General features: G+C 60.0%; 61 protein-coding genes and 1 pseudogene (1 of these 62 running past the window's edge). 22 read left to right on the top strand and 40 right to left on the bottom strand.

The window, feature by feature from the left end:
• Positions 1 to 986 precede the first annotated feature (986 nt).
• Entirely contained in the window at positions 987 to 2,618 is a 1,632-nt protein-coding gene (locus LQK83_RS08310) for a long-chain-fatty-acid--CoA ligase (protein ID WP_230836917.1), read from the bottom strand.
• 167 nt (positions 2,619 to 2,785) lie between these two features.
• Between LQK83_RS08310 and LQK83_RS08305 the strand changes: the two genes are divergently transcribed.
• The 8 genes from LQK83_RS08305 (at position 2,786) to LQK83_RS08270 (ending at position 7,154) form a co-directional block, all read left to right on the top strand.
• Positions 2,786 to 3,340 carry an RBBP9/YdeN family alpha/beta hydrolase gene (locus LQK83_RS08305; RefSeq protein ID WP_230836916.1) on the top strand — a complete coding sequence of 185 codons (555 nt, stop codon included), beginning with the start codon at positions 2,786 to 2,788 and terminating at the stop codon, positions 3,338 to 3,340.
• 146 nt (positions 3,341 to 3,486) lie between these two features.
• Positions 3,487 to 4,251, top strand: a complete 765-nt coding sequence (purC, locus tag LQK83_RS08300; protein WP_112627588.1) for a phosphoribosylaminoimidazolesuccinocarboxamide synthase — start codon at positions 3,487 to 3,489, stop codon at positions 4,249 to 4,251.
• A gap of 18 nt (positions 4,252 to 4,269) precedes the next feature.
• Positions 4,270 to 4,512 carry a phosphoribosylformylglycinamidine synthase subunit PurS gene (purS, locus tag LQK83_RS08295; RefSeq protein WP_230826871.1) on the top strand — a complete coding sequence of 81 codons (243 nt, stop codon included), beginning with the start codon at positions 4,270 to 4,272 and terminating at the stop codon, positions 4,510 to 4,512.
• Between the two features lie 17 nt (positions 4,513 to 4,529).
• A complete protein-coding gene (locus LQK83_RS08290) occupies positions 4,530 to 4,733 on the top strand; it encodes a hypothetical protein (RefSeq protein WP_230836915.1) in 204 nt (67 codons plus the stop codon).
• Positions 4,730 to 4,987 (top strand): hypothetical protein, encoded by a 258-nt coding sequence (locus LQK83_RS08285; protein ID WP_230836914.1) that lies wholly within the window; start codon positions 4,730 to 4,732, stop codon positions 4,985 to 4,987. Before LQK83_RS08290 ends, LQK83_RS08285 begins: the two co-directional genes overlap by 4 nt.
• Before the next feature lie 119 nt (positions 4,988 to 5,106).
• On the top strand, positions 5,107 to 5,778 hold the full coding sequence (purQ, locus tag LQK83_RS08280; protein WP_230836913.1) for a phosphoribosylformylglycinamidine synthase subunit PurQ: 672 nt from the start codon (positions 5,107 to 5,109) through the stop codon (positions 5,776 to 5,778).
• Positions 5,779 to 5,801: 23 nt separating this feature from the next.
• Positions 5,802 to 6,206 carry a hypothetical protein gene (locus LQK83_RS08275; RefSeq protein WP_230836912.1) on the top strand — a complete coding sequence of 135 codons (405 nt, stop codon included), beginning with the start codon at positions 5,802 to 5,804 and terminating at the stop codon, positions 6,204 to 6,206.
• Positions 6,207 to 6,389: 183 nt separating this feature from the next.
• A complete protein-coding gene (locus LQK83_RS08270) occupies positions 6,390 to 7,154 on the top strand; it encodes a hypothetical protein (RefSeq protein ID WP_230836911.1) in 765 nt (254 codons plus the stop codon).
• A gap of 56 nt (positions 7,155 to 7,210) precedes the next feature.
• Here LQK83_RS08270 and LQK83_RS08265 read toward each other — a convergent pair whose 3' ends face one another.
• The 5 genes and pseudogenes from LQK83_RS08265 to rpiA form a co-directional block, all read right to left on the bottom strand.
• Positions 7,211 to 7,639, bottom strand: a complete 429-nt coding sequence (locus LQK83_RS08265) for a GFA family protein (RefSeq protein ID WP_230836910.1) — start codon at positions 7,637 to 7,639, stop codon at positions 7,211 to 7,213.
• 94 nt (positions 7,640 to 7,733) lie between these two features.
• On the bottom strand, positions 7,734 to 9,110 hold the full coding sequence (locus LQK83_RS08260; RefSeq protein ID WP_230836909.1) for a class II 3-deoxy-7-phosphoheptulonate synthase: 1,377 nt from the start codon (positions 9,108 to 9,110) through the stop codon (positions 7,734 to 7,736).
• Between the two features lie 151 nt (positions 9,111 to 9,261).
• On the bottom strand, positions 9,262 to 10,647 hold the full coding sequence (gor, locus tag LQK83_RS08255; RefSeq protein WP_230836908.1) for a glutathione-disulfide reductase: 1,386 nt from the start codon (positions 10,645 to 10,647) through the stop codon (positions 9,262 to 9,264).
• A gap of 307 nt (positions 10,648 to 10,954) precedes the next feature.
• Positions 10,955 to 11,509: pseudogene (locus LQK83_RS08250) on the bottom strand (DUF2059 domain-containing protein); the annotation flags it as partial.
• Positions 11,510 to 11,526: 17 nt separating this feature from the next.
• Complete coding sequence (gene rpiA, locus LQK83_RS08245) at positions 11,527 to 12,225, bottom strand: ribose-5-phosphate isomerase RpiA (RefSeq protein WP_230836906.1); 699 nt, start codon at positions 12,223 to 12,225, stop codon at positions 11,527 to 11,529.
• Positions 12,226 to 12,395: 170 nt separating this feature from the next.
• Between rpiA and LQK83_RS08240 the strand changes: the two genes are divergently transcribed.
• On the top strand, positions 12,396 to 13,073 hold the full coding sequence (locus tag LQK83_RS08240; RefSeq protein WP_230836905.1) for an HAD family hydrolase: 678 nt from the start codon (positions 12,396 to 12,398) through the stop codon (positions 13,071 to 13,073).
• 50 nt (positions 13,074 to 13,123) lie between these two features.
• Here the strand turns inward: LQK83_RS08240 and LQK83_RS08235 are convergent, their stop codons facing one another.
• The 4 genes from LQK83_RS08235 to LQK83_RS08220 all read right to left on the bottom strand — a co-directional run bounded on the left by LQK83_RS08235 (position 13,124) and on the right by LQK83_RS08220 (position 16,947).
• Positions 13,124 to 15,028 carry a L,D-transpeptidase family protein gene (locus LQK83_RS08235; RefSeq protein ID WP_230836904.1) on the bottom strand — a complete coding sequence of 635 codons (1,905 nt, stop codon included), beginning with the start codon at positions 15,026 to 15,028 and terminating at the stop codon, positions 13,124 to 13,126.
• Between the two features lie 386 nt (positions 15,029 to 15,414).
• Complete coding sequence (locus LQK83_RS08230; protein ID WP_230836903.1) at positions 15,415 to 16,092, bottom strand: aquaporin; 678 nt, start codon at positions 16,090 to 16,092, stop codon at positions 15,415 to 15,417.
• The gene (locus LQK83_RS08225; RefSeq protein ID WP_230836902.1) at positions 16,093 to 16,605 is read right to left on the bottom strand and encodes an arsenate reductase ArsC; all 513 of its coding nucleotides are present in this window, start codon (positions 16,603 to 16,605) and stop codon (positions 16,093 to 16,095) included. It lies immediately after the preceding gene.
• A gap of 9 nt (positions 16,606 to 16,614) precedes the next feature.
• Entirely contained in the window at positions 16,615 to 16,947 is a 333-nt protein-coding gene (locus LQK83_RS08220; RefSeq protein WP_230836901.1) for an ArsR/SmtB family transcription factor, read from the bottom strand.
• A 141-nt stretch (positions 16,948 to 17,088) separates the two neighbouring features.
• Here LQK83_RS08220 and fumC point away from each other — a divergent pair, with 141 nt between their 5' ends.
• The 6 genes from fumC (at position 17,089) to LQK83_RS08190 (ending at position 22,963) form a co-directional block, all read left to right on the top strand.
• Positions 17,089 to 18,474, top strand: a complete 1,386-nt coding sequence (fumC, locus tag LQK83_RS08215) for a class II fumarate hydratase (protein ID WP_230836900.1) — start codon at positions 17,089 to 17,091, stop codon at positions 18,472 to 18,474.
• Between the two features lie 135 nt (positions 18,475 to 18,609).
• Entirely contained in the window at positions 18,610 to 18,822 is a 213-nt protein-coding gene (locus LQK83_RS08210; RefSeq protein ID WP_230836899.1) for a hypothetical protein, read from the top strand.
• 33 nt (positions 18,823 to 18,855) lie between these two features.
• Positions 18,856 to 19,452: a Fic family protein gene (locus tag LQK83_RS08205; RefSeq protein WP_230836898.1), complete on the top strand. Its 597-nt coding sequence runs from the start codon at positions 18,856 to 18,858 to the stop codon at positions 19,450 to 19,452.
• Between the two features lie 124 nt (positions 19,453 to 19,576).
• Entirely contained in the window at positions 19,577 to 21,184 is a 1,608-nt protein-coding gene (locus LQK83_RS08200; RefSeq protein WP_230836897.1) for a fumarate hydratase, read from the top strand.
• Between the two features lie 177 nt (positions 21,185 to 21,361).
• Entirely contained in the window at positions 21,362 to 22,435 is a 1,074-nt protein-coding gene (locus LQK83_RS08195) for a GGDEF domain-containing protein (RefSeq protein WP_230836896.1), read from the top strand.
• Positions 22,436 to 22,597: 162 nt separating this feature from the next.
• Positions 22,598 to 22,963: a lysozyme inhibitor LprI family protein gene (locus tag LQK83_RS08190; protein ID WP_230836895.1), complete on the top strand. Its 366-nt coding sequence runs from the start codon at positions 22,598 to 22,600 to the stop codon at positions 22,961 to 22,963.
• Between the two features lie 86 nt (positions 22,964 to 23,049).
• On the opposite strand, the gene ilvD is transcribed toward LQK83_RS08190, so the two are convergent.
• Positions 23,050 to 24,894: a dihydroxy-acid dehydratase gene (ilvD, locus tag LQK83_RS08185; protein ID WP_230836894.1), complete on the bottom strand. Its 1,845-nt coding sequence runs from the start codon at positions 24,892 to 24,894 to the stop codon at positions 23,050 to 23,052.
• A gap of 220 nt (positions 24,895 to 25,114) precedes the next feature.
• Between ilvD and LQK83_RS08180 the strand changes: the two genes are divergently transcribed.
• From LQK83_RS08180 to LQK83_RS08150, 7 genes are all read left to right on the top strand, one after another.
• Positions 25,115 to 25,624, top strand: a complete 510-nt coding sequence (locus LQK83_RS08180; RefSeq protein ID WP_230836893.1) for a thermonuclease family protein — start codon at positions 25,115 to 25,117, stop codon at positions 25,622 to 25,624.
• Between the two features lie 75 nt (positions 25,625 to 25,699).
• Entirely contained in the window at positions 25,700 to 25,930 is a 231-nt protein-coding gene (locus LQK83_RS08175; protein ID WP_230836892.1) for a hypothetical protein, read from the top strand.
• 147 nt (positions 25,931 to 26,077) lie between these two features.
• A complete protein-coding gene (gene msrP / locus LQK83_RS08170) occupies positions 26,078 to 27,037 on the top strand; it encodes a protein-methionine-sulfoxide reductase catalytic subunit MsrP (protein ID WP_230836891.1) in 960 nt (319 codons plus the stop codon).
• Between the two features lie 58 nt (positions 27,038 to 27,095).
• The gene (msrQ, locus tag LQK83_RS08165; protein WP_230836890.1) at positions 27,096 to 27,758 is read left to right on the top strand and encodes a protein-methionine-sulfoxide reductase heme-binding subunit MsrQ; all 663 of its coding nucleotides are present in this window, start codon (positions 27,096 to 27,098) and stop codon (positions 27,756 to 27,758) included.
• Between the two features lie 69 nt (positions 27,759 to 27,827).
• Positions 27,828 to 28,820 carry an RNase A-like domain-containing protein gene (locus LQK83_RS08160; RefSeq protein ID WP_230836889.1) on the top strand — a complete coding sequence of 331 codons (993 nt, stop codon included), beginning with the start codon at positions 27,828 to 27,830 and terminating at the stop codon, positions 28,818 to 28,820.
• A gap of 42 nt (positions 28,821 to 28,862) precedes the next feature.
• Positions 28,863 to 29,171 (top strand): hypothetical protein, encoded by a 309-nt coding sequence (locus tag LQK83_RS08155; RefSeq protein WP_230836888.1) that lies wholly within the window; start codon positions 28,863 to 28,865, stop codon positions 29,169 to 29,171.
• Positions 29,172 to 29,270: 99 nt separating this feature from the next.
• Positions 29,271 to 30,209 (top strand): AEC family transporter, encoded by a 939-nt coding sequence (locus LQK83_RS08150; RefSeq protein WP_230836887.1) that lies wholly within the window; start codon positions 29,271 to 29,273, stop codon positions 30,207 to 30,209.
• Between the two features lie 82 nt (positions 30,210 to 30,291).
• Here the strand turns inward: LQK83_RS08150 and rplQ are convergent, their stop codons facing one another.
• The 29 genes from rplQ to fusA all read right to left on the bottom strand — a co-directional run.
• On the bottom strand, positions 30,292 to 30,720 hold the full coding sequence (gene rplQ / locus LQK83_RS08145; protein WP_109857946.1) for a 50S ribosomal protein L17: 429 nt from the start codon (positions 30,718 to 30,720) through the stop codon (positions 30,292 to 30,294).
• Positions 30,721 to 30,849: 129 nt separating this feature from the next.
• On the bottom strand, positions 30,850 to 31,860 hold the full coding sequence (locus LQK83_RS08140; protein WP_230836886.1) for a DNA-directed RNA polymerase subunit alpha: 1,011 nt from the start codon (positions 31,858 to 31,860) through the stop codon (positions 30,850 to 30,852).
• 95 nt (positions 31,861 to 31,955) lie between these two features.
• Complete coding sequence (gene rpsK, locus LQK83_RS08135) at positions 31,956 to 32,345, bottom strand: 30S ribosomal protein S11 (RefSeq protein ID WP_003495225.1); 390 nt, start codon at positions 32,343 to 32,345, stop codon at positions 31,956 to 31,958.
• Positions 32,346 to 32,473: 128 nt separating this feature from the next.
• Positions 32,474 to 32,842 carry a 30S ribosomal protein S13 gene (gene rpsM / locus LQK83_RS08130; RefSeq protein WP_230826906.1) on the bottom strand — a complete coding sequence of 123 codons (369 nt, stop codon included), beginning with the start codon at positions 32,840 to 32,842 and terminating at the stop codon, positions 32,474 to 32,476.
• Between the two features lie 225 nt (positions 32,843 to 33,067).
• Entirely contained in the window at positions 33,068 to 33,718 is a 651-nt protein-coding gene (locus tag LQK83_RS08125; protein ID WP_230836885.1) for an adenylate kinase, read from the bottom strand.
• A complete protein-coding gene (gene secY, locus LQK83_RS08120; protein WP_230836884.1) occupies positions 33,715 to 35,055 on the bottom strand; it encodes a preprotein translocase subunit SecY in 1,341 nt (446 codons plus the stop codon). The genes LQK83_RS08125 and secY overlap by 4 nt, the downstream gene beginning before the upstream one ends.
• A 316-nt stretch (positions 35,056 to 35,371) precedes the next feature.
• The gene (rplO, locus tag LQK83_RS08115; protein WP_230836882.1) at positions 35,372 to 35,845 is read right to left on the bottom strand and encodes a 50S ribosomal protein L15; all 474 of its coding nucleotides are present in this window, start codon (positions 35,843 to 35,845) and stop codon (positions 35,372 to 35,374) included.
• A 15-nt stretch (positions 35,846 to 35,860) separates the two neighbouring features.
• Positions 35,861 to 36,070 carry a 50S ribosomal protein L30 gene (gene rpmD / locus LQK83_RS08110; RefSeq protein WP_109857952.1) on the bottom strand — a complete coding sequence of 70 codons (210 nt, stop codon included), beginning with the start codon at positions 36,068 to 36,070 and terminating at the stop codon, positions 35,861 to 35,863.
• Positions 36,071 to 36,083: 13 nt separating this feature from the next.
• Positions 36,084 to 36,653: a 30S ribosomal protein S5 gene (gene rpsE, locus LQK83_RS08105; protein WP_109857953.1), complete on the bottom strand. Its 570-nt coding sequence runs from the start codon at positions 36,651 to 36,653 to the stop codon at positions 36,084 to 36,086.
• 143 nt (positions 36,654 to 36,796) lie between these two features.
• Complete coding sequence (gene rplR, locus LQK83_RS08100; protein WP_109857954.1) at positions 36,797 to 37,159, bottom strand: 50S ribosomal protein L18; 363 nt, start codon at positions 37,157 to 37,159, stop codon at positions 36,797 to 36,799.
• Between the two features lie 12 nt (positions 37,160 to 37,171).
• Positions 37,172 to 37,705: a 50S ribosomal protein L6 gene (rplF, locus tag LQK83_RS08095; RefSeq protein ID WP_230836880.1), complete on the bottom strand. Its 534-nt coding sequence runs from the start codon at positions 37,703 to 37,705 to the stop codon at positions 37,172 to 37,174.
• Between the two features lie 42 nt (positions 37,706 to 37,747).
• The gene (gene rpsH, locus LQK83_RS08090) at positions 37,748 to 38,146 is read right to left on the bottom strand and encodes a 30S ribosomal protein S8 (protein ID WP_109857956.1); all 399 of its coding nucleotides are present in this window, start codon (positions 38,144 to 38,146) and stop codon (positions 37,748 to 37,750) included.
• A 15-nt stretch (positions 38,147 to 38,161) separates the two neighbouring features.
• Entirely contained in the window at positions 38,162 to 38,467 is a 306-nt protein-coding gene (gene rpsN / locus LQK83_RS08085) for a 30S ribosomal protein S14 (RefSeq protein WP_109857957.1), read from the bottom strand.
• Between the two features lie 33 nt (positions 38,468 to 38,500).
• On the bottom strand, positions 38,501 to 39,058 hold the full coding sequence (gene rplE / locus LQK83_RS08080; RefSeq protein WP_109857958.1) for a 50S ribosomal protein L5: 558 nt from the start codon (positions 39,056 to 39,058) through the stop codon (positions 38,501 to 38,503).
• Complete coding sequence (gene rplX, locus LQK83_RS08075; protein ID WP_109857959.1) at positions 39,051 to 39,362, bottom strand: 50S ribosomal protein L24; 312 nt, start codon at positions 39,360 to 39,362, stop codon at positions 39,051 to 39,053. The genes rplE and rplX overlap by 8 nt, the downstream gene beginning before the upstream one ends.
• 11 nt (positions 39,363 to 39,373) lie before the next feature.
• Positions 39,374 to 39,742 (bottom strand): 50S ribosomal protein L14, encoded by a 369-nt coding sequence (gene rplN, locus LQK83_RS08070; RefSeq protein ID WP_007770138.1) that lies wholly within the window; start codon positions 39,740 to 39,742, stop codon positions 39,374 to 39,376.
• A gap of 292 nt (positions 39,743 to 40,034) precedes the next feature.
• Positions 40,035 to 40,268 (bottom strand): 30S ribosomal protein S17, encoded by a 234-nt coding sequence (rpsQ, locus tag LQK83_RS08065; RefSeq protein ID WP_109857960.1) that lies wholly within the window; start codon positions 40,266 to 40,268, stop codon positions 40,035 to 40,037.
• A 13-nt stretch (positions 40,269 to 40,281) separates the two neighbouring features.
• Positions 40,282 to 40,482: a 50S ribosomal protein L29 gene (gene rpmC, locus LQK83_RS08060; protein WP_230826915.1), complete on the bottom strand. Its 201-nt coding sequence runs from the start codon at positions 40,480 to 40,482 to the stop codon at positions 40,282 to 40,284.
• A 12-nt stretch (positions 40,483 to 40,494) separates the two neighbouring features.
• On the bottom strand, positions 40,495 to 40,908 hold the full coding sequence (gene rplP, locus LQK83_RS08055; protein ID WP_109857962.1) for a 50S ribosomal protein L16: 414 nt from the start codon (positions 40,906 to 40,908) through the stop codon (positions 40,495 to 40,497).
• 38 nt (positions 40,909 to 40,946) lie between these two features.
• The gene (gene rpsC / locus LQK83_RS08050) at positions 40,947 to 41,678 is read right to left on the bottom strand and encodes a 30S ribosomal protein S3 (protein WP_112627628.1); all 732 of its coding nucleotides are present in this window, start codon (positions 41,676 to 41,678) and stop codon (positions 40,947 to 40,949) included.
• Positions 41,678 to 42,064: a 50S ribosomal protein L22 gene (gene rplV / locus LQK83_RS08045; protein WP_109857964.1), complete on the bottom strand. Its 387-nt coding sequence runs from the start codon at positions 42,062 to 42,064 to the stop codon at positions 41,678 to 41,680. Before rplV ends, rpsC begins: the two co-directional genes overlap by 1 nt.
• Positions 42,065 to 42,066: 2 nt before the next feature.
• A complete protein-coding gene (rpsS, locus tag LQK83_RS08040; protein WP_109857965.1) occupies positions 42,067 to 42,345 on the bottom strand; it encodes a 30S ribosomal protein S19 in 279 nt (92 codons plus the stop codon).
• Positions 42,346 to 42,359: 14 nt separating this feature from the next.
• Positions 42,360 to 43,196 (bottom strand): 50S ribosomal protein L2, encoded by an 837-nt coding sequence (gene rplB, locus LQK83_RS08035; RefSeq protein WP_230836878.1) that lies wholly within the window; start codon positions 43,194 to 43,196, stop codon positions 42,360 to 42,362.
• Positions 43,197 to 43,208: 12 nt separating this feature from the next.
• A complete protein-coding gene (locus tag LQK83_RS08030; protein WP_109857967.1) occupies positions 43,209 to 43,502 on the bottom strand; it encodes a 50S ribosomal protein L23 in 294 nt (97 codons plus the stop codon).
• Positions 43,499 to 44,119, bottom strand: coding sequence for a 50S ribosomal protein L4 (gene rplD, locus LQK83_RS08025; RefSeq protein WP_109857968.1), 621 nt, complete (start codon positions 44,117 to 44,119; stop codon positions 43,499 to 43,501). The genes LQK83_RS08030 and rplD overlap by 4 nt, the downstream gene beginning before the upstream one ends.
• A gap of 13 nt (positions 44,120 to 44,132) precedes the next feature.
• Positions 44,133 to 44,819: a 50S ribosomal protein L3 gene (rplC, locus tag LQK83_RS08020; protein WP_109857969.1), complete on the bottom strand. Its 687-nt coding sequence runs from the start codon at positions 44,817 to 44,819 to the stop codon at positions 44,133 to 44,135.
• Between the two features lie 168 nt (positions 44,820 to 44,987).
• Positions 44,988 to 45,296, bottom strand: coding sequence for a 30S ribosomal protein S10 (gene rpsJ / locus LQK83_RS08015; RefSeq protein WP_003507767.1), 309 nt, complete (start codon positions 45,294 to 45,296; stop codon positions 44,988 to 44,990).
• A gap of 122 nt (positions 45,297 to 45,418) precedes the next feature.
• Positions 45,419 to 46,594 carry an elongation factor Tu gene (gene tuf / locus LQK83_RS08010; protein ID WP_230836847.1) on the bottom strand — a complete coding sequence of 392 codons (1,176 nt, stop codon included), beginning with the start codon at positions 46,592 to 46,594 and terminating at the stop codon, positions 45,419 to 45,421.
• A 67-nt stretch (positions 46,595 to 46,661) separates the two neighbouring features.
• Positions 46,662 to 47,767, bottom strand: the 3' portion of a protein-coding gene (gene fusA, locus LQK83_RS08005) for an elongation factor G (protein WP_230836876.1). The gene runs 994 nt beyond the window's last position; the window shows 1,106 of its 2,100 coding nt (coding positions 995–2,100); its start codon lies beyond the right edge, outside the window; the stop codon is at positions 46,662 to 46,664.

Genomic DNA, 47,767 nt, shown 5'->3' with positions numbered 1-47,767 from the left:
ACCGCCCTGCGGCATCAGCGCATCCACAAAACTGAACTGCCCAGACCCTCGAACCGACATCGCATCCTCTCCAAACCGCTGCAAACCAAGTGAATCACATCACCCGAATTTTGCAACGGTCCCTCAAGGGGGGAGAGTGGGCTCGTGCCACGCCAAAACCCTCGGGAAAAACCTCTCCCGAGTTGTCCTCCGGTCTTGTCGCCTCCGCCCCTGTCTCTGGGCGCAAACTTCCGGAGAGCCACGCTGACGCGCCGCCCAGTTGGTAGTTTAAAAAGTACGGCGGAGCGCCAGCGCGACCCGTCGAGATTGCCAAGGGGAGCCTCATCCGACTCCAGTCCTCAAGCGCGGGCCGCCTCGCTAAACCGCCTGCGGAGGCAGACGGGTTCTCAGGCAAAGCCTGGCCGCCGAGCTATTCGCAGCCCATCGGGGGAGTCGTTTCGTCAGATGTTGTTTCATCTGCCGCCGCCCGCGCCCCCTGATGACATCCGCCGCACGTTACGATGGACACCACCAGGCTCTCCTCCCGCCTGAGCCAGTCGTCGCTGGCCCATCCGGTGACGGGAGGGGTTCAGGATAATGGGAGTTGAGAGTGCGGGGAAATTGAGGGACGAAATTTTCTCTCGGACGTTCACGTGAGACAGCCGCGGCACCACATCAACGCCGTCATGGTCGGGCCTGTCCCGACCATCTGCTGACGAAGCCAAGCAATTGACGGTGCGGCAGAATTTCGTCCGTTGCAGATCCTCGGGACAGGCCCGAGGAGGACGGCAGAGAGGATGCGGCTTGTCCTCCCCCTGTGGGAGAGGAAGGAAAATCAGCATCTTAGCTGAAAGCTAAGTGCTAGATTTTCCCGGTGAGGGGTTTCGATTTGGCCTCGGGACCTGATGCTATTCACTCCTCACCAAGCTCGCCAAGCCAATCGGCTGACGCCTCTTGGGGCTAGCTATCATCTCCCACAAGGAGAGAGGATAGCGCGCCCTCTTCCCTCACGACGCCATCGGTAGCCGGTATTCCTTCATCTGCTCGCGCAGTTCCGTCTTCAGAATCTTGCCCGTGGCCGTATGCGGGATGGCATCGACGAAGACGACGTCGTCCGGCATCCACCATTTGGCGATCTTGCCGTCCATGAAGCCGAGGATGTCGGACTTCGAGGGGTTGCGGCCTTCCTTCTTGACGATGATGAGCAGCGGGCGCTCGTCCCACTTGGGATGCGCGACGCCGATCACGGCGGCTTCGGCGACGTCCGGGTGGCCGACGGCGAGGTTTTCGAGGTCGATGGAGGAAATCCATTCGCCGCCGGACTTGATGACGTCCTTGGAGCGGTCGGTGATCTGCATGTAGCCTTCCGCGTCCATGTGCGCGACGTCGCCGGTGTCGAACCAGCCGGCCGCATCGAATTGCTCAGCCCCCCTGCCCTTGTAATAGGAACTGGCGACCGCCGGGCCACGGACCTTGAGCCGGCCGAAGGTCTTGCCGTCCCACGGACGCTCGACATCGTCGTCGTCGGTGATCTTCATCTCGACGCCAAAGGGCGCGTGGCCCTGCTTCATCTGGACATCGTACCGGGCTTCGCCTTCGAGCTTGTCATATTCCGGCTTGAGGCTGCCGAGCGAGCCGACCGGGCTCATCTCGGTCATGCCCCAGGCATGAACGACATCGACGTCGTAATTTTCTTTGAATGTCTTGATCATCGAGCGCGGCGCTGCCGAACCGCCGATCACGACCGAGCGGAGATCGGGCAGCTTGCCGCCCTCTTTTTCCATATGCTGCAGCAGGCCGAGCCACACGGTCGGCACGGCGGCCGTGACCGTTACGCGCTCGTCGGTCAGCAGGCTGTAGATCGACTTGCCGTCCATGCCCGGCCCGGGCATGACGAGCGTCGCGCCGACCATCGGGGCGGAGAGCGCAATGCCCCAGCCATTGGCGTGGAAGAGCGGCACCACGGGCATCAGGCGATCTCGCGAGGAAAGCTGCATCGCATCCGGCTGGATGCAGATCATCGAATGGAGCACATTCGAGCGGTGCGAATAGACGACGCCCTTCGGGTCGCCCGTCGTGCCGGACGTGTAGCACATGCCGGCTGCCGCGCGCTCGTCGAGATCTTTCCAGACGTAGTCATCGTCGACTTCGGCCAGCCACTCCTCGTAGGGCACGACATTGGGCAGGCTCGTCTGCGGCATATGCGCCGCATCGGTCAGGACAATCACCTTTTCGAGCGTCGGCACCAGCGGCGCGATCTTCTCGACAATGGGCATGAAGGTAATATCGACGAAGAGGAAGCGGTCTTCCGCATCGTTCATGATCCAGGCGATCTGTTGCGGGAAAAGCCGCGGGTTCAGCGTGTGATAGACTGCGCCGCAACCCATGATGCCGTACCAGGCTTCCAGATGCCGCCAGGTGTTCCAGGCCAGCGTTCCGATGCGGTCGCCGACCTTGATTCCGTCCTTCTCGAGCCGCTTGGCCATTTGCAGCGAACGGCTGCGCACCGTGGCATAATCGGTGCGATGGATCGGACCTTCGACGGACCTTGAAATGACTTCGCGCTTGCCATGAAAGAGACCGGCATGGTCGATAACCTTATGGCAAAGCAGCGGCCAATCCTGCATCAAACCGAGCATATTCACTCCTCCCAACGTGTTTTCCGCAAACAGAGTACCCGGAAGAGCGAGACGCGCAAGTCCAAACTTTCGTCTTACATCTTGAAATTACTCCCGATTTTTGCATTGCAGCATAAGACCGCCTGCAGGTTCTTGACGATTGCGTGCGGAAAGCAGACATAAGGGCCATGAAAGTAGCAGACGTCGAAATTCTCATCGTTCCCGGCTATACCAATTCCGGTCCGGACCATTGGCAGACACGCTGGGAAAACAAGCTTTCCACCGCCCGCCGCGTCGAGCAGGCCGAATGGTCGAAGCCCGTGCGCGAGGACTGGGTGGCGCGTGTCGCGGAAGAGGTGAATGCGGCTGAAAAGCCAGTCGTGCTGGTTGCGCATTCGCTGGGCGTGCCGGCCGTCATTCATGCCGTGCCGCATTTCAGGAAGCCCGTTGCCGGGGCCTTCTTCGTCGCACCGCCGGATGTCGCCAATCCGTCGATCCGGCCGAAGCATCTGATGACCTTCGGCCCCTATCCGCGCGATCCGCTGCCCTTCCCTTCGATGACGGTCGCCAGCCGTAACGATCCCTTCGGGACGTATGAACATGCCGACGATATCGCCGCCTGCTGGGGGTCGATGCTTCTGGACGCGGGCGAGTCCGGACATCTGAATGCCGAGTCCGGGCACGGGCCCTGGCCGGAGGGCACGATGATCTTCGCGCAGTTCCTGAGCCACCTGAAGGGGTAAAGCCTTAACCCGGTCGGATGAAACCGGGGATCGTCGCGGTGCCAAGCGTTGTTAAATGCCGCAAGATCGGTTATGGAGCCGCAAAAGTTAAAAACAAGCGTGTCGAGTCATCTCAAGCGACATGCGCCGAACAGGTCGAATTTTTCATGAACCGTCGCCGCCGTATCTATGAAGGCAAGGCCAAGATCCTTTACGAAGGACCGGAGCCGGGCACACTGATCCAGTTCTTCAAGGACGATGCCACTGCCTTCAACGCCAAGAAGCATGCCGTCATCGACGGCAAGGGTGTGCTGAACAACCGCATCAGCGAGTTCATCTTCTCGCATCTGAACCGCATGGGCATTCCGACGCATTTCATCCGCCGGCTGAACATGCGCGAGCAGCTGATCAAGGAAGTCGAGATCATTCCGCTCGAGATCGTCGTGCGCAATGTCGCCGCCGGCTCGCTCTCCACCCGCCTCGGCATCGAGGAAGGCGTGGTGCTGCCGCGCTCGATCATCGAGTTCTACTTCAAGTCGGACCAGCTGAGCGATCCGATGGTCTCCGAAGAGCATATCACCGCCTTCGGCTGGGCAAGCCCGCAGGAGCTTGACGACATCATGGCGCTCGCCATCCGGTGCAATGACTTCCTGTCCGGTCTTTTCCTCGGCGCCGGCATCCAGCTTGTCGATTTCAAGATCGAATGCGGACGCCTGTTCGAGGGCGACATGATGCGTATCGTACTGGCCGACGAAATCTCGCCGGACAGCTGCCGTCTGTGGGACATCGAGACGAAGAAGCGCATGGACAAGGACATTTTCCGCAAGGATCTCGGCGGGCTGATCGAAGCCTATCAGGAAGTCGCCCGCCGTCTCGGCATCATCAACGAGAACGAGCCCGTGCGCGGCACGGGTCCGGTTCTGGTCAAGTAAACCGTCAGGGGATTAGACGTGATCAAGGCACGCGTAACCGTCACGCTCAAGAATGGCGTTCTCGACCCGCAGGGCAAGGCAATCGAAGGCGCACTCGGCGCACTTGGCTTCGACGGCGTCGGCCATGTCCGCCAGGGCAAGGTCTTCGACATCGAGATCGACAGCGCCGACAAGGCCAAGGCCGAAGCCGACCTGAAGGCCATGTGCGAGAAACTTCTGGCGAACACGGTAATTGAGAATTATACTATCGCTCTCAATTAAAGGTGGAGCGACAGGCCGTGTCGACGATCACGACCGAGATGATCTACGAAGAGCTGTTGAAGCTCGATGATAAGTCGCGTCGACTCAACGAAGACCTGCAAGAACTTCGCGCCACGTCTCGCGAGACTTTGAAGTTTCTCGCCGAGGGGCAGGCGCGAAACGATGCGCAGAAGGCGCGCCTGTTCGGTGATCGGATGGGAACCCTCACGGGGATCAAATGAGTGAAGTTCGCCAGGAACTGCTGCAAGAACTCTTACGGCGCTTGCATGCACGTAGTGACGAAACAGACAGATCCATTCGCGACCTCCGAACCGACAACATCGCACTCAGACGCCTCGTCGCCGCGCAACAGGTGGATATCAGCAATCTCCATGAACTTGTGCATAATCTTGAAGAGCGACTAGCCCGCACGGAAAGACGGCTCGATCTGCGCGAATTTTCTGAAGCCGCACAGGATCGCTATTCTGTTGACTAGGCGCCGGCGAAGTTTTGGGGACCGGCTGGAAAATCCAATTGACGATCCAGCCGCATGGACCTATTGCCACCACTATTCGAAAGAGACTTGCTTTCGAGAAAACTGGAGCTTTGAAAGCCATGAAATCTGCCGTCGTTCAGCTTCCCGGGCTTAATCGTGATCGCGACATGATCGCGGCGCTGACCAAGATTTCGGGCAAGGCACCCGTCACCGTCTGGCAGACCGAAACGGAATTGCCGGATGTGGACCTGATCGTCATCCCCGGCGGCTTTTCCTATGGCGATTATCTGCGTTGCGGCGCGATTGCGGCGCGCATGCCGGTCATGCAGGCGATCCGCGAGAAGGCGGAACAGGGCGTCAAGGTTCTGGGCGTCTGCAACGGTTTCCAGATCCTGCTCGAGGCCGGCATGCTGCCCGGTGCGCTGATGCGCAATGCCTCGCTGAAATTCGTCTGCCGCGAAGTGAAGCTGGAAGTCGCCAATGCCGAGACGGCGTTCACCCGCGCCTATGCCAAGGGTCAGGTCCTGCGCTGCCCCGTCGCCCATCACGACGGCAACTATTTCGCCGATGCCGAGACGCTGAAGGCGATGGAAGAGCAGGGGCAGGTCGTGTTCCGCTATGCGGAAGGCACGAACCCGAACGGCTCGATGAACGACATTGCCGGCGTGATCAACGCCAAGGGCAACGTGCTCGGCATGATGCCGCATCCGGAAAACCTGATCGAAGCCGCGCACGGCGGTTCGGACGGCCGCGGGCTCTTCGCCTCCGCGCTCGACGTCATCGCCGCCTGATTTCTCTGACGACAAGGTTTTCCATGCGCTCGTTCTTCAAGCTCTCCGCTGCAGTTGTCATCTCTGCGGCGGCGCTCTCCTCCTGCCAGTCGCAGAAGGCCGCGCAGGCACCCGCAGCTGTTCGCTCGGCCGCCCTGCCCGTCATGGAGCGCATCACGACGGGCGCGAATGCCTGCTGGTTCCGCACAAAGGATCCGGCCTTTGCCGCCTATCGCATGGCGCCGGAACTGAACTCGTTCAGCGGCAAGCCGCGTCTGCTGCTGGTTGCCAAGCACAGCCCGGAATCGCGGCCGCTGCTGGTCATCATGGCGGAAGGCGATCCGGCACGGCTGCAGGCCTTCGGGCCGATCATGCAAGGCGCGCTGCATGACAAGATCACCGCCGGTGTGAACCATTGGGCGCGCGGTAATACCGGCTGCCCGGGCTGAGATAGCCCAACTTCAACATTCCGCTGTGAGAAAACCGGCTTTTGCACGGATTTGTTGCCGCGTCGCAAAATACCACTTTACAGAGATTAATTCATGATCTCCCTTATTGGTTGCAGACATTCTGTGACGAGAGGGGACATTGCCGTGGCAAATCCGATAAAGCTGGCAGGCGCACTTGCATCCATGGCGACGCTCGTCGCCTGTAGCCCGACATCAGAAGGTGGCGCTTTAAAACAAGCCTGGAACGGGCGATATGGCCCCTCGCCTACGATTTCGGAAAGCGCCGCCAAGCAAAGCGCCAATGCACAAAAGGAAATCGTGGCTTCTTTTCTAAAGGTAACAGATACGAACAAGGATGCGCATCCGGATTATTTTGCCGCGACGCTGGCCGGCTATAATTTCGTAGACGAACAATGCGATGCCTATCTCCAGACGCTTTATGTTCTCGATCGTGAGCGTGACTCAGCCAAGACCAGCATAGACGCGGTCGGTCAGGTAACGAGCGCGATTCTCGGCTTTATTCCGGCATCGAAACTCACCATGAGCATTGTCACGCAAGCGTTCGGTCTTGGCGGGCAATTTACGGACGATTTGTTCAAGGGCTATCTCTACGGCAAATCGCCCGGCATGATCTCCCATGTCGTGGATATTACACGCAACAAATACCGCGACGAAACCAGCGCCGCCAAAGAGGATATTCAAAACGGCGGCGTCCCGCTGGCCTATGCTCACATCCGCGGTTATCTGAAGCTCTGCCTGCCGTCGACGATCAGCGCGTCGATTGAAACCGCCATTTCCGGCGCCGACGCAACGGCGGACAACAGTAAAAATTCCTCGTCGCCGCCGCGGGAAAAGACCCCGTCAACCAGCCCAACCCGTGGGAACACCAATCCGCAGCAAGATTACCGGGCGGCTTTGCCGCAAGTCCGGTTGAGGCTGGCGCAATGATCCGATCATCAAGCTCGCAGGCGCCGTCAAACGATGTCGGGAGGAATGCCAGCTGATCACCCTGCAGTGACAATCTCGGGGCTGCTGCCGGGATAAGCGGCAACGCCTTCGGGAATATCATAATAATCGCCCTTGTCGGCGCAATAGATATGCTGGTCGATGACGAGGTCCGTGTCGCCGTCAAAGGTCCCTGCCCCGATGGATGTGTAATCCTGGCTTTCCATCTTCCAGAAGAGGAAGGAGCCGCAGGTCTTGCAGAAGCCGCGGCGGATGCCCGGGGTGGCGCTGTACCAGGTGAGGCTCTCCTCCTCGCCCTCGATCGTCAGATCCGCGTCGGGGACATTCGTCGCCGCCCAGTAGTGGCCGGATTGCTTGCGGCACTGCGTGCAGTGGCAGGCGACGACGGCGCGCAAGGTTCCGCGTGTCCTGAAGCGCACGGCGCCGCAGAGGCATCCGCCTTCATGTATTGCAACCGATGTCGCCATAACTATCTCCTTAAACAGAAAATCCGGGAGCAAGCTTCACGCATTGCTCCCGGATCATCAAATTCAAAACGCTGAGGCTAAGCTTCAGGCTAAATCAGCCATTGGCGGCCAGCGCGCGCTTCTCGTCGTGGCTCTGCTTCATCCGCTCGGCGAGCAGGAAGGCCAGTTCCAGCGCCTGGTCGGCGTTGAGGCGCGGGTCGCAATGCGTGTGATAGCGGTCGCCAAGATCGGTGCCGGTGAGCGCGCGGGCGCCGCCCGTGCATTCCGTCACGTCCTTGCCGGTCATCTCGATATGGATGCCGCCCGGATGCGAGCCTTCCGAACGATGGATCTGGAAGAAGCTTTCGACTTCCGACAGGATGCGCTCGAAGGGACGCGTCTTGTAGTTGTTGAGCGTGATCGTGTTGCCATGCATCGGATCGCAGGACCAGACGACCTTCTTGCCTTCCTTTTCCACGGCGCGGATGAGGCGCGGCAGGTGCTCGGCAATCTTGTCGTGGCCGAAGCGGCAGATCAGCGTCAGGCGACCGGCTTCGTTCGTCGGGTTCAGGAGATCGATCAGCTCGAGCAGGCCTTCAGCCGTCAGCGACGGACCGCACTTGAGGCCGATCGGGTTCTTGATACCACGGCAATATTCGACATGCGCATGGTCGGGCTGACGCGTGCGGTCGCCGATCCAGATCATGTGGCCGGAGGTCGCGTACCAGTCACCGGAGGTCGAGTCGACGCGGGTCAGCGCCTGCTCGTAGCCGAGAAGCAGGGCTTCGTGGCTGGTGAAGAAATCGGTTTCGCGCAGCGAGCGGTTGTTGTCCGCGTCGATGCCGATGGCACGCATGAAGTCCATCGTTTCGGAAATGCGCTCGGCCAGCTTCCGGTAGCGCTCACCCTGCGGCGACTCCTTGACGAAGCCGAGCATCCACTGATGCACGTTATCCAGATTGGCATAGCCACCCATGGCGAAGGCGCGCAGCAGGTTCAGCGTTGCAGCCGACTGGCGGTAGGCCATGATCTGGCGTTCCGGGTTCGGAATGCGGGCTTCCTCGGTGAATTCGATGCCGTTGATGATGTCGCCGCGATAGCTCGGCAGCTCGACATCGCCCTGGCGCTCGATGTTGGACGAGCGAGGCTTGGCGAACTGGCCGGCGATGCGGCCAACCTTGACGACCGGCATCTGCGCACCGAAGGTGAGCACAACGGCCATCTGCAGGAAGGCGCGGAAGAAGTCGCGGATATTGTCGGCGCCATGTTCGGCGAAGCTCTCGGCGCAGTCGCCGCCCTGAAGCAGGAAGCTGTCGCCATTGGCAACGCTGGCCAGCGCGGTCTTGAGACGACGAGCCTCACCGGCAAAGACCAGCGGCGGATAGGTGGCAAGGCGCTCTTCCGTGGCGTTAAGCGCTGCTGCATCCGGATAATCCGGGACCTGCTGAATAGGCTTCTGCCTCCAGCTCGACGGGCTCCAGTTCCTGGTCATTTCACTCACCCTTCCCTCGCGGCTTCCGTTCTGCTTGCGCACACTGCCGCCAAATACGATTTTCGCCGGCTTATACCCGCAGATTAAGGTTTTGCAAAGGATCGCAGGACGCGAATTGTGACGGCTGTGGCGCGTTTGCGCCACGCCATCCTCAAACCCGCTCGCCGTTCTTCAGCCGGTAGCTCGGCGTGTACATCGTCACCAGCTCTTCGGCAGCGGTGGGATGAACGGCCATGGTGCGGTCAAAGTCGTCCTTCGTGCAGCCGGCCTTCAGCGTGATACCGAGAAGCTGCGCCATCTCGCCGGCCTCGTGGCCGAGGATATGGGCGCCCACGACCTTGCGGTCGGCAGCGTTGACGATGAGCTTCATCAGCATCTTTTCCGAGCGGCCGGAGAGCGTCGCCTTCATCGGGCGGAACTCGGCGCGATAGACTTCGAGGTCCGGGTACTTCTTGCCCGCATCCTCTTCCGAGAGGCCGACCGTGCCGATCTCCGGCTGGGAGAAGACGGCGGTCGGGATCAGGTCGTGATCGGGCGACGTCGGGTTGCCCTTGTACTCGGTCTCGATGAAGCACATGGCCTCATGGATGGCCACCGGCGTCAGTTGTACCCGGTCGGTGACGTCGCCCAGAGCGAAGATCGACGGGACGTTTGTGCGCGAATAGTCATCGACGATGATTGCCCCCTTGTGGTCGACAGCCACGCCGGCCTTCTCCAAGCCGAGGCCTTCGGTATAGGGATCGCGGCCCAGCGCCAGCATGACGAGGCCAACGTTGAGGTCGCCGTGGCTCTTGGTCTGGGCAACGAAGCCGTCAGCGGTCTTCGTCACTTCCTGGATGACGTCATGGCAGAGTATCTTGATGCCCTTGGCTTCCATGGCGGCATGGACGCCCTTGCGCAGGTCGTGGTCGAAGCGGGAGAGGATTTCGGCGCCGCGATAGATCAGCGTGACGTCGACGCCCAGCCCGTGGAAGATATTGGCGAATTCGACCGCGATGTAGCCGCCACCGGCGATCAGGATCGACTTCGGCAGCTCTTCCAGGTGGAAGGCTTCGTTGGAGGAGATGCAGAACTCATGCCCCTTCAGCGCGACATGCGGGTTCGGGCGGCCGCCGACGGCAATCACGATACGCTCGGCGGTTACGGTCTTGCCGGTCTTGACGATCTTGACGGTGTGGGCGTCGACCAGTTCGGCGCGGCTGTCGATCTGCTCGGCCTTGGCGTTGTCGAGCCCCTTGCGATAGAGGCCTTCAAGGCGGGAAATTTCCTTGTCCTTGGCGGCAACCAGCGCCTTCCAGTCGAAGGTACTTTCACCGACAGTCCAGCCGAAGCCGGCGGCATCCTCGAAGTGCTCGGGGAACTGCGAGGCATAAACGAAGAGCTTCTTCGGCACGCAGCCGCGGATCACGCAGGTTCCGCCGAAGCGATATTCCTCGGCGATTGCGACCTTCTTGCCGAGACTTGCCGCGACACGGGCCGAGCGAACGCCGCCGGAACCGCCGCCAATGACGAAGAGGTCGTAATCATAAGTGGACACGTTTTGTCTCCTGGAGGGCCGCAAGCCGGGCCGATGCGAGAGGAAGATGATCCCTGATCATTTGGGAGGATTTGAACGCCTTTGCAAGCCGTCAACCGCATCGGACGCGTGACACAGCGTTCAAACAAAAAGAGCCCGGACTGGCCGGGCTCCTGATGTCGAGACGATTGGCTTACTGCTGGGGTGCAGGAGCGGCCTTCGGAGCCGGAGCCTTTTCCTTGGCAGGGGCCTTCTGGGCCGGAGCCTTTTCCTTGGCGGGGGCCTTTGCAGGCGCATCGGCAGCAGCCGGGGCGTTATCGCTCTGCGGCTGGACAGCGTCCGCCGGCAGCGGAGCCGGAGCCTGGCCAGCCTTGATCTTGTCGCCGATGATCTTTTCAAGCTTGTCGCCGGCGCTCTTCGACAGATCGCGCTGGATACCGGCGCTCCAGATGTCGGCAGCCTTGAAGAGTTCGCGGTTGGCCAGCGGAACGTCCTTGAGGAACTTCTTGCCGACGTCCGAATTGAAGAAGTTGGCAATCGTGTTCAGCTCGTCCGTCGTGAAGGTCTTGGCATAGACGGTAGCCGCTTCCTTTTCCAGATCGCCGCGACGGGGCGCCAGCGCCAGCGCTTCGGCGTCGACGGTGGAGGAGATGATGTCCTGATAGTTCGGGGAAGCCTGAATGAAGCTCGCCTTCATCTGCTCGGCGATGTTCGGCAGGATGGCATCGAAAGGAACCGTCGCACCGGTCGCCTTGATGGCGGCATAGGCGGCCTTGAGCTGCTCTTCCGTGACCTCGGCGGCCTTGGAAACAGTTGCGAACCCGAAGCTCGTCACAATCAGGGCGGCGGCCGCAACGCGGCCAAAAGCTGCAATCTTCAACATATAGCTTATAACTCCCGTTATTCTTTCACTGTCAGCATTCGAGCGCCCGCCGGTCCGGCGATGACGGCAGCCGATGCCAGATTGATGAACAGTCCGTGTTCGACCACACCCGGAATCGCATGTAGCCTGTTGGAAAGGGCCTCTGCATCAGGAATACGGCCAAATGATGCGTCGAGAATGTAATGTCCACCGTCGGTCATGAAGGTTTCCTTCGCCGCACCGCGAAGTACGATGTCGCCCGACAGGCCCAGCGCAGACGCCGCCTTTTCGATGGCGATGCGTGTGGCGGCCAGGCCGAAGGGATTGACCTCGATCGGCAGCGGAAAAGCGCCGAGCGTTTCCACCAGCTTGGTTTCATCGGCGATGACGATCATCCGATGCGATGCCGCCGCGACGATCTTTTCACGCAGAAGCGCGCCGCCGCCGCCCTTGATCAGGCGGAGCTGGCTGTCGACTTCGTCGGCGCCATCGATGGTGAGGTCAAGCTCGGGCAGTTCCTCGAGCGACTTCAACGGAACACCGAGTTCCAGGCAGAGGCGCGCAGTACGCTCCGATGTCGGAACGCCTTCGATGCGGAAGCCGCCGGCGACCTTTTCCGCCAGAAGGCGAACGAATTCTTCCGCCGTGGAACCGGTGCCGATGCCGAGCCGCATCCCGTCTTCAACATGGGCGAGTGCTGCCTCGGCAGCCTTGATCTTCATCTGGCGGGCGTCCATGCGCCAAAAACTCCTGCATCCCCTCGAATGATCGCGCTTTTACACGGGCTGGACGGTAAACGGAAGTCCAAATCCGAACATCGTTAAGACGACCACAGAAGCTGCGAAACCGCTTGCGGGCGCATCGTTGCCGATCTATCGAAACGCAACCGCCTCTGGAGCCTGCCCGCATGACGCTTACGCCCACCGTTGTCTTCGATCTTGACGGAACCCTTGTCGATACGGCAACCGACCTGATGGCGGGGCTCAACCATGTTCTTGCCGTCGAGGGCATCGAGCCGGTGCATTATGACGACATGACCTTTCTGGTCGGGCAAGGCGCGCGCGCCATGATCGAGCGCGGCTTCAAGCTTCGCGGTCGTCCCCTTCCCGAAGCGCGGCTTGGCGAACTTCTCGACCTCTTCATCCGGCACTATCTTGACGGCATGCCGGGCGAAAGCCTGCCTTACGCTGGCGTGGTCCAGTCGCTGGAGGCACTCAAGCGAGAAGGCTTCCGGCTGGCGGTATGCACGAACAAGCTGGAAAGTCTGGCGCTGCCCCTGCTCTCAGGATTGAAGCTCGACGGCTATTTCGACGCCATCGCCGGCGGCGACACCTTTCCGGTTCGCAAGCCGGATGCGGGACATATCCTGAGGACGATCGAGCGCGCGGGCGGCAAGCCGGCAGCAAGCATCATGATCGGCGACAGCGTCAACGATATCCTGGCGGCACAGAATGCCGGCATTCCGTCAGTCGCCGTCCCCTTCGGCTATTCGGACGTGCCGGTCGAGACGCTGAAACCTACCCGCATCATCGGCCATTTCGACGAACTGACGCCGGATCTCGTCCGCACCCTTCTGCAGAAATAGAAAACGGCCCGAAGGCCGTTTCCGAGAACCTGTCCTGACGCTCGCGCCCGTCAGATGGCGGCGCGCGCCTTGGTCGTCGCGTCCATCGCGCGCTGCAGATACATGTCGCGGCTATAGACGTCGTCGAAGAACTGGATCTTGCCGTCGGCATCCGGCCAGGCGGTGAAATAGGCGACATAGACCGGGATCTTGGTCGGAACCGGAACGGACATGTTCTTGCCCGTGGCGATATCGGATGCGACCTTGTCCTTGTCGACGCCGAGAACAGCGGCCGCCATGGCGCGCGGATCGGACAGACGGACGCAGCCGTGGCTGAGCGCGCGCATGTCGCGTGCGAAGAAGGACTTCTGCGGCGTATCGTGCATGTAGATCGAGAACTTGTTGGGGAACAGGATCTTCAGCTGGCCAAGCGCATTGGCATTGCCCGGGGGCTGGCGCACGTCGACATCCGGGTTGCGGCCCCAGTCGAGGCTCGAAGACGAGACGACCTTGCCGCGAACGCTGACTTCATAACCCATGCGGTCGAGATAGGACGGGTCCTGGCGCAGCTTGGGCATCATCTCGTTGACGATGATCGAGCGCGGAACGCCCCAATAGGGGTTGAACTCGACCGTCTGGATCTGGTCCTGGAAGAAGTTCGTCTGGTGGTTGACGCCACCGACAACCACCTTCATCGCCAGCTGCTGCTTGTTGTCATTGTAGTAGTAGGCCATGAAGGCCGGCTGGTTGATGAAGACACGGCGGCTGCCGAGATCGTTCGGCAGCCAGCGCAGCTGCTCCATCGCATAGATCACCTTGTTGATCTTGTTGTCCGGGGTCTCGCCGCCGCCTTGCAGTGCACGGAGCGTGCCCTTGCCGATGACGCCATCCGGTGACATGCCCTTTTCCTTCTGGAATGCCTTCACGACATCGACCAGTTCGGGCGTGTAGTCCGGGCCGCCGGAATAGGACTCCAGCGCCATCGCGTTCTCGGCCTTCAGACCGTCGGACCCGTTCCGCTTGATCAGTTCCACGATCTTGGAGAGTTCAGGGCTGCTGCCACCCGGGCGCAGAAGCGAGGTCAGGTTGACCTCAATGCGCGGCGGCTGATCGGCACTTTGGGTCTGCGTGCCACGCAGCTGTGCAAGCTCGGCCTTCAGCGCCTGGAATTGCGGGCTGGAGGGATCGCGGCTTGCCAGATAGGCGGCGATATCGGGGCTGCGCTGCATGATGGCGAGCGCGCCCTTGAGGTTCACGTCCTTGCGCTTAAAAGCATAGTAGTCGGAAATGCGGTTCGGATCGATGCGGCCGCGGACGTCGTCCTGGATGTAGGTGAGGACAGCCTTCGTAAGCTCCAGTTCGAAGGTCATCAGCTTCTGCCGGTCTGCAGCAGCATCACCGGACATAACCGGCTCATCCACCTTGTAATCGGCCGGATTCAGGCCGACATCACCGGCCTTCTGCAGGGCGGCAATAGCGGCACGGGCACGATCCGTGATACCTTCATTGGTGATCCAGAGATAGTTGTCGCCCTTGGCGTAGAAGGATTCCATTGCGGTCGCGACGCTGTCTTCGGCGCGCACGGACACCGTGACCGGCGCCAACGGCGGCGCGGACATGTCTGTCGACACGGAGGCCGTCACGATGGGACCGGAGAAGGCGGGCACGTTGACCAGGCGTTCGGCTTCCGGCTTGTAGGTGAAATATTGCGACCTCTTGACCGTCGGCAACGGATCCGGATCGGAGCCGTCGAAATCAGCCGGAGCCTTAATGGCCCCTGCCCGCGCCCGCGCGCCATTTCCGACCGGCGCGCCGTTTACCGGCCCCTCGAGCGTTGCACCGCGACGGTCATAGCGAGGCTGATCGCCGAAGAGGATATCGAAGAGCGAACGCTGCGCGAAGGCGCCTGTCGTCTGTGCGGCAAACACAACTCCGGTGACAGCGGCGAGCAAGGCGGCTTTGGAGGTCATTTTCATTTCAGACTATATCCTTCGGCCCAAATGGGCCTGCTCAAATGAAGCGGGTCACGATCGTTCAATGTCGTTTCCGCGCTTTCGTTCCTTGTTTTGCATGTCGTCGCCGCAAATCCGCTGCACACTGTCGCGCGACATGCCTTCATCACTCGTGACGCATTGGGATCAATCCACTGCTAGCCGAATGAATGGATTACGGCCATAGGCGTCCCGGACACCCCTTGTCGCATTCAGCAAAGGAATTACGTCCGTTTTGGAGCAGCCTGAGGCACCTAAACACTTGTTAAAATTATAGGCTTAATTTTTGTTTAAGAAATGGAGCCGCAAGACCCGTGGATCGGACCGAAACGCTTTTTTTCACGCTGTGGCAGATTGGGCACGGGATCGGCTCACGCCCTGCCGGTCCGCGCATGCAGCCAGCGCTGCCAGAGCAGCGCCACCAGCCCGCCCGCCATCTGCGCGACGGCAAAGGCGGGAACATCCCGAGGACGAATGCCGGCGAAGGTGTCGGTCAGCGAGCGGGCAATCGTCACCGCCGGATTGGCAAAGGATGTCGAGGCAGTGAACCAGTAGGCCGCCACGATATAGAGAGCCACGGCGGGCGCGATCGCGTGCCTGTTTCGCGACTGCAGGATGCCAAAGATCGTCAGGATCAGCCCAGCCGTGGCCACCGCCTCAGACACCCATTGACCAGACCCGAAACGAGCCTTGGTGGACAGCTGCATCAGCGGAAGATCGAACATCGCGTGAGCGAGCCAGACGCCGGCAACACCGCCCACGATCTGCACAAGGACATAGAGGCCCGCATGCCGCAGGCGCAGGTCACCGACCAGTGAAAAAGCCAATGTGACGACCGGATTGAAATGCGCGCCGGAGACGGGGCCGAACAGGGTAATCAGCACATAAAGGATTGCTCCCGTCGGGATCGTGTTGCCAAGCAGCGCGAGCGCAACATTGCCGCCGGCAAGCCGCTCCGCCATGATGCCGGAGCCGACCACCGTCGCCAGAAGCAGAGCCGTTCCGACGAACTCGGCGGCCAGGCGGCGCTCAAGCGGGAACCTGATCATTCACGCCTCCAGCGCCATGGGCGTCGCCCCGTCGAGCCTGCCGATGCCGGCAAGCGCCCTGCGCAGCTCGGCCGCATCCATGGTTTCAAGCGGAAGAGCGAGAAGCGCCTGCACCCTGAGCTGCAGCAGGCGATAGGCCTCCTCGAAGGCGGCGCGCCGCTCCTGTACCGTCTCGCCCCTGTGCGCCGGATCAGGAATGCCCCAATGCGCCTTGACGGGTGTGCCCGGCCAGAGCGGGCAGGTCTCGCCGGCGGCGCTGTCGCAGACCGTGATGACGATATCCATCTTCGGCGCGTCCGGTTCGGAAAAGACGTCCCAGCTTTTCGAGGAGAAACCGGAAATGTCGTAGCCTTTGTCGGCCAGCATCGCCAATGCGTCGGGATTGGGTTCGCCACGGGGATGAGATCCCGCCGAATAGGCACGCAAGCGCCCTGCGCCGAGACGATTGATCAGCGCCTCGCCCAGAATGGAGCGGGCGGAGTTGGCGGTGCACAGGATCAGGATATTGAGCATGATGAAGCCTCAGCAGCAGCGTTTCATGGCATTGAAAATCGGGGCGCAGGCGGCGGCATCGCCACCGCAGCAATCCTCCAGCATAAATCCCAGGAGCGATTGCATGGTCTCCATGTCGGCGCGATAGCGAATATTGCGCCCCTCCCGCTCGCTGCTGACCAGACCCGCCTGCGACAGAACGGAGAGATTGGCGGAGAGCGTATTCGGCAGCGACGACAGCGCAGCCGCGATGTCGCCGGCAACCGCGCCGGCCGGCCCCGTTTTTACGAGATGTCTGAAAATGTCCAGGCGCTGCTCATGCCCAAGGGCCGATAGTGCAGCAAGTGCGTTTTTCTTTTCCATATTTCCAGAAATCACGAAATATCGAAAAATGCAAGTCCCTTATGATTTTTTCCCTTTTCGTATTTCACTCCGCCAACATGCACCTATATCTTCTTCAGCGACTGCCTCGCGCCCCACCCCAGCCACCTCCCGGAGATGCCCATGTCCGCCACCCGCACAGAAACCGACACTTTCGGCCCCATCGAAGTCGCGCGCGACAAATATTGGGGGGCGCAGGCTGAACGGTCGCTGGGGAATTTCAAGATCGGATGGGAGAAGCAGCCGGCAGCCATCATCCGGGCGCTGGGCCTGATCAAGGAGGCTTCCGCCAAAGCGAACATGAAGCTTGGCAAGCTGTCGCCGGAAATCGGCGATGTCATCGTCAAGGCGTCGCGCGAGGTTTCGTCCGGCAAGCTGGACGCGCATTTCCCGCTGTCCGTCTGGCAGACCGGTTCCGGCACACAGACGAACATGAACGTCAACGAGGTAATCTCCAACCGCGCCATCGAAATGCTGGGCGGCGAGATGGGATCGAAGAAACCCATTCACCCCAACGACCACGTCAACATGAGCCAGTCGTCGAACGACACGTTCCCGACGGCCATGCATGTGGCGGCAGCGACCGAAGTCACCGGCCATCTGATCCCGGCGCTGGAAGAGCTGCATATGGCGCTGGACGCCAAGCGCAAGGAATTCGGGCACATCATCAAGATCGGCCGCACCCACACCCAGGACGCGACGCCGCTGACGCTGGGCCAGGAGTTTTCCGGTTATGCCGCACAGGTTGGCACCGCGATCCGCAATCTCAGGACCAGCCTTCCCGGTCTTTATGAGCTGGCGCAGGGCGGCACCGCCGTCGGTACCGGGCTGAATGCGCCCGAGGGGTTCGCCGAGCAGGTTGCCTTCAACATCGCCGAGTTGACCGGCCTGCCCTTCATCACGGCGCCCAACAAGTTCGAAGTGATGGCAGCGCATGACGGCATGGTCTTCGTACACGGCGCAATCAATGCGGCGGCGGTCGCCCTCTTCAAGATCGCCAACGACATCCGCTTCCTCGGCTCCGGCCCGCGCTCGGGGCTTGGGGAGCTTGCGCTGCCGGAAAACGAGCCCGGCTCCTCGATCATGCCCGGCAAGGTGAACCCGACGCAATCGGAAGCTCTGACCCAGGTTTGCGCGCAGATTTTCGGCAATCACGCCACGCTCACCTTCGCCGGCAGCCAGGGCCATTTCGAGCTGAATGTCTACAATCCCGTGATGGCCTATAATTTCCTGCAGTCGGTCCAGCTGCTCGGCGATGCGGCGCGCTCCTTCACCGAACATTGCGTGCGCGGCATCGAGGCGCGCGAGGACAATATCAAGGCGGCACTCGAACGCTCGCTGATGCTGGTGACGGCGCTTGCTCCAAAGATCGGCTACGACAATGCCGCCAAGATCGCCAAGACCGCCCACAAGAATGGCACGACTCTGCGCGAAGAAGCACTGAAAAGCGGGCTGGTGAGCCAGGAGGAATACGACACGATCGTGCGGCCGGAGCTGATGATCGGGTAGAACCAGACATCCGCAATCTCCCGAATTCGGGAATTTGGATAGCCGCGACTCGTTGCCTGCACTATCATGGCCTCAAACCATATAAACGATATGCAGTGTACACTTGAGAAAGCACTGCGGTCTTGGGAGAATGAAATGGTAGCGAGAAAACCTGCCTTGGCTCCAGCACCGGCAAGGCCCGAGCTGGATGCACTGATTGCAAAGGCGCGACAGGCAACACTGAGCGAAGAGATGCTGGCCGAGCAGCGCGCCAGCTTTGCCTATGGGAATGCACCGTCGGGGTCCTCAATTACCAAGGAATCCGCGCGGCAATCTGCGAAAACCGTCAGGTTGCGCGCGGCCGAGTGAGGCACATGAGCGACGAATGGAGGATCGGGTACCATGCTTGTCACCGAAAGCCAGTATCCCGAACTCTACAGTGCCATGCTGGAGAAAAATCTTCTCCGTCAGTACGACCTTCTCACAAACTTCATTGAAATCGGAATTCAACAGGGCCCTCAGGCCATCGACAAATACATGTTGTGGGCGTTGAACCACACCGCCGTGGCAGCGATATCGCAATTTGGCGGCCGTTTTCGCCAGGAACCGATTTATGTCGGCAGCCACAAGCCGCCGCCATTCGGCGATGTTCCCGATCTCATGGATCGCTTCATCTCCTTTATTCACGAGAATTGGGATAGCCTGACACCGACCGAGTTGGCCGGCTATGGCTTGTGGCGACTGAACTGGATCCATCCCTTTGTCGAGGGCAACGGTCGGACGGCGCGCGCCGTGTGTTACTACCTTCTATGTGTGAGGATTGGTACTCTGCTCCCTGGGCGAAAGATCGTTCCGGAAAGAATCCGCGAGAATCGGGGCCCCTATTATGAAGCTCTTCGGGAATGCGATAGACAATGGCATCTTGGCCACCTCGATCTGACCGCAATGGAGTCCTATCTCGCACCGCTTTTGCAGGCGCAGTTAGAGGATGCGGATTGAACTATGTCACATCTTAAGGCCTAAACCGTTTGAATGCGCCACCTACCGTTTGCCGGTAATTGCTTTTTAAAAATCAGATGATTAGACAGTCTCCGACCTCTTTTTCCCAGCGGAGACTGTCCAGATGGCAGACGATCTTTTTCCACTTGGTCCCGACACCACGCCCTACCGGAAGATTTCGAGCGACTACGTTTCGGTCGAGAAATTCCGCGGACAGGATATCCTGACGGTGGAGCCCGAGGGCATCCGGCTTCTGGCAGAGACGGCGCTGGCCGATATCAACCATCTGCTGCGCCCCGGCCATCTGAAGCAGCTCGCCAGCATTCTGGAAGACCCGGAAGCGACCGAGAACGACCGTTTCGTTGCCTATGACCTGCTGAAGAACGCCAATATCGCGGCCGGCGGCATCCTGCCGATGTGTCAGGATACGGGCACGGCTATCGTCATGGCCAAGAAGGGTCGCCGCGTCTGGACCGAAGGCGGTGACTACGAAGCGATGGCGCAGGGCATCCTCGACGCCTACCAGAAGAAGAACCTGCGCTATTCGCAGCTCGCGCCTCTGAAAATGTTCGAGGAAAAGAACACCCGCAACAACCTGCCGGCCCAGATCGACATCTATGAGGAAGGGACGGACGAGTACAAGTTCCTGTTCATGGCCAAGGGCGGCGGCTCGGCCAACAAGACCTATCTCTATCAGGCCACGCCATCCCTGCTGACGCATGACCGCATGGTCGAGTTCCTGAAGGAAAAGATCCTGACGCTCGGCACCTCGGCCTGTCCCCCCTACCATCTGGCAATTGTCATCGGCGGCACGTCGGCCGAGATGAACCTGAAGACAGTCAAGCTCGCCTCGGCGCGCTACCTCGATGAGCTGCCGACTGAAGGGTCCGAGAGTGGCCATGCCTTCCGCGATCTCGAGATGGAAGCCGAAATTCACAAGCTCACGCAGTCGCTCGGCGTCGGCGCGCAGTTCGGCGGCAAGTATTTCTGTCATGACGTGCGCGTCATCCGCCTGCCCCGCCATGGCGCGTCGCTGCCGATCGGGCTCGGCGTTTCCTGTTCGGCGGACCGTCAGGCGCTCGGCAAGATCACCAGGGACGGCATCTTCATCGAGCAGCTGGAGACCGAACCGGCGAAGTACATGCCGGAGATCGATGAGGCCAAGCTTTCCGAGCATGTGATCAAGATCGACCTCAACCGGCCGATGAAGGATGTTCTGGCCGAACTCACCAAGCATCCGGTCAAGACGCAGCTGTCGCTGACCGGCACGATCATCGTGGCGCGCGATCTGGCGCATGCCAAGATCCGCTCGATCCTCGAAGCCGGCGGCGAGATGCCGCAATATATGAAGGACCACCCGGTCTATTACGCCGGCCCTGCGAAGACCCCGGAAGGCATGCCCTCTGGCTCCTTCGGCCCGACGACGGCAGGCCGCATGGACAGCTATGTCGACCAGTTCCAGTCCTTCGGCGGCTCGATGGTGATGCTCGCCAAGGGCAACCGTTCCAAGGCGGTGCGCGACGCCTGCGCTCGGCACGGCGGTTTCTATCTCGGCTCCATCGGCGGGCCGGCTGCACGTCTGGCGCAGGACTGCATCAAGCAGGTCGATGTTCTGGAGTTCCCGGAACTCGGCATGGAGGCTGTCTGGAAGATCGAAGTCGAAAACTTCCCGGCCTTCATCGTCATTGATGACAAGGGCAATGACTTCTTTAAGGAACTCAATCTCGGCTGAGCCAAATTGATACATTTGAAAAGCCGCGGCCGGGCGAGGTATCGCCATTTCGAGCCGCGGCTTCTTATTTTAGAGAACTATCATCGATTTAGGTGGTCACTACCTATAATTAATGCTTTTCAAAGATTTTACCCCTAGAACTTTCAATATGCATCTTTGAGTATTTGGGGGTTATTTATGTCGTCGACGCCTGTGCAACCTAAGGTTCAGGTTCCGGACATAGCTGCACAAGTCACCTATGCCATGCGCAGCATGGGCGTTCCGCCGATCCCGCGCAATTACGAGCTGTTTTACGAAGCCTATATCGGCTCCAATCCGAAGCTGACGCGTGATCTGGCGGCCCTTGGCAACAAGGCGACGCAGCGCGAACTCGATTCGATTGGCGAACAGTATTTCGGCGACCAGCACCGTGCAAACCTCGTCGAAGGCGCGCATACGAAAATCCTGAGCGAGCTCGAAGGTCTGCTCCGCCTGCTGAAACAGGAACAGACGTCACTGGAAAGCTACAACAAGCTGCTGGGCGATACATTCACGCGCATCAACACCAAGAATGCCTCTTCCGCGGACCTGCTGCGCAACGCGATCAGCATCCTCTCTGACGCGACCGGTGACACGATGGCGCAGGGCGCCGTCATGGTGCAGAACGTGGTCGAAAAGTCCGCCGAGATGGATCTCGTGCGCAAGGAACTCGATGAGTACAAGCGCATCGCCAACACGGACTCGCTCACTCGGCTTGCCAACCGCCGCGCCTTTGACGACAAGCTCGCGCAGATCTACAGCGAGAAGAAGCAGATGTCGCTCACCGCGCTGGTGCTTTGCGATATCGACAATTTCAAGAAGATCAACGACAGCTTCGGACACCCGGTCGGCGACAAGATACTCGCCACCGTCGGCAACGTGATCAAGGCTAATGTCCGCAAGGACGTCTTCGTCGCCCGCACCGGCGGCGAGGAATTCGCCATCATCATCGAGGGCAATACCGAAACCGAGGCTTTGCAGATCGCCGAGCGTATCCGCAGGTCGCTGGAAGCCACGCCCTTCAAGAACTCAAAGACCGGCGTCGATTATGGTCCGGTCACGCTCTCGCTTGGCGTCTCCATGGCCTGTGACAGCGACGATCCGAACGAAATCTATTCCAAGTCCGACATCGCGCTCTATTGCGCCAAGAATTCGGGCCGCAACCGCGCGCTCCTGTTTGAGGACGGCATGAAGAAGGATTCCGCCAAGAGCTGGTTTCTGTATCGCAAGTGATGCAGCCAGGATCGGCGAGACTTTCAAAGGCGTCCGCGGGGGCGCCTTTTGTGTTTGGAGACAGGGAACCCTGACACCGGCCACGCATTTCATGCAGAGTAACGTGCGCCGGCACCGGCCTGTCTTCATGCGCCGCGGCCGGTCGGCAGAACAGGAGTTCTCATGACGCTCATTGCCCGCATCCCCCTCGCCTTCGCGGTTGCGGTCTTCGTAGGCCTAGCCGTTCACACCGCGTCTGCTGCGAGCTTCGATTGCGACGCCAAGACGCTCCAGCCGGACGAGACCGCCATCTGCGCCAACCGGGACCTGAACGACCTTGATGTGCGCATGGCCACGGAATTCAAATGGCTTTCCGGCATGTACGCCATGGGCGTTCGCGGCGAATTGCAGGATCAGCAAACGGCCTGGATCAAGACGCGCCAAGCCTGCCAGGCTGATATCGCCTGCATCCGCAAGGCTTATGAGGATCGGCTGAAGGTGTTCGAGGACGATTACAACAGGTTCGAGCGGCCGGCACCCTCGAAATAGGCCACAAAGTCACGCGCTCAAAAAAAGAAAAGCCACGGCCGGGTTTCCGGCCGTGGCTTTCTCATTGTTCAATCCTATTGCGCCGATCAGTTGTATTCGTCGGGCAGGACGCGCACAGCGCCCTTGTCGGCCGAAGTCGCAAAGGCCGCATAGGCCTTCAGTGCCTGGCTGACATTGCGCTTGCGCGGATGTTCCGGCTTCCAGCCCTTGGCGTCCTGCTCGGCGCGGCGCTTGTCGAGTTCTTGCCTGCCGACGATCAGGTTGATGGTGCGGTTCGGGATATCGATCTCGATCGTGTCGCCATTCTTGACGAGACCGATCGTGCCGCCGTTTGCCGCTTCCGGCGAGACGTGGCCGATGGAGAGGCCGGACGTGCCGCCGGAGAAGCGGCCGTCGGTGAGCAGTGCGCAGGCCTTGCCGAGGCCCTTGGACTTCAGATAGCTCGTCGGATAGAGCATTTCCTGCATGCCCGGGCCGCCCTTCGGGCCTTCGTAGCGGATAACGACGACGTCGCCGGCCTTGACCTCGTTGCTCAGAATGCCCTTCACGGCAGCGTCCTGGCTTTCGAAGACGACCGCAGGGCCGGTGAACTTGAGGATGCTTTCATCCACGCCGGCCGTCTTCACGATGCAGCCGTCGAGCGCGATATTGCCCTTGAGAACAGCCAGACCGCCATCCTTGGAGAACGGATGTTCGACCGAGCGGATAACGCCATTCTTGCGGTCGGTGTCGAGTTCTTCCCAGCGCTCTTCCTGGCTGAACGCGGTCTGAGTCGGCACGCCGCCCGGCGCTGCGAGGAAGAAGTTGCGGACCGTTTCCGAATTCGTGCGCATGATGTCCCAGCGGTCCAGCGCATCGCCAAGCGTTGCGGCATGGACGGTCGGGCTGTCGCGGTTGATCAGGCCACCACGGTCGAGCTCGCCGAGGATGGCCATGATGCCGCCGGCGCGGTGGACGTCTTCCATGTGAACGTCGTTCTTGGCCGGTGCGACCTTGGAGAGGCAGGGCACCTTGCGCGAGAGGCGGTCGATATCGTCCATGGTGAAGTCGATTTCGGCTTCATGGGCGGCGGCGAGGATGTGCAGAACGGTGTTGGTCGAACCGCCCATGGCGATATCGAGCGCCATGGCGTTCTCGAAAGCCTGCTTGTTGGCGACGTTGCGCGGCAGGACGTTGACGTCGTCCTGCTCGTAATAGCGGCGGGTGATGTCGACGATCTGGTGGCCAGCTTCGACGAAGAGGCGGCGACGGTCGGCATGGGTTGCCAGTGTCGAGCCGTTGCCGGGCAGCGAGAGGCCCAAAGCTTCCGTCAGACAGTTCATCGAGTTGGCCGTGAACATGCCCGAGCAGGAACCGCAGGTCGGGCAGGCCGAGCGCTCGATGGCGGCGACTTCCTCGTCGGTGTAGCTCTCATCCGCTGCGGCGACCATGGCGTCGACGAGGTCGAGCGCCTGCTTCTTGCCCTTCAGTACGACCTTGCCGGCTTCCATCGGGCCGCCGGAGACGAAGATCGACGGGATGTTGAGGCGAAGCGAGGCCATCAGCATGCCGGGGGTGATCTTGTCGCAGTTGGAGATGCAGACCATGGCGTCGGCGCAGTGCGCGTTGACCATGTACTCGACGCTGTCGGCGATGAGTTCGCGGCTCGGCAGCGAATAGAGCATGCCGTCATGGCCCATGGCGATACCATCGTCGACGGCGATCGTGTTGAATTCCTTGGCGATGCCGCCCGCCGCTTCGATTTCGCGCGCGACGAGCTGGCCGAGATCCTTCAGGTGGACGTGACCCGGCACGAACTGCGTGAACGAGTTGACCACCGCAATGATCGGCTTGCCGAAATCGCCATCCTTCATGCCCGTGGCGCGCCAAAGGCCGCGCGCACCGGCCATGTTGCGGCCATGGGTCGTGGTTCTCGAACGATAAGCAGGCATGGGTCTTTCCTCGGGCTGAGCTGTTCTTGGCGTAATCCGGCCCGAAACGGGCTGATCGCATCTCAAATCTAGGTATCCGTCCTACAGCAAGCAATACGGGCTGTCACTATCGGTTCGGCCCGATCCGGTACGCTCCGGTACGCCCCCCGACGCTCGGGCCGCTAAGCAAATCGAAACGGTTGTGACCTTAGGCTTGCTCGCGAGATTCGTGAGGCGACCCATGCTGCGGCATATTTTCAGAACAATGATTTCGGGAGCCGTTCTGGCTGCGATCTGGATTCTGCTCCCGCAAGGGTTTGTGACCCGCGTCGAGGAGACCGCATCCGCCCGCGCCACGCCGGAGGCCACCCCCTCCCCCGAAACGACAGGCTCCATCGCCCGTCCCACCCGCTTCAGCTTTTGTGGCGGCGGCAGCATGGTCAACTGTATCGTTGATGGCGATACGTTCCGGCTCGGCGGCGACAAGATCCGGATCGCCGATATCGATACGCCCGAGCTCCACCCCGCCCGCTGTCCTTATGAGCAGGCTCTGGGCGAAGCGGCCAAGCAGCGGCTGCTGGAACTCCTGAATGCCGGACCGTTCGACCTCAAGCCGATTGACCGCGATACGGACAGATATGGCCGCAAGCTGCGCATCGTCATGCGGGGCGGCAAGTCGCTGGGTAACGTGCTCGTGGCAGAAGGCCTTGCGCGGACCTGGGAAGGCCGGCGCCGCGGCTGGTGCGACTGAACCAACCAATCGAATGACATCAGCGCTTGAGGAGGCTATCCTGTCGCTGATTTGCAAATGGAATGCGAGGCAGACATGGCCGGCAAGAATGACGACGAAAACCTCGTGAGCCTGAAAGACTGGCAGAAGAAGAAGGCTGAAGCCGCGCGCGAGGCCGAGCGCCAGAAACCGCGCCGGCCCGGCGGCGGCCCCAATCCTGACCTGGCAGCCAAACTCGTCCTGGCCGCCTTTGTGGTATTGATCCTTTGGCTGGCCATGCCGACCGGCTATCTCAACATCCTCACGCGAACCTTCACCGGCGGCTGATCCGTAATCTCACGGCGCTCACGAAATCGTGGCCTCGGCCCCTCTTCCATGTGATGGCGGAACCTGTTTTCCTCTTTCCACGAAACCTTCCGGCACTTTCCTGCGTATAGTCTTGCAAGAAGCCGAATGAAGCGATGGAAGAGAGCCATGACCTATCGTCCGCCCCGCATCCCCTCCTCCGAGATCACGCCCAAGAGCGTCTATCTCAACCGTCGCCAGCTGATCGCAGGTGCCGCTGCCGCCGGCGGGCTGGCGCTGACCGGCGGCTCCGCCTTTGCAGCGACGCCGCTCAAGATCGGCAACAAGGTCGACGACGCCAAGGGCGAAACGGTGACGCCGAAGGAATCCGCCACGACCTACAACAACTTCTACGAATTCGGCACCGACAAGTCCGATCCGGCGAAGAACTCCGGCAAGTTCAAGCCGCTGCCCTGGGCGATCAAGGTCGACGGCATGGTCGGCAAGCCGCAGACCTTCGGCTACGAGGACCTGTTGGCGACCATGCCGATCGAGGAACGCATCTATCGTTTCCGCTGCGTCGAGGCCTGGTCGATGGTCATTCCGTGGGACGGGTTCCAGCTGTCGGAACTGCTGAAGAAGGTCGAGCCGCTTTCGTCTGCCAAGTATGTGGCCTTCGAAACGGTCGTGCGTCCGGAGGAAATGCCGGGCCAGAAAGGCTATTTCCAGCCGCTGCCCTGGCCCTATGTCGACGGGCTTCGGCTTGACGAAGCGATGCAGCCGCTGACCCTTCTTGCCGTCGGCATGTATGGCGAGGCATTGCCGAACCAGTCGGGCGCGCCGATCCGGCTGATCGTTCCGTGGAAATATGGCTTCAAGAGCATCAAGTCGATCGTGCGCATTACGCTGACCGACAAGGAGCCGCCGTGCACGTGGAACAAGGCCGCCGCCAACGAATACGGCTTCTATTCCAACGTCAACCCGAAGCGCGACCATCCGCGCTGGAGCCAGGCGACCGAGCGGCGCATTGGCGGCAAGAGCGGCTTCTTCAGCGGCGGCGGCGACCGGCGCGATACGCTGATGTTCAACGGCTATGACGAGGTCGCGAGCCTCTACAACGGCATGGACCTTATCAACAAATACTATTGAGCTGACGCTCTTTCAGCAGCCAGCCCATCCGGCCGGCGGCTCATGAGGATTTACGAGCATGACCGCGACCTCTACCCGACCCGCTCAGCCCGCACGGCCGTTCAACTGGCTGCCGGTGAAAATCTGGGCGCTCTATATTGTCGGGCTTACGCCAGCGGTCTGGTATTTCTATCTCGGCGCTACGGGCAATCTGGGGGCCGATCCGGTCGCAACCTTCGAGCATAATCTCGGCTTCTGGGCGATCCGCTTCCTTCTGGCAACGCTCGCCGTGACGCCGATCTTCATTCTCGGCGGGCCGAACCTCATTGCCTATCGCCGGGCGCTGGGCCTGCTCGGCTTCTGGTATGTGCTCTTCCACTTCACGGTCTATCTGACGCTCGATCGCGCGCTCGATTTCTCCGCCATCATCCCCGATATCGTGAAGCGGCCCTACATCACCATCGGCATGCTCGGCTTCATCATGCTGATCCCCTTGGCGCTGACCTCCAACCGCTTCTCGATCCGCAGGCTCGGGCCGCGCTGGAACAAGCTGCACAAGCTTTCCTATCTCGTGATCATTGCCGGGGTCGTCCATTTCGTCATGGCGACCAAGGTGCTGATCGTCGAGCAGGTAATCTATATCGTGCTGACCGCCCTGCTCCTTTCCTTCCGCCTCTTCAAGAAACCGATCATGAACTGGCGCAAGGAGCGGATGAAGGCGAAGCGGCTGGCAAAGGCGTAAAACGCCACCGCCGATTTTCCACGCTTGTCCGGCCGGCCTTATCCTTTCGGCAACAGAGAGGATAAGGCGATGGTTTCAGTTGTTTCAAAACTCAATGCCGCTGCATACCGGCTCAACGCGGACCGTGTCATCAATGCGGGAAGGCGTTTAAGCCTTCTTCTGAAGGCCAATTTCAACCCTAGCCAGCCGCGCGTTCCGGCAGGCAGTGCCGATGGCGGGCGGTGGACGGATGGGGGTGGAGCGACGGGTGGCGATGGACACATTATACGCGTTGGCGATCCGAATATTCTACCTAGATTAGATCTACTCAAAGAGGAAGGTTATAATGGTGCCCATACGCTCAGATTTCACTCAGGAAAATCTGCGGAAGAACTCCTTGAGCGGATGGGACCGCCCGCAAGTCGTTGGGCTATCGTAAGCGGTGCGGTGCGACGCAACGGGAGCTTTGACAGCGACAGGGATGCAACCTATTACGTTAACGATGTCACTGCATCAAACGCAGAAATTGTTCGGCAAGTAGCATCTGGTGCCATTAAAGACGAATTCATTACCAAACGATACGGTTTTCGAACGGGAATTGAAGCATATCGCGATACTCCATATTCGGAACCCCTTATCCGTCAAACGTACGGCGTAGGTGTGCATATCGTTCACGACCCCAGACGCCAAAACGGCTCCTATGTGAATACAGCCTATCCAAGAAACGACGACCCCATGACAAAGAAGCTAGTCACATCTCCGGCTTTCAGATCATTCACGTCGTTTATGATCCAAGATTTTGAGATGTTTGCTTCCTTGGACGATGTAATCAGGTTTGGACTTCAACTATCGGAACGACGCAACCCATCGTATACACCGGAGTTGAAATCCTATTTGAAAGCTATTCTAAGTCCCTCTGTCTCCGACGCTCAAATCGGCCAGCTCTGGAATTCAAGCGGCGCGGAGTTTGGCGGACATGACAGGTTTATCCGCAGCTTCCTGCAACGCACCCTCGCCATTCTGGAGGAGGACGCGCCGAACGGTGTACTGAAGAAGAAGCCGATCCGCTACAAGGAGGCATGAGCAACCGGGTCGAACGAACCATCAAAGCACAAGATGAATATCATGCGTGAACATGTGATCAACTCTCCGGGATTTCGCGCCTTTACCAGAGCGATGCATCAGGACATTCTGGTATTTGAACCGCGCGAACGGCTGATCGATGCTTGTCTGGGTTCCGTGTTTGCCAAAGGACCGGAAGTGGTGACGGACCTGGAGAATTTCCTTGTTCGCTGGCTTGTTCCTTCCGTATCTGATAAACAGCTTGCAGACTTATGGTCTGCTGGCGAGGCGGATTTTTTCGTTACCGAGTATTACATTCGCGAATTTCTCACGGAGGCACTGCAAAAGCTTCGGGATCGCCGAGGTTCATGATCTTGAGCCTGCCGGGTGGGGAACGGTTATTCCTGCTGGAGCCTTGTCGCATTGCCACTCGGCGGTTACAAGCGGAAGATAAGTTTCGAGTGGCCGACCTTGAGCTCCACCATCGACGTCATCCTCCCGGTCTTCCTCGTTCTCGGCCTCGGCTATGTCGCCGCCTGGAGGAAAATACTGTCGGAAGAGGCCATCGACGGGCTGATGCGATATGCGCAGAATATCGCCACGCCGATCCTGCTCTTCAAATCGATCTCGGCGCTCGACCTGTCGCGCGCCTATGATTCGGGGCTTCTGCTGAGCTTCTACCTTGGCGCGCTGATCAGCTTCTGCGTCGGTCTTCTCGGCGCCATCTTCATTTTCAAGCGCGCCATGCCGGATGCGGTCGCCATCGGCTTTGCCTGCCTGTTCTCCAATTCGCTGCTGCTGGGATTGCCGATCACCGAGCGCGCCTACGGGGCGGCGGCGCTGGCGGGTAATTTTGCGATCATTTCTATGCATTCGCCCTTTTTCTATCCGCTGGGCATTCTCTGCATGGAGCTTGCCCGCGCGCATGGGCACAATCTGTCGAGCCGGCAGATTGTCATCCGCATCGTGCGGGCCGTTGCGCTCCAGCCACTGATCTTCGGGGTCGCTGCCGGCTTCGCCGCCAATCTTTCAGGCCTGACTGTGCCCGGCTCCATCCAATCCGCCGTCGGCATGCTGGCCGCAACAGCCATTCCGACTGCGCTTTTCGGCCTCGGCGCCGTGCTCAGACGTTACAAGCTCGATGGCGACAAGGCGACGGTGGCGATGATTTGCGGCTGCTCACTCATCGTTCATCCGGCTCTGACTTATCTGCTTGGACATTCGGTCTTTTCGGCGAGCATCGCCGATATGCGCTCCTCGGTCATGACAGCGGCCATGGCGCCGGGGGTCAATGCCTATCTCTTCGCGCATTACTATGGTGTCGCCAAACGCGTGAATGCGGCGGCTGTCATCGCAGCAACCGCGCTTTCGATCGCAACGATCCCCTTTTGGCTGCATGTGCTGCCATAGGTGTCTCACGACAGCGCGCATAGAAAAAGGCCGGGTGCTTGGTCAGCACCCGGCCTTCATTCATTCAAGCTCGATCAGGCGATCAGGCTGCTTCGGCTTCAGCAGCAGCTTCTGCCTCGACGCGGGCCTTGTCGGCTGCGCCCTTGGCGGAAACGTCGCGGTCAACGAATTCGATGACGGCGAGCGGAGCGTTGTCGCCCTGACGGTAGCCGGCCTTCATGATGCGCAGGTAGCCGCCGTTGCGCGACGCGTAACGCGTGGCAATGGCGTCGAACAGCTTCTGTACGGCGTCGATGTCCTTGACCTGCGAAATGGCCTGACGACGAGCATGAAGATCGCCGCGCTTGCCGAGGGTAACCAGCTTCTCGACGATCGGACGCAGGTCCTTCGCCTTCGGCAGGGTGGTGACGATCTGCTCATGCGTGATGAGCGAGGCAGCCATGTTTGCGAACATTGCCTTGCGGTGGCTGGCGGTTCTGTTCAGCTTGCGGCCGGAATTGCGATGGCGCATTGCTATTCTCCTTCACTTGCGGGCCGGAAGACCCGTAGTTTGATCATGCAAATCCAGGAAAAGTGGATACCGGTTTTCCGTTCGGATTTGCTTCAATTAAAAGATGGAGCCGGTCTCACCGGCTCCGGGTTAATACTGGTCTTCGTAGCGCTTGGCGAGATCTTCGATGTTCTCCGGCGGCCATGCGGGCACTTCCATGCCGAGGTGCAGACCCATGGAAGCGAGAACTTCCTTGATTTCGTTCAGCGACTTGCGACCGAAGTTCGGAGTGCGGAGCATTTCTGCTTCCGTCTTCTGAATGAGGTCGCCGATGTAGACGATGTTGTCGTTCTTGAGGCAGTTCGCAGAACGGACCGAAAGCTCCAGCTCGTCGACCTTCTTGAGGAGGGCCGGGTTGAAGGCGAGTTCGGTAACCGTGTCCTCTTCGGCTTCCTTCTGCGGCTCGTCGAAGTTGACGAAGACCGAGAGCTGGTCCTGGAGAATGCGGGCTGCGAATGCGATGGCGTCTTCGCCGGTGACGGAGCCGTTGGTCTCGATCGTCATCGTCAGCTTGTCGTAGTCAAGAACCTGGCCTTCGCGGGTGTTTTCCACCTTGTAGGACACTTTCTTGATCGGCGAGTACAGGCTGTCGACCGGGATGAGGCCGATCGGTGCGTCTTCAGCGCGGTTGCGATCTGCAGGCACATAGCCCTTGCCGTTGTTGACGGTGAATTCCATGCGGATTTCAGCGCCTTCGTCGAGCGTGCAGATCACGTGATCGGGGTTCAGGATCTCGATGTCGCCGACCGTCTGGATGTCGCCAGCGGTGACCGTGCCCGGACCCTGCTTGCGGACGACCATGCGCTTGGCATCGTCGCCTTCCATCTTGATGGCGATTTCCTTGATGTTCAGGACGATGTCGGTGACATCTTCGCGAACGCCCGGGATGGACGAGAATTCGTGCAGAACGCCGTCGATCTGAACTGCCGTGACGGCAGCGCCGCGCAGCGAGGACAGAAGAACGCGGCGCAGCGCGTTGCCGAGCGTCAGGCCGAAGCCGCGCTCAAGCGGCTCGGCGACCAGCGTCGCCTTGGTCGCACCCGAAGAGGTGAACTCGACCTTGCTCGGCTTGATCAATTCCTGCCAGTTTTTCTGAATCATGTTTCTTTACCTTCCGTTCGCCGTCACCATCCAATCGTGACGGCCGAGCATTGAAGCGCCGACAGCAGAGCTGCCTGCATGGTGAATTCCGATGATCAGACGCGGCGCTTCTTGCGCGGGCGGCAGCCGTTGTGCGGGATCGGGGTCACGTCACGGATCGAGGTGATCATGAAGCCGGCAGCCTGCAGGGCGCGCAGAGCCGATTCACGACCGGAACCAGGGCCGCAAACTTCGACTTCAAGCGACTTCATGCCGTGTTCCTGAGCCTTCTTGGCGCAGTCTTCAGCAGCGATCTGGGCGGCGAACGGGGTCGACTTGCGCGAGCCCTTGAAGCCCTTGGCGCCAGCAGACGACCAGGCAATAGCGTTGCCCTGTGCGTCGGTGATGGTGATCATCGTGTTGTTGAACGTGGAGTTGACGTGTGCAACGCCCGACGTGATGTTTTTACGTTCGCGGCGGCGAACGCGTGCGGCTTCCTTGGCCATGGTATTCCCTTTCGTTGATCTCTACGCCGCCGTAGTTCCAGCGGCTACACCTTCGAGACAAATAGCGCAAAGCGGATAGCGAAGGGGGCCTCCCCACTCGCTACCCGCCTGTCGCAATTCGTCAAGAATTACTTCTTCTTACCGGCGATTGCCTTGGCCGGACCCTTGCGGGTGCGGGCGTTGGTGTGCGTGCGCTGGCCGCGAACCGGAAGCGAACGACGGTGACGCAGGCCGCGGTAGCAACCCAGGTCCATCAGACGCTTGATGTTCATCGACGTCTCGCGACGCAGGTCGCCTTCGACTGCGTAGTCGCGGTCGATGGTTTCGCGGATCTGGAGAACTTCAGCGTCGGTGAGCTGATGCACACGACGTTCAGCCGGAATACCGACCTTCTCGATGATCTCCTGAGCAAACTTCGGGCCGATCCCGTGAATGTACTGCAGCGCGATGACAACGCGCTTTGCAGTCGGGATGTTAACGCCAGCGATACGTGCCACGCGTATTCTCCTTCATATCCCGGCCTTCCCAGGCGGGGAGTTCCTGTTTTTTCAGCCCCGAAAGGCCGTGGTTCCTGTATTCTGACCGGGACATGTCAATACGACCGCGCCCGGGCTCCTGTCTTCCAGAGTCCGCGCCGATCGACTTGCCTGTCGCGAGTTGCGCGGTCATTAACGGAATCGCTGCAAAAAAGCAACCGTTCCGCCTAGAAATTTTCGGAAAGCTCAGAGCTTCCCGAGAATTGTTTCGATCGAGGCGGTGACCTCGTCAATTTCTGCCATGCCGTCGATGGACTTCAGAAGACCCTTCGCGTGGTAGTAGCCGATCAGCGGCGACGTTTCCTTGTAATAGGCCCGCAGGCGAGTCGTCATCGTCTCGGCGTTGTCATCCGGACGACGCTTGAACTCGGTCGAACCGCACTTGTCGCAGACGCCTTCCACCTTCGGCTTCTGCAGGCGATCATGATAACCGGTGCCACAGTTGGCGCAGGTGTAGCGGCCGGAGACGCGATCAACAAGCACGCTGTCGTCAACCTGCATCTCGATGACCACGTCAAGCTTCATGCCCTTGGAAGAGAGCATCTTCTCGGTGGCGTCGGCCTGAACGAGCGTGCGGGGGAAACCGTCGAGAATGAAACCCTTGGCGCAGTCCGGCTGGTCGATGCGCTCGGACACGATACCGATGACAACATCGTCGTTGACGAGCGATCCGGCATCCATGAGAGCCTTGGCGCGCTTGCCGACTTCCGTGCCAGCCTTGACGGCGGCACGCAGCATGTCCCCCGTGGAGAGCTGCGGAATGCCGTGCTTCTCCACGATCCGCTGGGCCTGGGTTCCCTTACCAGCGCCCGGCGGGCCTATAAGAATCAGTCTCATTTTCCCCTCTTTCCTCCACGGAGCTTCGACTTCTTGATAAGGCCCTCATACTGTTGTGCAATAAGATGACCTTGAATCTGTGCTACCGTATCGAGGGTGACGCTGACAACAATCAAAAGCGATGTACCACCAAGGTAGAATGGCACGCCTGTCTCAGCGATGAGAATTTCCGGCAGGATGCACACCAGAACCATGTAGATCGCGCCGATGACGGTGATGCGGGTCAGGACGTAGTCGATATACTGTGCCGTGCGCTCGCCGGGGCGATAGCCGGGAATGAAGCCGCCATGCTTCTTGAGGTTATCGGCCGTGTCGGTAGGATTGAAGACGATGGCCGTGTAGAAGAACGAGAAGAAGGCGATGAGCGCAGCATAGGCGACCATGTAAAGCGGCTGGCCGTGGCCGAGCGCTGCAATCGCGGTCGTTGCCCAGGACGGCAGGTTGGACGCGTTCGAGAAGCCAGCCAGCGTCGCGGGCAGCAGCAGCAGCGACGAGGCAAAGATCGCCGGGATCACGCCTGCGGTATTCAGCTTCAGCGGCAGGTGCGACGTGTCGCCCTGGAACATGCGGTTGCCGACCTGGCGCTTCGGATACTGGATCAGAAGCCGGCGCTGGGCGCGCTCCATGAAGACGATACAGGCAATGACCAGAACGGCAACGATGAGGACGGCGAGAATCACGCCTGTCGACAGAGCACCGGTGCGACCAAGTTCGAGCGTACCGGCCAGTGCATGCGGCAGGTTGGCGACGATGCCGGAGAAGATGATCAGCGAAATGCCGTTACCGATGCCGCGCGAGGTGATCTGCTCACCCAGCCACATCAGGAACATGGTGCCGCCGAGAAGGGTCACGACGGTGGAAATGCGGAAGAACCAGCCCGGATCAGCGACAACACCGTTGGAATGCTCGAGGCCCACCGCAATGCCATAGGCCTGCAGCGTACCGAGCAGCACCGTGCCGTAGCGGGTGTACTGGTTGATGACCTTGCGGCCCTGCTCGCCTTCCTTCTTCAGGTTTTCAAGCGCGGGCACGACCGAGGTCATGAGCTGAACGATGATCGAGGCGGAGATATACGGCATGATGCCGAGCGCGAAGATCGCCATGCGCGACACGGCGCCGCCCGAGAACATGTTGAACAGGCCGAGGATGCCGCCGGACTGGCCCTTGAAGGCGTTCGCAAAGGCGTCGGGATTGAGGCCCGGAAGCGGGATATAGGTACCGAGGCGGTACACCAGGAGCGCGCCGAGAGTAAACCAGAGTCGCTTCTTAAGATCTTCAGCCTTGGCAAAGGTCGAAAAATTCAGGTTTGAAGCCAATTGTTCCGCTGCAGACGCCATCTATTTCTCCGCACGGCCCTCGCCCCTCACCGCTCACCAGCGGCGGGTCGGCGACGACCCAGTTCCCATACGCCGCAGCTCATCGCCACAGGCATGCCTTGAATTCAATTGTTTCGGGCAGAAGTCAAACGAAAAAGCGCTTTTGTAAACCGGCCCGGTCGAAACGCAGGCCTCCATGCGACGATCCGCCGCCCGATGCCTCACCCGCGCTCTGGTTGCGTCCCGGATGTCGAAGGATCGATGCCGAAACCGCGAGGCTTTCATATGGAAGCAAAATCGCCCGGTGTGAAGACACCGGGCGATCAATTTTCAATGATTATTCCGCAGCAGCTTCGCCGAGAATCTTGACCGAACCGCCGGCCTTCTCGATCTTTTCAGCTGCAGCCTTGGAGATGCCGCTGACTTCGAGTTCGACCTTGGCCTTCAGTTCGCCGTCCGACAGAACGCGGACGCCGTCCTTGGCGCGGCGCAGAACGCCGGCAGCCACGAGGGCAGCGGCATCGATCGTCTTCTTGGTGTCGAGCTTCTTGGCATCGATCGCGGCCTGGATACGGCCAACCGAGACGGTGACGTATTCGCTCGCGAAGATGTTGTTGAAGCCGCGCTTCGGCAGACGGCGGTAGATTGGCATCTGGCCGCCTTCGAAGCCGTTGATGGCAACGCCCGAACGAGCCTTCTGACCCTTGACGCCGCGACCACCGGTCTTGCCCTTGCCGGAGCCGATACCGCGGCCCAGGCGCTTCTTCGAAGGCAGAGCGCCTTCGTTGTCCTTGATTTCGTTGAGTTTCATCTTGGTCTCCCCGTCTTACTTCTCTTCGACGATGCGAACGAGGTGGCTGACGGCACGGATCATGCCACGAACGGAAGGGGTGTCTTCCAGTTCACGACGGCGGTGCATCTTGTTGAGGCCGAGACCGATCAGCGTTCTCTGCTGAACGTCGGGGCGACGGATCGGCGAGCCGATCTGTTCCACGATCAGGGTCTTCTTGGCGGCAGCGGTTGCTTTCTTAGCCATGGATCAAATCCCCTTATTCTTCAGAGGAAGCGCCCGAGGCAGCACGGCGAGCCTGAAGCGTAGCATACTTGATGCCGCGCTGAGCTGCGATGTCCTTCGGGTGAACCTGATGCTTGAGGGCGTCGAAGGTTGCGCGAACCATGTTGTAGGGGTTCGACGAACCGGTCGACTTGGCGACGACGTCATGCATGCCGAGCGTTTCGAAAACGGCGCGCATCGGGCCGCCTGCGATGATGCCCGTACCGGCCTTGGCCGAGCGGAGCAGAACCTTGCCGGCGCCGTGGCGGCCGTGCACGTCGTGGTGCAGCGTGCGGCCATCGCGCAGCGGAACGAAGATCAGGTCACGCTTGGCGGACTCGGTTGCCTTGCGGATCGCTTCCGGCACTTCACGAGCCTTGCCGTGACCGAAGCCGACGCGGCCCTTCTGGTCGCCGACGACAACGAGTGCTGCGAAGCCGAAACGACGGCCACCCTTGACCACCTTGGCGACGCGGTTGATTGCTACGAGCTTGTCGACAAATTCGCTGTCGCGCTCTTCACGGCCCTGACGCTCTTCGCGCGGTGCACGTTCTTTCTGTGCCATTGTCCTTTTCCTTTTTCTTTTCCGGGTGCAATCGGCAAACAATGATGGACCGCCCTGCCCTCTCTTGAGGTGCAAGCCGATCCGGCGAATTCGGGTTTAATCCCGAGAATGGAAACCGGGGCAATAACGCCCCGGATCCGAACTTAGAACTCCAGACCGCCTTCGCGGGCTGCCTCGGCGAGCGCCTTGACGCGGCCGTGGTAGAGGAAGGCGCCACGATCGAAGACGACCGACTTGACGCCGGCAGCAGCAGCACGCTCGGCGACGAGCTTGCCAACGGCGGCGGCGGCAGCAACATCGGCGCCGGTCTTCAGCGAAGACTTGAGGCCGGTGTCGAGGGTCGAAGCAGCTGCCAGCGTGCGGCCGGCAACGTCATCGATGATCTGGGCGTAGATGTTCTTCGAAGTGCGGTGTACGGAGAGCCGCGCGCGGCCATTGGCCACCTTCTTGAGCTGACGGCGAACGCGGCTGGCGCGACGCACAAGAGTTTCTTTCCTGCTAGCCATATCGCGTTATCCTTACTTCTTCTTGCCTTCCTTGCGGACGATGCGTTCACCAGCGTACTTGACGCCCTTGCCCTTGTAGGGTTCGGGGCCACGATATTCGCGGATTTCTGCAGCGACCTGGCCGACAATCTGCTTGTCGATGCCGGAGACGACGATTTCCGTCGGCTTCGGAACGGCAATGGTGATGCCCTGCGGCGGCTCATAGATCACGTCGTGCGAGAAGCCGAGCGCGAGCTGCAGGTTCTTGCCCTGGAGCGCTGCGCGGTAACCGACGCCGTTGATTTCGAGCTTGCGCTCGTAGCCTTCCTTGACGCCCTTGAAGATGTTCTCGATCATCGTGCGGGACATGCCCCACTTCGACCGAGCGTCCTTCGACTGCGTCGCCGGCGTGACTACGACAGCGTTATCTTCGAACTTTACGAGGACTTCGTCATTGACGACGAAGTGCAGCTCGCCCTTCGGGCCCTTTGCGGAAACCTTCTGTCCTTCGACAGAAGCCGTCACACCTGCAGGGACCGGAACGGGCTTTTTACCGATACGAGACATTTTATCAAACCTGTCTGTTCGTTATGGAGATCCTGCTCAGTCTTAGAAGACCGAGCAGAGAACCTCGCCACCAACATTCTGTTCGCGAGCCTGGTGATCGGCCATCACACCCTTCGGAGTCGAAAGGATGGTGATGCCGAGGCCGTTCGCGACCTGCGGAATGGACTTGACCGAGACATAAACCCGGCGGCCCGGCTTGGAAACGCGGGCGATCTCACGGATCACGGACGCGCCTTCGTAGTACTTCAGTTCGATCGACAGTTCGGTCTTGCCGTTGTCGAACGTCACTTCGGAGTAGCCGCGGATGTAGCCTTCAGCCTGCAGGACATCCAGTACGCGAGCGCGCAGCTTGGAAGCCGGCGTCGTTACGGAGGACTTGCGGCGGGATACGCCGTTGCGGATACGTGTGAGCATATCGCCCAGAGGATCAGTCATCGTCATTTGCCTGTCTCCCTCTTACCAGCTCGACTTGACGAGGCCCGGCACGGAGCCGAAGTTGCCAAGTTCACGGAGCGCGATACGCGACATCTTGAGCTTACGGTAGTAAGCGCGCGGACGGCCGGTGACTTCGCAACGGTTACGGATGCGGGTCTTGGAGCCATTGCGCGGCAGAGCCGCAAGCTTCAGGGTTGCCTTGAACCGCTCCTCGATGGGCAGTTCCTGGTTCATGATCACAGCCTTGAGCGCGGCGCGCTTGTTAGCCTGACCGGCTACCAGCTTGCGGCGGCGCTTGTTCTTTTCGACTGCGCTGACTTTCGCCATTTTGTGCTTCCTTCTAAACGCTTGCCGTAACGATTACGCGCGGAACGGGAAGTTGAACTCTTTCAGAAGAGCCCGTGCTTCGTCGTCCTTGGTAGCCGTCGTACAAACGATGATGTCCATGCCCCACATCTGATCAACCTTGTCGTAGTTGATTTCAGGGAACACAATGTGCTCCTTGATGCCCATGGCGAAGTTGCCACGGCCGTCAAAGCTCTTCGGGTTCAGGCCCCGGAAGTCGCGAACGCGCGGGAGAGCGATGTTCACGAGACGGTCAAGGAATTCATACATGCGAGCGCCGCGCAGGGTGACCTTTGCGCCGATCGGCATATTCTCACGAACCTTGAAGCCTGCAATCGAGTTGCGGGCGCGGGTCACGACGGCCTTCTGGCCGGCGATTGCCGTGAGGTCAGCGGCAGCAACCGTGGGCTTCTTGGAGTCGGCAGTTGCCTCGCCCACACCCATGTTGATGACGATCTTGTCGAGCTTCGGAATCTGCATCTCGTTGGCGTAGGAGAACTGCTCCTGCATCGCCTTGCGGATACGCTCAACGTAGTCCTTCTTGAGCCGGGGCTCGTACTTGGTCTCAGCCATCGATCACAACTCCCGAACGCTTGGCCACACGAACCTTCTTGTCGCCTTCGATCTTGAAACCGACGCGGGTCGGCTTGCCGTCCTTGGGGTCGGCGATCGCGAGGTTGGAGAGGTCGATGGAGGCCTCCTTACGGACGAGACCAGCTTCCTGGGTCTGCGTCTGCTTCTGGTGACGAACAACAACGTTGACGCCACGGACGACCGCGCGGTTTTCCTTCGGGCTGACGCTGACGACTTCGCCAGACTTGCCCTTGTCCTTGCCGGTCAGAACGACAACCTTGTCGCCTTTACGAATCTTTTGCATCGGTCAGCTCCTTACAGCACTTCCGGAGCCAGCGAGATGATCTTCATGTGGTTCTTGGCGCGAAGTTCGCGCGGAACCGGTCCGAAGATACGGGTGCCGATCGGCTCTTTCTTGTTGTCGATAAGAACGGCTGCGTTGTTATCGAAGCGGATGACGCTGCCGTCCGGACGACGGATGTCCTTGGCGGTGCGCACGACAACCGCCTTCATCACGTCACCCTTCTTGACGCGGCCGCGCGGGATGGCTTCCTTGATCGAAACGACAATGATGTCGCCGATGGAAGCGTACTTGCGCTTGGAGCCGCCCAGCACCTTGATGCACATGACACGACGTGCGCCGGAATTGTCGGCAACGTCGAGGTTAGTCTGCATCTGAATCATGTCAGGTCGCCTTCTATTATTGACCGGAACGGTTGGCCTCTGAGAGGCCCCTATTCCAGCTTATGGACACATTCAAAGCGGCATGTTCTTAGACCGAACACCGAAACCGGCTTTCGGGAACACGCCTGGATGTTTTTTCGCGCGGAAGGATCTTTTGCAAGGTGGTATCCAATCAAGGACCTGCCGAGCGCGTAAAGCAAAAGGACGCTGATTCCAGCGTCCTTCACGCCAATGGCTGCTTCATACAGATTTCTGGGACAAAGGCAAGGCCCCTGCCCGAAATCTTCATAATTCACTGGGCGGCAACAACCGTCCAGCGCTTATCCTTGGAGATCGGTGCGCATTCCTCGATGGAAACGACGTCGCCGACCTTGTACTGGTTGGTTTCGTCATGCGCCTTGTACTTCTTGGACCGGCGAACGGTCTTCTGAAGCAGGGGATGGGCAAAACGGCGTTCGACGCGAACGACAACGGTCTTGTCGTTCTTGTCGCTGACTACGGTGCCCTGCAGAATGCGTTTCGGCATATTATTGTATCCTTCAAGCCTTGGCTTCTGCTGCCTTTTGGGCCGCAATGGTCTTGATGCGTGCGATGTCCTTGCGGACTTCCTTCACGCGGGCTGCTTTCTCGAGCTGGCCGGTTGCCTTCTGGAAGCGCAGGTTGAACTGCTCCTTCTTCAGCTTGGCAAGCTCATCGTTCAACTGATCGGCGCTCAACGAGCGGACGTCGGAAGCTTTCATCTCAGTCACTCCTTACTCTGCAATACGCTGCACGAAGCGCGTCTTGACAGAGAGCTTGGCGGCGCCGAGACGAAGCGCCTCGCGGGCGATTTCTTCGCTGACACCATCGATTTCGAACATGATCCGGCCGGGCTTGACCTTGGCTGCCCAGTATTCGACCGAACCCTTACCCTTACCCATGCGGACTTCGGTCGGCTTCTTGGTGACCGGAACGTCAGGGAATACGCGGATCCATACGCGACCGGCGCGCTTCATGTAACGCGTGATCGCGCGGCGGGCCGCTTCGATCTCGCGAGCATTGACGCGGTTCGGCTCCTGCGACTTCAGGCCGAATTCTCCGAAAGCCAGGTCAAAACCGCCCTTGGCAACGCCATGGATGCGGCCCTTGAACTGCTTGCGGTATTTTGTACGCTTTGGCTGCAACATTTTCTTACTTCTCCGAGCTTATCTTTCGCCAGCGTAGATCAAGCGTTCTCGCGGCGGCGCTCGTTACGCTCACCACGTTCACGGTTGTTCGACCCTTGCGCGTCGCTTTCGGTTGCGCGGCGCTCAGAGGCCATCGGGTCGTGTTCAAGGATTTCGCCCTTGAAGATCCAGACCTTGATGCCGCAGATGCCAAACGCGGTTTCAGCTTCGGCTACACCATAGTCGATGTCGGCGCGGAGCGTGTGAAGCGGAACGCGACCTTCGCGATACCACTCGGTGCGTGCGATTTCTGCACCGCCGAGACGGCCGGCGCAGGTGATCTTGATGCCTTCGGCGCCGAGACGCATGGCCGACTGAACGGCACGCTTCATCGCACGGCGGAAAGCCACGCGGCGCTCGAGCTGCTGGGCGATCGACTGGGCGACGAGCGTCGAGTCGATTTCCGGCTTGCGCACTTCAACGATGTTGAGGTGCGTTTCGGAGTTCGTCATCGTCGAGATCTTCTTGCGAAGCTTCTCGATGTCTGCGCCCTTCTTGCCGATGATCAGGCCCGGACGAGCCGAGTGGATCGTGACGCGGCACTTCTTGTGCGGACGCTCGATGACCACCTTGGCGATGCCGGCAGCCTTCAGCTCTTCCATGAGGTAGGCGCGGATGGCCAGGTCTTCATGAAGCAGCTGGCCGTATTCGGCGTTGTCGGCGAACCAACGGCTGTCCCAGGTACGGTTGATGCCGAGGCGGAAGCCGATCGGATTAATCTTCTGGCCCATTATGCGGCCTCCCCTTGTTCAACTTCCCGAACGATGATCGTCAGGTGCGCGAAGGGCTTTTCGATACGCGATGCACGGCCGCGGCCACGAGCGTGGAAACGCTTCATGACGATCGACTTGCCAACATAAGCCTCTGCGACAACGAGCGAGTCGACGTCGAGATCGTGGTTGTTTTCAGCGTTCGCGATGGCCGATTCCAGGGTCTTCTTGACCTGGGCGGCAATGCGCTTGCGCGAGAATTCAAGCTCGGCGAGAGCCTTGTCGACCTTCTTGCCGCGAATGGTCGCGGCAACAAGGTTGAGCTTCTGGGGGCTTACGCGAAGCGTGCGGGCAATTGCCTGCGCTTCGTTGTCGGCAAGCCGGCGTTCGGTCTTAGCCTTACCCATGATTACTTCCTCTTCGCCTTCTTGTCCGCGCCGTGACCGTAGTAGGTACGGGTCGGAGCGAATTCACCGAACTTGTGGCCGACCATGTCTTCATTGACAGCAACCGGGATATGCTTGCTGCCGTTGTAGACGCCAAACGTCAGACCAACGAACTGCGGCAGGATCGTGGAGCGACGGCTCCAGATCTTGATCACTTCCGCACGACCGCCTTCGCGGACCTTCTCAGCCTTCTTGAGAAGATAGCCGTCAACAAACGGGCCTTTCCAAACTGAACGAGCCATTATGACTACCTCTCTTACTTCTTCTTCTGGTGGCGCGAGCGCATGATGAACTTGTCCGTGGACTTGTTCGAACGGGTGCGCTTGCCCTTGGTGGGCTTGCCCCACGGGGTCACCGGATGGCGACCACCCGACGTACGGCCTTCACCACCACCATGCGGGTGGTCGACCGGGTTCATGACGACGCCGCGAACGTGCGGACGCTTGCCGCGCCAGCGCGAACGACCGGCCTTGCCGTCGTTGATGTTGCCGTGGTCCGGGTTGGACACTGCGCCGATCGTGGCGAGGCAGGTCGCATGAACGAGGCGCTGTTCGCCCGAGTTCAGACGAAGGATCGCCATGCCCTGGTCGCGGCCGACGAGCTGGGCGTAAGCGCCAGCCGAACGGGCGACCTGACCGCCCTTGCCGGGCTTCAGTTCGACGTTGTGGATGATCGTGCCGACCGGGATGAACTGAAGCGGCATGGTGTTGCCGGGCTTCACGTCCACTGCCTTGTCGGAAGCGATGACCTTGTCGCCTTCAGCGATACGCTGCGGAGCAAGGATGTAGGCCTGTTCGCCGTCGGCGTAGTCCACCAGTGCGATGAACGCCGTGCGGTTCGGGTCATACTCGAGACGCGCGATCGTGCCTTCAACGTCAAACTTGCGACGCTTGAAGTCGACGAGACGGTAGGTCCGCTTGTGACCGCCGCCGATAAAGCGAACGGTGATGCGGCCCATGTTGTTGCGGCCGCCCTTGGAGGTCAGACCCTGCGTCAGCGACTTGACCGGCTTGCCCTTGTAGAGGCCGGAACGGTCCACGATGACCAGCTGACGCTGGCTCGGGGTCGTGGGGTTGTAATTCTTCAATGCCATTGTCGTTTACCCTCACAGTCCGGTGGAGACGTCGATGGACTGACCGTCAACGAGCGTGACGACGGCCTTCTTGACGTCCGACTGCTTGCCGGCAAAGCCACGGAAACGCTTCGTCTTGCCCTTGCGGACCAGCGTGTTCACGGCCTTGACCTTCACACCGAAGAGCGCTTCGACGGCAGCCTTGATTTCAGGCTTCGAGGCGTCCTTGGCGACGTTGAATACAACCTGGTTCTGTTCAGAAACCAGCGTCGACTTTTCCGTGATCACGGGAGTACGGATCACATCGTAGTGGCGAAGATCAGTCATTTGAACCGCTCCTCCAGAGCTTCAACCGCAGCCTTGGAAAGCACGAGCTTGCCGCGGCGCAGGATGTCATAAACGTTGATGCCCTGAACCGGAAGAACATCGATATTCGGGATGTTCTGAGCGGCCAGCTTGAAGTTTGCGTCAAGCTCGGCGCCACCGATGATGAGAGCGTTGGTCAGGCCGAGGCCGGCGAATGCACCGGCAAGAGCCTTGGTCTTGGCTTCGTTGGCAACCAGGTTGTCAACGATGATCAGCTCTTCAGCCTTCGCCTTGGCGGACAGCGCATGGCGCAGGGCCAGAGCGCGGACCTTCTTCGGCAGGTCGTAGGAATGGTCGCGGGAAACCGGACCATGAGCCTTACCACCGCCGCGGAACTGCGGAGCGCGTGCAGAGTGATGGCGGGCGCGGCCCGTACCCTTCTGCTTGAACATCTTTGCACCCGTGCGGGAAACTTCGCCGCGGGTCAGAGACTGATGGGTGCCCTGGCGCTTGGCAGCGAGCTGGTAGCGCACCATGCGGGCAATGATGTCCTCACGGACTTCGAGGCCGAAGATTGCGTCGGAAAGAGAAACCTTCCCTGCGTCCTTGCCCTCGAGGGTTTTGACGGTCAGATCCATAATCAAGGCTCCCTTACTTAGCTTCTGCGGCGCGGACGCCTGCCGGACGCGGAGCGGCTTCCGGAGCACCGGACTTCACTGCATCGCGAACGAGGATCCATGCGCCCTTGGAACCGGGAACTGCACCCTTGACGAGGATGAGGCCGCGGGCTTCGTCGGTGGAGACGACTTCCAGGTTCTGGGTGGTGACGCGCGTCTGGCCCATGTGACCAGCCATGCGCTTGCCCTTCCAGACCTTGCCCGGGTCCTGGTTGTTACCCGTCGAACCGTGCGAACGGTGCGAGACGGAAACGCCGTGCGTTGCACGCAGACCACCGAAGTTGTGGCGCTTGATGGCACCGGCGAAACCCTTACCCTGGGTCGTGCCGGTGACGTCAACGAGCTGGCCAGCAACGAAGTGCGAAGCAACGATCTCGCTGCCGACTTCGATGAGGTTGTCGGCGGAAACGCGGAACTCGGCGAGCTTCGCCTTCGGCTCAACGCTGGCGGCAGCAAAGTTGCCGCGCATGGCCTTCGAGGTGTTCTTCACCTTCGAGGAACCGGCGCCGAGCTGAACAGCCGTGTAGCCGTTCTTGTCTTCCGTGCGCTGGGCTACCACCTGGCAGTTTTCCAGACGCAGTACTGTTACCGGGATATGCTCACCCGCATCGTTGTAGACGCGTGTCATTCCCACTTTCTGTGCAATCACACCTGAACGCATAGGTTCATTCCTTTTGAGAGTCCTTTAGGAGCGCGAAGCCCCTTCTTGCCTCTTGTTTAAGGATTCCATCCGGACATGATGTCCTTTGGTTTCCCGTTTCTAGAAGACGTTGGCCATGCGGCCACGTACCTTCCTTGTTGTTTCGGCTTGCGCCGGACTTTCAGGCTTTTACAGCTTGATTTCTACGTCGACACCGGCGGCGAGATCGAGCTTCATCAGCGCGTCAACCGTCTGCGGGGTCGGGTCCACGATGTCGAGGAGGCGCTTGTGCGTGCGCATCTCGAACTGCTCGCGGCTCTTCTTGTCAACGTGGGGCGACCGGTTGACAGTGAACTTTTCGATGCGGGTCGGCAGCGGAACCGGACCGCGTACGGAAGCGCCGGTGCGCTTGGCGGTCGACACGATCTCGCGCGTGGAGGCATCGAGGATCCGGTGATCAAACGCCTTCAGGCGGATGCGGATATTCTGGCCGTTCATTCGTTTCGTCCTTGTTCAACATGTCCCGCCTGGCAGGACTGTTTTGAATCGTTTGTTCTTACCTAAAGCGAGACAGGGACCCTTCAGAGCCCCTGCCCCAAGCCGTTTAGCCGATTATCGAATTACTCGACGATCGAAGCGACGATGCCGGCGCCGACGGTGCGGCCGCCTTCGCGGATTGCGAAGCGCAGCTTTTCTTCCATCGCGATCGGAACGATCAGCTCAACGTCAACGGTCACGTTGTCGCCAGGCATAACCATTTCCGTGCCTTCCGGAAGCGTCACGATGCCCGTAACGTCCGTCGTGCGGAAGTAGAACTGCGGACGGTAGTTCGTGAAGAACGGCGTATGACGGCCGCCTTCTTCCTTCGTCAGGATGTAGGCTTCAGCCTTGAACTTCTTGTGCGGCTTGACCGAACCCGGCTTGCACAGGATCTGGCCACGCTCAACGCCATCACGGTTCACACCGCGGATCAGGGCGCCGATGTTGTCGCCGGCCTGGCCCTGGTCGAGAAGCTTGCGGAACATTTCAACGCCCGTCACCGTCGTCTTCGACGTGGCGCGGATGCCGACGATTTCAACTTCTTCACCGACCTTGACGATACCGCGCTCAACGCGACCCGTCACAACCGTACCACGGCCCGAGATCGAGAACACGTCTTCGATCGGCATCAGGAAGGGCTGGTCGATCGGACGTTCCGGCGTCGGGATGTAGGCGTCAACCTGAGCCATCAGCTCGCGGATCGCGTCTTCGCCGATCGTCTTGTTGCTATCTTCCAGAGCAGCAAGAGCAGAGCCCTTGACGATCGGGATATCGTCGCCCGGGAAGTCGTAGGACGACAGAAGTTCGCGAACTTCCAGTTCAACGAGCTCGAGCAGTTCTGCGTCGTCAACCTGGTCAACCTTGTTGAGGAAGACAACGATGGCCGGAACGCCAACCTGGCGAGCGAGCAGGATGTGTTCGCGCGTCTGCGGCATCGGGCCGTCAGCAGCCGAGCAAACCAGGATCGCGCCGTCCATCTGGGCAGCACCGGTGATCATGTTCTTGACGTAGTCGGCGTGGCCGGGGCAGTCAACGTGGGCATAGTGACGGTTGGCCGTCTCATACTCAACGTGTGCCGTCGAGATGGTGATGCCACGGGCCTTTTCTTCCGGAGCGGCGTCGATCTGGTCATACGCCTTGAACTCGCCGAAATACTTCGTGATCGCAGCCGTCAGAGACGTCTTGCCATGGTCAACGTGACCAATCGTGCCAATGTTGACGTGCGGCTTATTGCGCTCGAATTTACCTTTTGCCATTTCCGGCTCTCCATTCCTGGTCCCCGTCCGGGGACATCAATTCAAAAAAGGTTCGGTTGTATTCCGGTCACTTCTGACCGGAATACTTTGCCTGGATTTCCTGTGCGACGTTCGACGGAACCGGCGCGTAGTGATCGAAGACCATCGAGTACTGAGCGCGGCCCTGCGACATCGAGCGCAGGTTGTCGACGTACTTGAACATGTTCGCCAGCGGCACGTTTGCCTGGATGACGATCGCGACGCCGCGCTGTTCCTGGCCCTGAATCTGGCCACGACGGGAGTTCAGGTCGCCGATCACGTCGCCGACATAGTCTTCCGGCGTGACAACTTCGACCTTCATCATCGGCTCGAGGAGCTGAGCGCCGGCCTTCTTCGCTGCTTCACGGAAGCAGGCACGGGAAGCGATTTCGAACGCCAGTACCGAGGAGTCAACGTCGTGGAAGGCGCCGTCGATGAGGGTGGCCTTTACGCCGAGCATCGGGAAGCCAGCGAGCGGACCCGAAGACAGAACGCTTTCGATACCCTTCTGAACGCCCGGGATGTATTCCTTCGGAACAGCACCGCCGACGATCTTGGATTCAAACTTGAAGTCGTCGCCTTCCGGGTTCGGCTCGAACACGAGCTTGACGCGCGCGAACTGACCGGTACCACCAGACTGCTTCTTGTGCGTATAGTCTTCTTCGTGAAGCTTCGTGATCGTTTCGCGGTAGGCAACCTGCGGCGCACCGACGTTGGCTTCAACCTTGAACTCGCGACGCATGCGGTCGACGATGATGTCGAGGTGAAGTTCGCCCATGCCGGCAATGATCGTCTGGCCGGATTCCTGGTCGGTCTTGACGCGGAACGACGGGTCTTCAGCTGCCAGGCGGTTGAGCGCGAGGCCCATCTTTTCCTGGTCGCCCTTGGACTTCGGCTCGATCGCGATCTGGATAACCGGTTCCGGGAATTCCATGCGCTCAAGGATAACCGGCTTCAGCGGATCGCAGAGCGTGTCGCCCGTCGTCGTTTCCTTCAAGCCAGCCAGAGCCACGATATCGCCTGCGAAGGCTTCGTCGATGTCTTCGCGGCTGTTCGAGTGCATCTGCAGCATGCGGCCGACGCGCTCGCGCTTGTCCTTGACCGTGTTCATGACCGAGACGCCCTTTTCGAGCTTGCCCGAATAGATGCGCGCGA

Source organism: Rhizobium sp. C1, assembly GCF_021026335.1.
In the GTDB taxonomy this organism is placed as follows: domain Bacteria; phylum Pseudomonadota; class Alphaproteobacteria; order Rhizobiales; family Rhizobiaceae; genus Ensifer_A.
Note: the sequence above shows the minus strand (reverse complement) of the source record. Positions and strands in the feature narration are given on the sequence as shown.

Coding starts and splice junctions, on each gene's coding strand:
- LQK83_RS08160 (WP_230836889.1), top strand. CDS start 27,828: ATGGTTTCAGTTGTTTCAAAACTCAATGCCGCTGCATACCGGCTCAAC.
- rplF (WP_230836880.1), bottom strand. CDS start 37,705: ATGTCTCGTATCGGTAAAAAGCCCGTTCCGGTCCCTGCAGGTGTGACG.
- LQK83_RS08230 (WP_230836903.1), bottom strand. CDS start 16,092: ATGATCAGGTTCCCGCTTGAGCGCCGCCTGGCCGCCGAGTTCGTCGGA.
- rplD (WP_109857968.1), bottom strand. CDS start 44,119: ATGGATCTGACCGTCAAAACCCTCGAGGGCAAGGACGCAGGGAAGGTT.
- LQK83_RS08305 (WP_230836916.1), top strand. CDS start 2,786: ATGAAAGTAGCAGACGTCGAAATTCTCATCGTTCCCGGCTATACCAAT.
- rplC (WP_109857969.1), bottom strand. CDS start 44,819: ATGCGTTCAGGTGTGATTGCACAGAAAGTGGGAATGACACGCGTCTAC.
- rplB (WP_230836878.1), bottom strand. CDS start 43,196: ATGGCATTGAAGAATTACAACCCCACGACCCCGAGCCAGCGTCAGCTG.
- rpsE (WP_109857953.1), bottom strand. CDS start 36,653: ATGGCACAGAAAGAACGTGCACCGCGCGAAGAGCGTCAGGGCCGTGAA.
- rpsN (WP_109857957.1), bottom strand. CDS start 38,467: ATGGCGAAAGTCAGCGCAGTCGAAAAGAACAAGCGCCGCCGCAAGCTG.
- LQK83_RS08225 (WP_230836902.1), bottom strand. CDS start 16,605: ATGCTCAATATCCTGATCCTGTGCACCGCCAACTCCGCCCGCTCCATT.
- LQK83_RS08190 (WP_230836895.1), top strand. CDS start 22,598: ATGACGCTCATTGCCCGCATCCCCCTCGCCTTCGCGGTTGCGGTCTTC.
- rpsK (WP_003495225.1), bottom strand. CDS start 32,345: ATGGCCAAGGAAGCCGCACGCGTTCGCCGCCGCGAACGTAAAAACATC.
- rplV (WP_109857964.1), bottom strand. CDS start 42,064: ATGGGTAAGGCTAAGACCGAACGCCGGCTTGCCGACAACGAAGCGCAG.
- secY (WP_230836884.1), bottom strand. CDS start 35,055: ATGGCGTCTGCAGCGGAACAATTGGCTTCAAACCTGAATTTTTCGACC.
- LQK83_RS08285 (WP_230836914.1), top strand. CDS start 4,730: ATGAGTGAAGTTCGCCAGGAACTGCTGCAAGAACTCTTACGGCGCTTG.
- rplO (WP_230836882.1), bottom strand. CDS start 35,845: ATGAAACTCAACGAAATCAAGGACAACGAAGGCGCTCTGCCTTCGAAG.
- LQK83_RS08200 (WP_230836897.1), top strand. CDS start 19,577: ATGGCAGACGATCTTTTTCCACTTGGTCCCGACACCACGCCCTACCGG.
- purC (WP_112627588.1), top strand. CDS start 3,487: ATGAACCGTCGCCGCCGTATCTATGAAGGCAAGGCCAAGATCCTTTAC.
- LQK83_RS08260 (WP_230836909.1), bottom strand. CDS start 9,110: ATGACCAGGAACTGGAGCCCGTCGAGCTGGAGGCAGAAGCCTATTCAG.
- LQK83_RS08180 (WP_230836893.1), top strand. CDS start 25,115: ATGCTGCGGCATATTTTCAGAACAATGATTTCGGGAGCCGTTCTGGCT.
- LQK83_RS08310 (WP_230836917.1), bottom strand. CDS start 2,618: ATGCTCGGTTTGATGCAGGATTGGCCGCTGCTTTGCCATAAGGTTATC.
- rplE (WP_109857958.1), bottom strand. CDS start 39,058: ATGGCTGAGACCAAGTACGAGCCCCGGCTCAAGAAGGACTACGTTGAG.
- rpmD (WP_109857952.1), bottom strand. CDS start 36,070: ATGGCTAAGAAAGCAACCGCTGCCGCCAAGAAGACCCTGATCGTGGAA.
- rpsC (WP_112627628.1), bottom strand. CDS start 41,678: ATGGGCCAGAAGATTAATCCGATCGGCTTCCGCCTCGGCATCAACCGT.
- LQK83_RS08140 (WP_230836886.1), bottom strand. CDS start 31,860: ATGATTCAGAAAAACTGGCAGGAATTGATCAAGCCGAGCAAGGTCGAG.
- LQK83_RS08235 (WP_230836904.1), bottom strand. CDS start 15,028: ATGAAAATGACCTCCAAAGCCGCCTTGCTCGCCGCTGTCACCGGAGTT.
- rplR (WP_109857954.1), bottom strand. CDS start 37,159: ATGGCTAGCAGGAAAGAAACTCTTGTGCGTCGCGCCAGCCGCGTTCGC.
- LQK83_RS08030 (WP_109857967.1), bottom strand. CDS start 43,502: ATGACTGATCTTCGCCACTACGATGTGATCCGTACTCCCGTGATCACG.
- LQK83_RS08275 (WP_230836912.1), top strand. CDS start 5,802: ATGCGCTCGTTCTTCAAGCTCTCCGCTGCAGTTGTCATCTCTGCGGCG.
- msrQ (WP_230836890.1), top strand. CDS start 27,096: ATGACCGCGACCTCTACCCGACCCGCTCAGCCCGCACGGCCGTTCAAC.
- rpsH (WP_109857956.1), bottom strand. CDS start 38,146: ATGACGATGACTGATCCTCTGGGCGATATGCTCACACGTATCCGCAAC.
- rplQ (WP_109857946.1), bottom strand. CDS start 30,720: ATGCGCCATCGCAATTCCGGCCGCAAGCTGAACAGAACCGCCAGCCAC.
- LQK83_RS08240 (WP_230836905.1), top strand. CDS start 12,396: ATGACGCTTACGCCCACCGTTGTCTTCGATCTTGACGGAACCCTTGTC.
- rpsQ (WP_109857960.1), bottom strand. CDS start 40,268: ATGCCGAAACGCATTCTGCAGGGCACCGTAGTCAGCGACAAGAACGAC.
- ilvD (WP_230836894.1), bottom strand. CDS start 24,894: ATGCCTGCTTATCGTTCGAGAACCACGACCCATGGCCGCAACATGGCC.
- fumC (WP_230836900.1), top strand. CDS start 17,089: ATGTCCGCCACCCGCACAGAAACCGACACTTTCGGCCCCATCGAAGTC.
- LQK83_RS08270 (WP_230836911.1), top strand. CDS start 6,390: ATGGCGACGCTCGTCGCCTGTAGCCCGACATCAGAAGGTGGCGCTTTA.
- tuf (WP_230836847.1), bottom strand. CDS start 46,594: ATGGCAAAAGGTAAATTCGAGCGCAATAAGCCGCACGTCAACATTGGC.
- LQK83_RS08265 (WP_230836910.1), bottom strand. CDS start 7,639: ATGGCGACATCGGTTGCAATACATGAAGGCGGATGCCTCTGCGGCGCC.
- purQ (WP_230836913.1), top strand. CDS start 5,107: ATGAAATCTGCCGTCGTTCAGCTTCCCGGGCTTAATCGTGATCGCGAC.
- rpsJ (WP_003507767.1), bottom strand. CDS start 45,296: ATGAACGGCCAGAATATCCGCATCCGCCTGAAGGCGTTTGATCACCGG.
- msrP (WP_230836891.1), top strand. CDS start 26,078: ATGACCTATCGTCCGCCCCGCATCCCCTCCTCCGAGATCACGCCCAAG.
- rpiA (WP_230836906.1), bottom strand. CDS start 12,225: ATGGACGCCCGCCAGATGAAGATCAAGGCTGCCGAGGCAGCACTCGCC.
- LQK83_RS08205 (WP_230836898.1), top strand. CDS start 18,856: ATGCTTGTCACCGAAAGCCAGTATCCCGAACTCTACAGTGCCATGCTG.
- rpmC (WP_230826915.1), bottom strand. CDS start 40,482: ATGAAAGCTTCCGACGTCCGCTCGTTGAGCGCCGATCAGTTGAACGAT.
- LQK83_RS08210 (WP_230836899.1), top strand. CDS start 18,610: ATGGTAGCGAGAAAACCTGCCTTGGCTCCAGCACCGGCAAGGCCCGAG.
- LQK83_RS08155 (WP_230836888.1), top strand. CDS start 28,863: ATGCGTGAACATGTGATCAACTCTCCGGGATTTCGCGCCTTTACCAGA.
- rplX (WP_109857959.1), bottom strand. CDS start 39,362: ATGCAAAAGATTCGTAAAGGCGACAAGGTTGTCGTTCTGACCGGCAAG.
- rplP (WP_109857962.1), bottom strand. CDS start 40,908: ATGTTGCAGCCAAAGCGTACAAAATACCGCAAGCAGTTCAAGGGCCGC.
- LQK83_RS08220 (WP_230836901.1), bottom strand. CDS start 16,947: ATGGAAAAGAAAAACGCACTTGCTGCACTATCGGCCCTTGGGCATGAG.
- LQK83_RS08125 (WP_230836885.1), bottom strand. CDS start 33,718: ATGAGACTGATTCTTATAGGCCCGCCGGGCGCTGGTAAGGGAACCCAG.
- LQK83_RS08195 (WP_230836896.1), top strand. CDS start 21,362: ATGTCGTCGACGCCTGTGCAACCTAAGGTTCAGGTTCCGGACATAGCT.
- rpsS (WP_109857965.1), bottom strand. CDS start 42,345: ATGGCTCGTTCAGTTTGGAAAGGCCCGTTTGTTGACGGCTATCTTCTC.
- LQK83_RS08175 (WP_230836892.1), top strand. CDS start 25,700: ATGGCCGGCAAGAATGACGACGAAAACCTCGTGAGCCTGAAAGACTGG.
- rplN (WP_007770138.1), bottom strand. CDS start 39,742: ATGATTCAGATGCAGACTAACCTCGACGTTGCCGACAATTCCGGCGCA.